Origin of the sequence: Crenalkalicoccus roseus (assembly GCF_004761865.1) — a bacterium.
Classification (GTDB): domain Bacteria; phylum Pseudomonadota; class Alphaproteobacteria; order Acetobacterales; family Acetobacteraceae; genus Crenalkalicoccus; species Crenalkalicoccus roseus.
In genome coordinates, this window is record NZ_SJDM01000010.1 from 57,196 (window position 1) to 104,330 (window position 47,135).

Annotated in this window: 47 protein-coding genes, 1 tRNA gene and 1 other RNA gene (1 of these 49 running past the window's edge); 23 read left to right on the forward strand and 26 right to left on the reverse strand. The window is 75.2% G+C overall.

Features of this window, described 5'->3' with window-relative positions:
• On the reverse strand, nt 1-96 hold the 5' end (the start) of the coding sequence (locus tag ET526_RS21255; RefSeq protein ID WP_158295552.1) for an adenylate/guanylate cyclase domain-containing protein. The gene continues 1,650 nt to the left of window position 1, outside the view; 96 of the gene's 1,746 nt are visible here — the first part of the coding sequence; the start codon lies at nt 94-96; its stop codon lies off the left edge, out of view.
• Nucleotides 97-255: 159 nt separating this feature from the next.
• On the opposite strand from ET526_RS21255, the gene ET526_RS10030 reads away from it, so the two are divergent.
• The 3 genes from ET526_RS10030 to ET526_RS10040 all read left to right on the forward strand — a co-directional run bounded on the left by ET526_RS10030 (nt 256) and on the right by ET526_RS10040 (nt 3,443).
• Nucleotides 256-1,689, forward strand: coding sequence for a S8 family serine peptidase (locus ET526_RS10030; RefSeq protein ID WP_158295553.1), 1,434 nt, complete (start codon nt 256-258; stop codon nt 1,687-1,689).
• Between the two features lie 81 nt (nt 1,690-1,770).
• Nucleotides 1,771-2,811 carry a WD40 repeat domain-containing protein gene (locus ET526_RS10035; RefSeq protein WP_135467554.1) on the forward strand — a complete coding sequence of 347 codons (1,041 nt, stop codon included), beginning with the start codon at nt 1,771-1,773 and terminating at the stop codon, nt 2,809-2,811.
• A gap of 212 nt (nt 2,812-3,023) precedes the next feature.
• Nucleotides 3,024-3,443, forward strand: coding sequence for a DUF3775 domain-containing protein (locus ET526_RS10040; RefSeq protein WP_135467555.1), 420 nt, complete (start codon nt 3,024-3,026; stop codon nt 3,441-3,443).
• A 60-nt stretch (nt 3,444-3,503) separates the two neighbouring features.
• Here the strand turns inward: ET526_RS10040 and ET526_RS10045 are convergent, their stop codons facing one another.
• The 6 genes from ET526_RS10045 to ET526_RS10070 all read right to left on the reverse strand — a co-directional run bounded on the left by ET526_RS10045 (nt 3,504) and on the right by ET526_RS10070 (nt 10,393).
• On the reverse strand, nt 3,504-4,244 hold the full coding sequence (locus ET526_RS10045; RefSeq protein WP_135467556.1) for a DUF1194 domain-containing protein: 741 nt from the start codon (nt 4,242-4,244) through the stop codon (nt 3,504-3,506).
• A gap of 82 nt (nt 4,245-4,326) precedes the next feature.
• A complete protein-coding gene (locus ET526_RS10050) occupies nt 4,327-5,487 on the reverse strand; it encodes a DegT/DnrJ/EryC1/StrS family aminotransferase (RefSeq protein ID WP_135467557.1) in 1,161 nt (386 codons plus the stop codon).
• Nucleotides 5,488-5,657: 170 nt separating this feature from the next.
• The gene (locus ET526_RS10055) at nt 5,658-7,625 is read right to left on the reverse strand and encodes a polysaccharide biosynthesis protein (protein WP_135467558.1); all 1,968 of its coding nucleotides are present in this window, start codon (nt 7,623-7,625) and stop codon (nt 5,658-5,660) included.
• Between the two features lie 9 nt (nt 7,626-7,634).
• The gene (locus ET526_RS10060; protein WP_135467559.1) at nt 7,635-8,789 is read right to left on the reverse strand and encodes a glycosyltransferase; all 1,155 of its coding nucleotides are present in this window, start codon (nt 8,787-8,789) and stop codon (nt 7,635-7,637) included.
• Nucleotides 8,786-9,871 (reverse strand): non-hydrolyzing UDP-N-acetylglucosamine 2-epimerase, encoded by a 1,086-nt coding sequence (gene wecB, locus ET526_RS10065; RefSeq protein WP_135467560.1) that lies wholly within the window; start codon nt 9,869-9,871, stop codon nt 8,786-8,788. The genes ET526_RS10060 and wecB overlap by 4 nt, the downstream gene beginning before the upstream one ends.
• A 69-nt stretch (nt 9,872-9,940) precedes the next feature.
• Nucleotides 9,941-10,393 carry an Lrp/AsnC family transcriptional regulator gene (locus ET526_RS10070; protein WP_135467561.1) on the reverse strand — a complete coding sequence of 151 codons (453 nt, stop codon included), beginning with the start codon at nt 10,391-10,393 and terminating at the stop codon, nt 9,941-9,943.
• Nucleotides 10,394-10,549: 156 nt separating this feature from the next.
• Here ET526_RS10070 and ET526_RS10075 point away from each other — a divergent pair, with 156 nt between their 5' ends.
• On the forward strand, nt 10,550-14,005 hold the full coding sequence (locus tag ET526_RS10075) for an indolepyruvate ferredoxin oxidoreductase family protein (protein WP_135467562.1): 3,456 nt from the start codon (nt 10,550-10,552) through the stop codon (nt 14,003-14,005).
• On the opposite strand, the gene ET526_RS10080 is transcribed toward ET526_RS10075, so the two are convergent.
• A complete protein-coding gene (locus tag ET526_RS10080) occupies nt 13,968-14,612 on the reverse strand; it encodes a hypothetical protein (RefSeq protein WP_135467563.1) in 645 nt (214 codons plus the stop codon). The genes ET526_RS10075 and ET526_RS10080 overlap by 38 nt on opposite strands.
• Before the next feature lie 122 nt (nt 14,613-14,734).
• Between ET526_RS10080 and ET526_RS10085 the strand changes: the two genes are divergently transcribed.
• Genes ET526_RS10085 through ET526_RS10095 form a run of 3 tightly spaced genes read left to right on the forward strand, consistent with a single transcriptional unit; the run spans nt 14,735 to nt 16,954 of the window.
• Nucleotides 14,735-15,895, forward strand: a complete 1,161-nt coding sequence (locus tag ET526_RS10085; RefSeq protein ID WP_135467564.1) for an acyl-CoA dehydrogenase family protein — start codon at nt 14,735-14,737, stop codon at nt 15,893-15,895.
• 18 nt (nt 15,896-15,913) lie between these two features.
• Nucleotides 15,914-16,552 carry a maleylacetoacetate isomerase gene (gene maiA / locus ET526_RS10090; protein ID WP_135467565.1) on the forward strand — a complete coding sequence of 213 codons (639 nt, stop codon included), beginning with the start codon at nt 15,914-15,916 and terminating at the stop codon, nt 16,550-16,552.
• 45 nt (nt 16,553-16,597) lie between these two features.
• Nucleotides 16,598-16,954, forward strand: a complete 357-nt coding sequence (locus tag ET526_RS10095) for a hypothetical protein (RefSeq protein ID WP_135467566.1) — start codon at nt 16,598-16,600, stop codon at nt 16,952-16,954.
• 253 nt (nt 16,955-17,207) lie between these two features.
• On the opposite strand, the gene ET526_RS10100 is transcribed toward ET526_RS10095, so the two are convergent.
• From ET526_RS10100 to ssrA, 9 genes are all read right to left on the reverse strand, one after another.
• The gene (locus ET526_RS10100; protein WP_135467567.1) at nt 17,208-17,438 is read right to left on the reverse strand and encodes a ribbon-helix-helix domain-containing protein; all 231 of its coding nucleotides are present in this window, start codon (nt 17,436-17,438) and stop codon (nt 17,208-17,210) included.
• Entirely contained in the window at nt 17,435-18,859 is a 1,425-nt protein-coding gene (gene fumC, locus ET526_RS10105; RefSeq protein WP_135467568.1) for a class II fumarate hydratase, read from the reverse strand. The genes ET526_RS10100 and fumC overlap by 4 nt, the downstream gene beginning before the upstream one ends.
• A 39-nt stretch (nt 18,860-18,898) precedes the next feature.
• Complete coding sequence (locus ET526_RS10110) at nt 18,899-19,297, reverse strand: VOC family protein (RefSeq protein ID WP_135467569.1); 399 nt, start codon at nt 19,295-19,297, stop codon at nt 18,899-18,901.
• A 2-nt stretch (nt 19,298-19,299) separates the two neighbouring features.
• Nucleotides 19,300-19,698: a RidA family protein gene (locus tag ET526_RS10115; RefSeq protein WP_135467570.1), complete on the reverse strand. Its 399-nt coding sequence runs from the start codon at nt 19,696-19,698 to the stop codon at nt 19,300-19,302.
• Nucleotides 19,699-19,712: 14 nt separating this feature from the next.
• Nucleotides 19,713-19,931: a hypothetical protein gene (locus ET526_RS10120; protein ID WP_135467571.1), complete on the reverse strand. Its 219-nt coding sequence runs from the start codon at nt 19,929-19,931 to the stop codon at nt 19,713-19,715.
• Nucleotides 19,932-19,947: 16 nt separating this feature from the next.
• A complete protein-coding gene (locus tag ET526_RS10125) occupies nt 19,948-21,549 on the reverse strand; it encodes a fumarate hydratase (protein WP_192898679.1) in 1,602 nt (533 codons plus the stop codon).
• Between the two features lie 245 nt (nt 21,550-21,794).
• Nucleotides 21,795-22,775 carry a Bug family tripartite tricarboxylate transporter substrate binding protein gene (locus ET526_RS10130; protein WP_135467573.1) on the reverse strand — a complete coding sequence of 327 codons (981 nt, stop codon included), beginning with the start codon at nt 22,773-22,775 and terminating at the stop codon, nt 21,795-21,797.
• Nucleotides 22,776-23,680: 905 nt separating this feature from the next.
• On the reverse strand, nt 23,681-24,187 hold the full coding sequence (locus ET526_RS10135; protein ID WP_135467574.1) for an SspB family protein: 507 nt from the start codon (nt 24,185-24,187) through the stop codon (nt 23,681-23,683).
• 67 nt (nt 24,188-24,254) lie between these two features.
• Nucleotides 24,255-24,572, reverse strand: a transfer-messenger RNA (tmRNA) gene (ssrA, locus tag ET526_RS10140).
• Between the two features lie 96 nt (nt 24,573-24,668).
• Here ssrA and thyX point away from each other — a divergent pair.
• The 5 genes from thyX to ET526_RS10165 are packed head-to-tail and all read left to right on the forward strand — an operon-like array spanning nt 24,669 to nt 28,492.
• On the forward strand, nt 24,669-25,607 hold the full coding sequence (gene thyX, locus ET526_RS10145; protein ID WP_135467575.1) for an FAD-dependent thymidylate synthase: 939 nt from the start codon (nt 24,669-24,671) through the stop codon (nt 25,605-25,607).
• Nucleotides 25,608-25,611: 4 nt separating this feature from the next.
• Nucleotides 25,612-25,824, forward strand: a complete 213-nt coding sequence (locus ET526_RS10150; RefSeq protein ID WP_135467576.1) for a hypothetical protein — start codon at nt 25,612-25,614, stop codon at nt 25,822-25,824.
• A complete protein-coding gene (locus ET526_RS10155; RefSeq protein WP_135467577.1) occupies nt 25,821-26,060 on the forward strand; it encodes a hypothetical protein in 240 nt (79 codons plus the stop codon). Before ET526_RS10150 ends, ET526_RS10155 begins: the two co-directional genes overlap by 4 nt.
• A gap of 7 nt (nt 26,061-26,067) precedes the next feature.
• Entirely contained in the window at nt 26,068-26,955 is an 888-nt protein-coding gene (locus ET526_RS10160; RefSeq protein ID WP_135467578.1) for a PfkB family carbohydrate kinase, read from the forward strand.
• A 55-nt stretch (nt 26,956-27,010) separates the two neighbouring features.
• A complete protein-coding gene (locus tag ET526_RS10165; protein WP_135467579.1) occupies nt 27,011-28,492 on the forward strand; it encodes an amidase in 1,482 nt (493 codons plus the stop codon).
• On the opposite strand, the gene ET526_RS10170 is transcribed toward ET526_RS10165, so the two are convergent.
• From ET526_RS10170 to ET526_RS10185, 4 genes are all read right to left on the reverse strand, one after another.
• Nucleotides 28,470-29,573: an NAD(P)-dependent alcohol dehydrogenase gene (locus tag ET526_RS10170; protein WP_135467580.1), complete on the reverse strand. Its 1,104-nt coding sequence runs from the start codon at nt 29,571-29,573 to the stop codon at nt 28,470-28,472. The two genes, ET526_RS10165 and ET526_RS10170, sit on opposite strands and share 23 nt — an antisense overlap.
• A gap of 78 nt (nt 29,574-29,651) precedes the next feature.
• Nucleotides 29,652-30,191, reverse strand: coding sequence for a molybdenum cofactor biosynthesis protein B (gene moaB, locus ET526_RS10175; RefSeq protein ID WP_135467581.1), 540 nt, complete (start codon nt 30,189-30,191; stop codon nt 29,652-29,654).
• Nucleotides 30,192-30,218: 27 nt separating this feature from the next.
• Nucleotides 30,219-32,051: a lytic transglycosylase domain-containing protein gene (locus ET526_RS10180; protein WP_240048345.1), complete on the reverse strand. Its 1,833-nt coding sequence runs from the start codon at nt 32,049-32,051 to the stop codon at nt 30,219-30,221.
• A 168-nt stretch (nt 32,052-32,219) separates the two neighbouring features.
• Complete coding sequence (locus ET526_RS10185) at nt 32,220-33,014, reverse strand: uracil-DNA glycosylase (RefSeq protein WP_135467583.1); 795 nt, start codon at nt 33,012-33,014, stop codon at nt 32,220-32,222.
• A gap of 78 nt (nt 33,015-33,092) precedes the next feature.
• On the opposite strand from ET526_RS10185, the gene ET526_RS10190 reads away from it, so the two are divergent.
• The 6 genes from ET526_RS10190 to ET526_RS10215 all read left to right on the forward strand — a co-directional run bounded on the left by ET526_RS10190 (nt 33,093) and on the right by ET526_RS10215 (nt 38,778).
• Complete coding sequence (locus tag ET526_RS10190) at nt 33,093-34,802, forward strand: electron transfer flavoprotein-ubiquinone oxidoreductase (protein ID WP_135467584.1); 1,710 nt, start codon at nt 33,093-33,095, stop codon at nt 34,800-34,802.
• 108 nt (nt 34,803-34,910) lie between these two features.
• Entirely contained in the window at nt 34,911-35,171 is a 261-nt protein-coding gene (locus ET526_RS10195) for a hypothetical protein (protein ID WP_135467585.1), read from the forward strand.
• Between the two features lie 95 nt (nt 35,172-35,266).
• On the forward strand, nt 35,267-35,956 hold the full coding sequence (locus ET526_RS10200; RefSeq protein WP_135467586.1) for a class II aldolase/adducin family protein: 690 nt from the start codon (nt 35,267-35,269) through the stop codon (nt 35,954-35,956).
• A gap of 60 nt (nt 35,957-36,016) precedes the next feature.
• Entirely contained in the window at nt 36,017-37,720 is a 1,704-nt protein-coding gene (locus ET526_RS10205; RefSeq protein ID WP_135467587.1) for a tetratricopeptide repeat protein, read from the forward strand.
• A 102-nt stretch (nt 37,721-37,822) separates the two neighbouring features.
• Nucleotides 37,823-38,716 (forward strand): 4-(cytidine 5'-diphospho)-2-C-methyl-D-erythritol kinase, encoded by an 894-nt coding sequence (locus ET526_RS10210; protein ID WP_135467588.1) that lies wholly within the window; start codon nt 37,823-37,825, stop codon nt 38,714-38,716.
• Nucleotides 38,707-38,778, forward strand: a tRNA-Gln gene (locus ET526_RS10215). Before ET526_RS10210 ends, ET526_RS10215 begins: the two co-directional genes overlap by 10 nt.
• Nucleotides 38,779-38,795: 17 nt before the next feature.
• Here the strand turns inward: ET526_RS10215 and ET526_RS10220 are convergent.
• The 4 genes from ET526_RS10220 to ET526_RS10235 all read right to left on the reverse strand — a co-directional run bounded on the left by ET526_RS10220 (nt 38,796) and on the right by ET526_RS10235 (nt 41,756).
• Entirely contained in the window at nt 38,796-39,662 is an 867-nt protein-coding gene (locus tag ET526_RS10220) for a sulfurtransferase (RefSeq protein ID WP_158295554.1), read from the reverse strand.
• Nucleotides 39,659-40,054, reverse strand: coding sequence for a RidA family protein (locus tag ET526_RS10225; RefSeq protein WP_135467590.1), 396 nt, complete (start codon nt 40,052-40,054; stop codon nt 39,659-39,661). The genes ET526_RS10220 and ET526_RS10225 overlap by 4 nt, the downstream gene beginning before the upstream one ends.
• Before the next feature lie 196 nt (nt 40,055-40,250).
• The gene (locus tag ET526_RS10230; RefSeq protein WP_135467591.1) at nt 40,251-40,673 is read right to left on the reverse strand and encodes a CBS domain-containing protein; all 423 of its coding nucleotides are present in this window, start codon (nt 40,671-40,673) and stop codon (nt 40,251-40,253) included.
• Between the two features lie 114 nt (nt 40,674-40,787).
• The gene (locus ET526_RS10235; protein ID WP_135467592.1) at nt 40,788-41,756 is read right to left on the reverse strand and encodes a Bug family tripartite tricarboxylate transporter substrate binding protein; all 969 of its coding nucleotides are present in this window, start codon (nt 41,754-41,756) and stop codon (nt 40,788-40,790) included.
• 310 nt (nt 41,757-42,066) lie between these two features.
• Here ET526_RS10235 and ET526_RS10240 point away from each other — a divergent pair, with 310 nt between their 5' ends.
• Together ET526_RS10240 and ET526_RS10245 are read left to right on the forward strand one after the other, a co-directional pair.
• The gene (locus tag ET526_RS10240; protein ID WP_240048346.1) at nt 42,067-42,750 is read left to right on the forward strand and encodes a DUF1194 domain-containing protein; all 684 of its coding nucleotides are present in this window, start codon (nt 42,067-42,069) and stop codon (nt 42,748-42,750) included.
• A gap of 24 nt (nt 42,751-42,774) precedes the next feature.
• Nucleotides 42,775-43,884: a 2-aminoethylphosphonate--pyruvate transaminase gene (locus ET526_RS10245; RefSeq protein ID WP_135467593.1), complete on the forward strand. Its 1,110-nt coding sequence runs from the start codon at nt 42,775-42,777 to the stop codon at nt 43,882-43,884.
• Nucleotides 43,885-43,896: 12 nt separating this feature from the next.
• Here ET526_RS10245 and ET526_RS10250 read toward each other — a convergent pair whose 3' ends face one another.
• Nucleotides 43,897-44,145, reverse strand: a complete 249-nt coding sequence (locus ET526_RS10250; protein ID WP_135467594.1) for a DUF1289 domain-containing protein — start codon at nt 44,143-44,145, stop codon at nt 43,897-43,899.
• 102 nt (nt 44,146-44,247) lie between these two features.
• Here ET526_RS10250 and ET526_RS10255 point away from each other — a divergent pair, with 102 nt between their 5' ends.
• The 3 genes from ET526_RS10255 to ET526_RS10265 all read left to right on the forward strand — a co-directional run.
• The gene (locus ET526_RS10255) at nt 44,248-45,918 is read left to right on the forward strand and encodes a formate--tetrahydrofolate ligase (RefSeq protein ID WP_135467595.1); all 1,671 of its coding nucleotides are present in this window, start codon (nt 44,248-44,250) and stop codon (nt 45,916-45,918) included.
• 142 nt (nt 45,919-46,060) lie between these two features.
• Nucleotides 46,061-46,591 (forward strand): RNA polymerase sigma factor, encoded by a 531-nt coding sequence (locus ET526_RS10260; protein ID WP_240048347.1) that lies wholly within the window; start codon nt 46,061-46,063, stop codon nt 46,589-46,591.
• Between the two features lie 73 nt (nt 46,592-46,664).
• The coding region (locus ET526_RS10265; RefSeq protein WP_135467597.1) for a tetratricopeptide repeat protein at nt 46,665-47,135 on the forward strand (471 nt) is incomplete at its 3' end.

Below are 47,135 nucleotides of genomic sequence, written 5' to 3' on the forward strand. Positions count from 1 at the left end.
GAACCAGCGCTCATGCGTGCCGATCTCGTCCGCCGCGGTCAGGATCGTGTAGCCGACGATGTCGGCGAAGGCGATCGCCGCATGCCGCCGGCGCATCGGGGCCGGGTCTTCGCCGCCTCCGGGATCGGATGGCTGTGCAAGCATGCGCGGCGATGTCGCCTCGGTCTCGACCCTTCGTGCCAGCCTCCCCCACGCATCTTCCTTTTGCAAGCGTCGCATTGCGTGGCGCATGCTGGCGGCGGAGACGAGGACACCATGGCCGATCCCGGACCGATCCGTTTCATCCTGGAACTGGACCTCGCCCGCCAGGAGGGGAAGAACAGGAAGGAGCTGCTCGCCCTCTACGACGCGCAGGACATCGCCGGCCTCAGGGCCTGGATCGACCGCCATCTCGGCACGGCGAACCTGCCCTACCGCATCGTCGAGCTGCCCTCCCTCGCGCCCCGCTTCGTGCAGGCCGAGGACCGGCCGCTGTTCCGCGAGGACGGCGCCGCGCCGGTGCCGGAGCGCCTCGTCTTCGGCCTCTGGGCGGCGGACGAGCCGACGGTGCGGCGCTTCGAGCGGCTGGCGCTCGACAAGGGGGAGGAGCTGGCGGCCGATGCGCGGATCGGCGCCTTCGACTCCTGGTGCCCGGGCGAGGGCTGGCCGCCGCTCTTCGCCACGCGCGCCCGCGCCGAGGCGCTGATCGGCGCCGCCGCCCTGTCCGGCCGCTCGCCGCCGCTGAAGGGGGCGAGGGTGAATGTGGTGGTGGTGGATGACGGGCTTTCCGTCGCCCGGCTGCGCCAGCTCTTCCCCGGCCTGCGCTATGCCGGCGGCTGGCGGCTCCGCCGGCTCGGGGAGCCGGACCGGCTGCCGGGTGCCGGCCGCCCGGACGGGCACGGCACCATGGTGGCACGCAACCTCCTTTCGCTCGCGCCGGAGGCACGCCTCTTCGACCTGCCGATGCTGCCCGACCGCATTCGCCGCGTCCCGGCCTATATCGGCTGGGCCCATGGGGTGCTCTCCTGGGTGCAGTGGCAGATCCGGCTCTGGCGCGCCGCCCATCAGTTCGCCCGCGATCCCTGGGTGTTCTGCCATGCCTGGGGCATCTACGACCGCCGCAGCGAGACCGTGCCCGGCGCCTACACCAACAATCCCCGCCACCCGTTCAACCGGCGCGTCGGGCTGATGGACCAGGACGGCCACGACCAGGTGTTCGCCGCCGGCAATTGCGGCCAGTTCTGTCCCAATGCGCGCTGCGGCCCCGGGGATCGCGGGCCCGGCGAGAGCATCCTCGGCGCCAATTCCCACCCCAGGGTGCTGACGGTGGGGGCGGTGCGCGCCGACGGGCTGTGGCTCGGCTACTCCTCGCAGGGGCCGGGACAGGAGGGGTTCCTCGAGGAGGCGCCGCGGGACGCCCGGCAGGTGGAGAAGCCGGATCTCTGCGCGCCGAGCCATTTCGTGGAGGCGGCGGACGGCCATGCGCTGAGCTCCGGCACCTCCGCCGCCTGCGGCCTCGCCGCCGGCGCGGTGGCGGCGCTGCGCAGCGCCCCGAAGCTCGCCGGCCTCGATCCGGAGAAGCTGCGCGCCCTGCTGCGCGACCGCGCCTGCCGGCCCGCGGGCGCGGGCTGGGACCCGCGTCTGGGCCATGGCATCCTCGACCTCCGGCGCATGGTGGCGCACCTCGCCGCCGAGGGGCTGCTGCCGTAGGACGCCGCGGCTCTGGACCGCACTCCCCGGCGGTGGCAGACCGGCCGCGAGGACGCCGGGACGAGGCGCGGAGGAGGGGCGATGTCGGCAGCGAGCGAGGCGGATTTCCTGCTGGACCGGCGCGGCGTCGGTCGCGACCTCGGCGCCTGGGTGGTCGGCGTGGCCTTCGCCCGTCGCAGCCCGGCCTGCGCCTTCGCGCTCGGCGACGGCACGCTGCGCCTCGCCGCGCTGCCGGCGATGGGCGAGGCATGGCGCGATGCCGCGGCGCATGAGGGCGGCGCCTGCCTCTGCCTCGCGGCCGATGCCGGAGACGGCTTCCTCTCGGGCGGCGACGACGGGCGGCTGGCGCACACCGCTGCCGACGGTACGGTGCGGGAGGTCGCGCGGCTCGGCACCATGAAGTGGGTCGAGCACGTGGCGGCGCACGAGGCCGGCATCCGCCTCGCCGCGGTCGGGAAGCTGCTGCACGTCCTCGACGCCGGGGGGGCGACGCTGAAGACCCTGGCGCACCCCTCCGCCGTCGGCGGCATCGCCTTCGACGCCAAGGGCAAGCGCATCGCGGCCAGCCACTACAACGGCGTCTCGCTCTGGTTCGTGGCGGCGCGGGAGGACAGGCCGCGCGTCCTGGAGTGGAAGGGCAGCCACGGCGCCGTCGCCATCAGCCCGGACGGCAGCCACGTGGTCACCGCCATGCAGGAGAACGCGCTGCACGGCTGGCGGCTGGAGGACGGGCAGCACATGCGCATGTCCGGCTACCCCTCCAAGACCCGCTTCCTCTCCTTCACCGCGCGCGGCCGCTGGCTGGCGACCAGCGGCGCCGACAGCGTGGTGCTCTGGCCCTTCTTCGGCGGCGGCCCGATGGGCAAGGCGCCGACCGAGCTCGCCGGCGGCGACGGCGTGCTGTGCAGCGCCGTCGCCGCCCACCCGCAGCACGAGGTGGTGGCGGCGGGCTTCGCCGACGGGCTGGTGCTGCTGGCCGAGATCGCCTCGGGCCGGGTGGTGCCGGTGGCCGCACCGGGGCGCGGGGCCGTTTCGGCACTCGCCTGGAACGCGGCGGGGACGCATCTCGCCTTCGGCACCGAGACGGGCTTCGCCGGCCTCGTGGACCTCTCCCGCCGCTGAAACCCCCTGGCGGCGCTTGCCGGCGGGCCCTGCCCATGCCCAAATCGGCCGGGTCGCGCGGGGCGGGAACCGGCCCCGCCTTCCGCGTTAGAGCGGATCGCGGGCGGCCGCAACCGGTTGGGAGGCGACTCCGCTCCGCGAACCACAGGGCGCCGTTGCCGCCGGGTAGGGCGGGAACGGCCCCGGCCGCTCAGGCCAGGGGGACGAAGGCGATGGCGGAGCCCGACGACGACGAGGTTGATCTCGGCATCAGCCTGGAGACGGTGGCGACGGTGGTGGACCTCGCCCGCGCCGTGCAGGGCACGGAGGAGGGCGATCCCGCCCAGCTCTCCGAGGACGAGGACAGCCCCGCGGCGCTGCTGCAGGAGCATCCGGAGGACGCCACCGAGGACGCGCTGCACGACTTCATCGCCGATCTGAACGAGGACGAGCAGGCGGCGCTGATCGCCCTCGCCTGGGTCGGCCGCGGCGACTACGGCCCGGAGGAGTGGGAGGAGGCGGTGCGCCTCGCCGCCGAGCGCAACGAGGGGCGCGACGCCGCCCGCTACCTGATGTCCATGGACATGCTGGGCGACTTGTTGTCGGAAGGCGTGGCCGCCTTCGGCCTCTCGATCGAGGATGTGGAGCGCTGAGGCCCTGCCAGGCGCCGCCTCCTTCGGAATGGGCCGGCCGCGCCTCCGCCCGGGCGGGGATCAGCCCCGCGCTGCCGGCTCCCGCGGCGGGCCGGCGATCTCGCGGATCAGCTTGCGCTTCACCGCCTGGCCGAAGCTCTCGAAATCCTGCGCGACGATCAGGAAGGAGCCGGGACCGCCGATCACGCTGTCGCGGAAGTAGTCGTCGAGGGCGATCGGCGGCAGGCGCCCGAAGGTCGGGCGGTCGTTCAGGATGGGCAGGCCGTTGATGATGATGCCCTCGGCCAGCGCGCGGTCGCGCGCCTGCTCCGCCGGAGGGCCGCTGTTGTTCACCCCGTCGCCCGAGACGTCGATGATCCGCCGCGTCGCCTCGAAGGGCGCCTCCGCCATGACGCGGCGCGAGAAGTCGATGGCGCCCGAGATCGAGGTCCAGGAGAGGGAGACGCGCGGTGCCTGCGCCAGCCGCTCCGCCCAGCGGTCGGCCTCCGCCTGGCTGGCGATGCGCGTCCAGGGCAGCACCAGGCGCTGATACTCGATGCCGGCCCACTCGACATAGGCGATGCCGATGGCGCCGATCATGCCGCCGCGGATCGCCTCGACGATCGCCGGGTCGGAGACGGCGGCGCGGTAGCCCTCCCGCTGCAGCCGCGCCTCGTCCTCGTCTATGGAGCGGGAGACGTCCACTGCCAGCACGATGAGGACGTCCACCGGCTCGTCCGCGCGCGCGCGCCGTGGCAGCGCGCCGAATTGGCCGGAGACGGCCACGGCGCCGGCCGTGGCGAACAGGGACCGTCGGCGCATGGCCGAGCCCTCCGCGATGAGCGCCTCATGGAAGCGCAGGCGGGGGGCGCGGTTCAACGGTTCTCGCGCCGCGCCGCTCCGATCACAACCCCGACAGCACCGCGGCGCAGACCCGCTCCGCCTGCGCCTCGTCGAGATAGGGGTGCATGGGCAGGGACAGCACGCGGTCGCACAGCGTCTCGCTCACCGGCAGGGGCGGCGGGCCGCCGGCGATCGAGGCCGCGTGGTGGCGGGCATAGGCCGGCTGATGGTGCAGCGGCTTCGGGTAGTAGATCGCGCTCGGCACGCCCTGCGCCGCCATCGCCTGCTGCACCCGCGCCCGCGCCGCGGCATCGGGCAGCAGGATGGTGTAGATGCCCCAGGCGCTCTCCGCCCCCTCCGGCAGGCGCGGCACCGCCACATGCGCGCCGAGCCGCTCGGCGTAGAACGCGGCGAGCCGGCGCCGCGCCGCGAGCTCGTCGGCGAGCAGCGGCAGCTTGGCGAGCAGGATCGCCGCCTGGATGGTGTCGAGGCGGCCGTTCATGCCGGTGCGCAGCACCTCGTAGCGGGTGCGCCCCTCGCCATGGGTGCGCAGCGAGCGGTAGAGCTCGGCGCGGCCCGCATCATTGGTCAGCAGCGCCCCCCCGTCGCCGTAGCAGCCGAGCGTCTTGGTCGGGTAGAAGCTGCAGGCCGTCGCATCCGCCCAGGCGCCGAGGCGGCGCCCGTGCAGCGCGGCGCCGAAGGCCTGCGCCGCGTCGTCGAGCGCGAACATGCCGCGCCGCGCGCACAGCGCCTCGATCGCCGGCCAGTCCGCGGGCAGGCCGTAGAGATCGACGCCGATCACCGCGCGCGGGCGCAGCCGCCCCTCGCGCTCCACCAGCGCGATGCGCCGCTCCAAATCCGCAAGGTCGAGGTTGAAGCTCGTCTCCTCCACGTCCACGAAGACCGGGGTGGCGCCGAGCACCAGCGGCACCTCGGCGGTGGCGGTGTAGGTGAAGGCGGGCAGGAACACCGCGTCGCCCGGCCCGATCCCCTCCGCCATCAGGGCGATCTGCAGCGCGTCCGTGCCGGAGGAGACGCCGACGCAGTGCGCCGCGCCGGTGAACTCGGCGAGGCGCGATTCCAGCTCCTCCACCTCCGGCCCCTGCACGAAGCGGCCGGAATCGAGCACCGCGGCGATGCGCAGGTCGATGTCGTCGCGGATCAGCGCCTGCTGCGCCTTCATGTCGAAGAAGGCGATGGGACGGGGACGGGGAGCGGTCATGCGCGAGCAACCTGATGCGGCCGGGCGGGGCGCCCGCCCCCCAATTACGGTCCGCATCGTGGCCGCGGAAGTCACCGCTCGTGTCATTCGGCAACGCGAGGAGCGGCGGCGTTGCGGGTCCGGATCGGATCGCGGGCCCTGCCGGAAGGCGGCGCCGGCCCGCCGCGGGATCAGGGCGCGCGTCCCTCGGCGCGCGCCGCGGCTGGCGCGCTGTCGGCGTTGTGGTCGAACTCCGGCACCAGCCGGCCGAGCTGCGCCAGCGCCGCGCGCGCATGGCCGGCGCGGCAGGCGGAGGCGATCTCGTCGATCGCGCGCCCGACCAGCGCGGGATCGGCGGTGCGCGGCGTCGCCACCAGCAGGCCGGGGAAGGCGGTCGGGCGCGGCGGCTCCTGGCCGTGGAACAGCTCCTCGTACAGCTTCTCGCCGGGGCGCAGCCCGGTGAAGCGGATCTCCACATCCTCCTCGGGCCTGAGGCCGGCGAGGCGGATCATGCGCCGCGCCAGATCGACGATCTTCACCGGCTTGCCCATGTCGAGCACGAAGATGCCGCCCTCGGCCAGCTCGGGCGGCTGGTCGGCGCGGTCCTCGGCGCCGATCACGCTCGCCTGCAGCACAAGGCCGACCGCCTCGCGCACCGTCATGAAATAGCGGCGCATGTCCGGGTGGGTGACGGTGAGCGGCCCGCCGCGCTCGAGCTGGCGGCGGAACAGCGGCACGACGGAGCCGGTGGAGCCGAGCACGTTGCCGAAGCGCACGGTGACGCAGCGCATGCCGCGCCCGCCGGTGCGCGCCGACATGTCGAGCGCCTGGCAGTACATCTCCGCCAGCCGCTTCGAGGCGCCCATCACCGAGGTCGGGTTCACCGCCTTGTCGGTGGAGATGAACACCATGGCGCGGCAGCCCACCGCGGCGGCGGCGTCGGCGACGATGCGCGTGCCCTGGGCGTTGGTCAGCAGCCCCTCCAGCGGATCGTTCTCCACCATCGGCACGTGCTTGAGCGCGGCGGCGTGGAAGACGAGCTCGGGGCGGATCTCCTCGAACAGGCGGCGGATGCGGCCCTCGTCGCGGATGTCGGCGAGCACGGCGCGGCGCGGCACGTCCGGATGGCGCTCGCGCAGCTCGAGGTCGATCTCGTAGAGGACGTACTCGCCGTGATCGAGCAGGGTGAGCTGCGCCGGCCCGAGGGCGGCCACCTGCCGCGCCAGCTCGCCGCCGATCGTGCCCCCGGCGCCGGTGACCAGCACGCGCCTGCCCTGCACCAGCCGCGCCATGCCCTCGCGGTCGAGCGGCACCTGCGGGCGGTCCAGCAGGTCCTCGATCGCGACCGGGCGCAGGTGCAGGCGGGTGCGGCCGGCGGGGCCGATCTGGTCGGCAAGGCGCCGCGCCGCGGGATCGAGGGCGGTGACCGAGGGGGCGCGGCGCACCGGCACGCCGTGGCGGTCCGCGGCGTCCAGCAGCCGTTCCAGCGCCAGCCCCTGCACCTGCGGCGTCGCCAGCACGATCAGCGCCGGCAGCCTGCCCTCCGCGCGCATCCGCTCGAGCACCGGGGCGATGTCGTCCACCGTGCCGAGGATGGGGTGGCCGTGGATCCGCCGCCCCGTCTGGCGCGAGCGCAGGGAGAGGATGCCGACGACGCGGAAGGTCGGCGCGCGCTCCTGCGCCAGCGCCCGGATGAACAGGTCGGCGCCGTCTCCCGCGCCGACCAGCAGCACCGGCTGCGGCTCCATGCCGCCCTCGCCGGCGTGTCGGGCGTGGTGCAGGCGCCCCGCCACGCGCGGTGCGCCGAGCATGGCCCCGAGCGCGAGGGCGTGGACCAGGGGGAAGGCCGGGTTGGGCGGCCGCCAGGCGCCCGCGAGGTGCAGCCCGCCCCAGAACAGCAGCGCGCCCCCCGCCGCCGCGGCGGCGAGGCCGAGCAGGTCGCGCAGCCCGGCATAGCGCCAGTACTGCTGGGGCACGCGCAGCGGCGCCCCGACGGCCTGCAGGGCGAGCACCGCCCCCGCCAGCGCTCCGGGCCACCAGCCGGCGCCCGGCCAGGCGCCCGGGGCGGCCAGCAGCAGCGCCGCCGGCACCGCGGCCGCGGCGATGAGGCTGTCGATCAGGAGGTTGAGCAGGATCCGATGCGGCGCGCGGCGGGCCATGGGCACCGCCTATAGGACGGCCGCGCCGCCGGGGCCAGCAGGCGGCAGCGGCGCGAGCCGCCGGTACAGGGCGACCAGCCGCGCCGCCTCCCCCGCCCAGCCGAAGCGGGTGAGCGCCGCCCGCCGCCCCGCCGCGCCGAGCGCCGCGCGCCGCGCCGGGTCGGCCAGGCGGGCGATGGCGGCGGCGATGGCGGCGGGGTCGGCGCTGTCCACCACCTCGCCGCAGCCTGCCGCGCGCACCGCCGCCGCCACCTCCTCGGCGAAGGCGGGAACGATCACCGGCAGGCCGGCCAGCATGCAGTCGAACAGCTTGTGCGGCAGGGCGAGGCGGTGGTTGGTCTCGCCCGGCTGGAACAGCACCAGGCCGATATCGGCCTCCGCGACGCGCGCCAGCGCCTCCCGCTGCGGCAGCCAGGGCAGGCGCTCGATCCGCCCCTCCAGCCCGAGGGCGGCGGCGCGGGCGAGGAAGGCGGCCTCGCTGCCGTCGGTGAAGCGCCCGACCAGGCGCAGCCGCGTGTCCGGCGGGGCGAGGGCCAGCGCCCCCAGCATCTGCGGCCAGCCGCGCGAGGCGGTGAGCGCCCCGCTGTGCACCAGGGTGAGCGGCCCCGGGCCGTGGGCCCGCGGGGCGACGGGCAGGTCGGGGGCGTAGTTGCGCACCGCCACGGTGCGGCCGGGGGCGGCGAAATCCTCCGCCAGCCCGTCCTTCGCCACCACCACCGCATCCGCCGCGCGCCCGGCGGCGCGGCAGAGCGCGCGCAGCGCGGCGCGGGCCAGGGGGCGCAGCGGGGCGGGCAGGCGGGCGTCGAGGCGGCTGGGGTAATGCTCGTGCACGTCGAGCACCACCCGCGCCCCGCTCGCCCGCGCCGCGAGCAGGGCGGCGAGCCAGGCATCCGGCTCGCTGGCGTGCAGCACCGCCGCGCCGCTTTCCGCCGCCCGGCGGGCCAGGGCGGGCAGGCCGAGCAGCCGGCCGCGCCAGCCGCCGCGGCGGCGGTAGGTCTCGATCGCCACGCCGGCGACGCCGCGCGCCGCCTCCGGCGGGCCGGGGCAGAGGTGGCGTACCCGCCAGCCGGCCTCGGCCAGCGCCGCGCCCTCCTTGCGCACCACCCGCACGTCGTCGGGCGGATGCGCCGCCGAGAGCATCACCACCAGCGGCGCGGCGCTCACGCGGCGAGGCCCAGATGGCCGGCCAGATGCGCCACCATGCGCGGCCCCGCCCCGCCATCCCAGAGCGGGATCGGCCGCGCCCTCGGCCACGCCCCGGCGAGCACCGCCGCCACCGCCCCCGGCAGCGCCGTCGGCGCGACCAGGCGGCTGGAGCCCGCCTCCAGCGTCACCGGCCGCTCGGTGGAGGGGCGGAGGGTCAGGCAGGGCAGGTCGAGCGCCGTCGCCTCCTCCTGCACCCCGCCGCTGTCGCTCGCCACCAGCCGTGCGCGGGCGAGCAGGCCGAGGAAGTCGAGATAGGGCAGGGGGGGCAGCACCCGAATCCCCGGCGGCACCGCCAGCCCGTGCTCGGCCAGCCGCCGCCGCGCCCGGGGGTGCATCGGCCAGGCGAGCGGCAGGCGCGCGGCGGCGGCGCCGAGGGCCGCCAGCAGCGCCGCGAAGGCCGCCGGGTCGTCCACATTGGCGGCGCGGTGCAGGGTGACGACGCCGTAGTCCCCCGGCGCCAGCCCCTCCGGCAGCGGGCGGGCGCGGGCGGCGGGGAGGGAGCGGCGCAGCGTGTCCACCATGGCGTTGCCGACGGCGCGCACCGCCCCGGGCGGATGCCCCTCGGCCAGCAGGCGGGCGGCGGAGGCCTCGTCCGGGGCCCAGAGCAGGTCACTGATGGCGTCCACGGCGCGGCGGTTGATCTCCTCCGGCATGGCGCGGTCGCCGTTGCGCAGCCCCGCCTCCAGATGCGCCACCGGCAGGCCGAGCTTGCGCGCCGCGAGCGCCGCGGCGAGGGTGCCGTCCACATCGCCCGCCACCACCACCAGCGCCGGGCGGCGGGCGCGCCAGGCGGCCTCGGCGGCGATCATGCTGCGGCCGGTAAGCTCCGCGTGGCTGCCCCCCGAAACGTTAAGGGCGATCTCCGGCGCCGGCAGGCCGAGGCCGTCCAGATGGGCGCCGAACATGGCATCGTCCTGGTGCTGACCGGTGTGCAGCAGCACCGGCCGCAGCGGGAAGCCGGGCGGGATGGCGTGCCAGAGCGCGGCGAGCTTGGGCAGGTTCGGCCGGGCCGCGGCGACGAGGTGGAGCTCGTCCGTCACGGCGGGGCGGGCTGGCGCGGCACGGGGCGACTCGCGGGGAGGATGGTGCGGTGCCGCAATGGTGCCGCGTCAGGGCGCCGGCGTCCAGCTCTGCTTCAGGCAGCGCAGGGTGAAGCTGGTGCGGGTGTGGCGCACGCCGGGCAGGCGGTAGATCTTCTCGCGCAGCAGCCGCTCGTAGCCCGCGGTGCCGCCGACCGCGGCCTTGACCACGTAGTCGTACTCGCCGGTGACGAGCCAGGCCTCGATCACCTCCGGCATCTCGGTGACCGCCTGCTCGAAGCGGCGCAGGCTCTCCTCGTCATGGGTCGCCATCATCACCTCGATGATGACGGTGTCGGGCAGGCCGAGCGCCGCCTGGTCGAGGATCGCGACATAGCCCCGGATCACCCCCGCCTGCTCCAGCCGCCGCACCCGCGTCCAGCAGGGGGAGGGGGAGAGGCCCACCTGCTCGGCCAGCTCGGCGTTGGTCAGGCGGGCGTTGCGATGCAGGGCGCGGAGGATCCGGCGGTCGGTAGCGTCCATGGCGGAAGCTTCTTCCGTCCCTTCGGCGCTGCACAACAGAATTCGGCATGAACTTCCGGGGTCCGCGGTCCATCCTTCCATGCGGCCCGCCGCGCCTGGGGATTGCCGGGCGGCGGCGCCGGGCCGACATTGGCGGCCAGCGCGGGAGGTGACGACATGGGCAGCATCCGACGCCCCGAGGCCACGCTCGAGGACCGCTGGGAGAAATCCGGCGACACGCTGCTGCTCACCGGCATCCAGGCGCTGGTGCGGCTGCCGATGCTGCGCCACGAGCTCGACCGCGCCATGGGCTGGAAGACCGGCGGCTACATCAGCGGCTACCGCGGCTCCCCCCTCGGCGGCTACGACCGGGAGCTGGCGCGGCAGGCGAAGCGCCTCGCCGCGCACGACATCATCTTCCAGCCCGGGCTGAACGAGGACCTCGCCGCCACCGCCATCTGGGGCACGCAGCAGATCGGCTACTATCCCGGCGCCAGGTTCGAGGGCGTGTTCGGCATCTGGTACGGCAAGGGGCCGGGGGTGGACCGCAGCGGCGACGTGCTGCGCCACGCCAACGGCGCCGGCACCTCGCCCAAGGGCGGCGTGCTGGCGCTGGCCGGGGACGATCCCTCCTCCAAATCCTCCACCGTCACCAGCGGCTGCGAGCACAGCTTCATGGACGTGGAGATCCCGGTGCTCGACCCCTCGGGGGTGGCGGAGGTGCTGGAGTTCGGCATCAAGGGCCTCGCGCTGTCGCGCTTCTCCGGCCTCTGGGTCGGGCTGAAATGCGTGGCGGAGACCATGGACGGCAGCGCCACGCTCCGCCTCGACCCCGCCGACTACGCCACCCTCGCGCCGAACGACGTGGCGATGCCGCCGGACGGGCTGCACTACCGCCCCGGCGACATGCCGATCCCGCAGGAGGAGCGGCTGCGCCGCTTCAAGCTGCCCGCCGCCCTCGCCTTCGCCCGCGTCAACGGCTTCGACCGCATCGTGCTGGACGGCCCGAAGGCGCGCTTCGGCATCGTCACGCGCGGCAAGGCCTACAACACGCTGCGTCAGGCGCTGCTCGACGCCGGCATCACCGACGAGATGGCGCGCCTCGCCGGCCTGAGGCTGTGGAAGGTCGGCCTCGCCTGGCCGCTGGACGCGGAGGGCGCGCGGGAATTCGCCCGCGGGCTGGAGGAGGTGCTGGTGGTCGAGGACCGCCGCGCCTTCCTGGAGCCGCAGCTCCGCGACGCGCTCTACCACCTGCCCGACCGCCCGCGCATCGTCGGCAAGCGCGACGAGACGGGGGCGCCGCTGCTCTCCGAGCTGACCGAGCTCGACACCGGCGCGGTGCTGCGCGCGCTGGCGGCACGGCTGCCGGAGGCGCTGCGCACCGAGCGGCTCCGCGCCCGCGTGGCGGAGATGGAGGCGCTGGCGCGCGCGCAGCTCGCCCCGGTGCATGACCGCATTCCCTATTTCTGCCCGGGCTGCCCCCACAATTCCTCGACGCGGGTGCCGGAAGGCTCGGTCGCCCATGCCGGGATCGGCTGCCACTACCTCGCCAAGTTCATGGGCCGCTCGACCGAGCTCGCCACGCACATGGGCGGGGAGGGCGCGCTCTGGCTCGGCCAGGCGCCCTTCGTGGAGGAGAAGCACGTCTTCGCCAACATGGGCGACGGCACCTACGCCCATTCGGGCAGCATGGCGATCCGCGCCGCCGTCGCCGCCAAGGCCACCATCACCTACAAGATCCTGGTCAACAGCGCCGTCGCCATGACCGGCGGGCAGACGCCCGAGGGGGAGATGACGGTGCCGCGCATCGCCGCGCAGGTGCGCGCCGAGGGGGTGGAGCGCATCGCCGTGGTCTCCGACGACCCGGAGCGCCACCGCGGCGACCCGATGATGCCGAAGGGCGTCACCTATCACCACCGCCGCGACCTCGACCTGGTGCAGCGCGCGCTGCGCGAGACGCCGGGCGTGACGGTGCTGATCTACGACCAGCAATGCGCCACCGAGCGGCGGCGCAAGCGCAAGCGCGGCCTGCAGCCGCAGGCGGCGCGGCGCGCCGTGATCAACCCCCGCGTCTGCGAGGATTGCGGCGACTGCTCCCGCGCCTCCAACTGCCTGGCGGTGGAGCCGGTCGAGACGCCCTTCGGCCGCAAGCGCGCCATCGACCAGAGCGCCTGCAACCAGGACCTCTCCTGCGTCGAGGGCTTCTGCCCCTCCTTCGTCACGCTGGAGGGGGCGGAGCCGGTGCGGCCGGAGCCGCCCCTCCCCGCGGGCCCGCTGCCCGAGCCGGCGCGCGCGGAGGTGCGGGAGGGCGAGAGCGCCTACAACATCCTGATCGCCGGGGTGGGCGGGCAGGGGGTGACGGCGCTCGCCGCGATCCTCGCGCAGGCGGCGCATCTGGAGGGGCGGCCGGTGCGCACGGTGGACCAGCTCGGCCTGGCGCAGAAGGGCGGCGGCGTCTTCGCCCAGCTCCGCATCGGGCGGGTGGGCGACGCGGCGGAGGCGATCGACGCGCCGCGCATCGGCCTCGGCCAGACCGATCTGCTGCTCTCCTCCGACCTCGTGGTGGCGCATGGGCGGACGGCGCGTCCGCTGCTCGGCGAGGGGCGCACCGTGGCGGTGCTGAACACCGGGCTGCAGCCGACCGCGCAATTCGTGCTCGACACCGCCACCCGCTACGACCGCGGCGCCATGCTGGAGAGCGTGCGGAAAGCCTGCCGCGAGGTGGTGGCGCTGCCGGCGCTCGGGGAGGTGGAGCGCGCCTTCGGCGACCTGATCTACCTGAACGTCTGGCTGCTCGGCTTCGCCTACCAGCGCGGCCTGGTGCCGGTCTCGGCCGAGGCGATCGAGCGCGGGCTGGAGCTGAACGGCGCGGCGGTGGAGCGCAACAAGGCGGCCTTCGCTCTCGGCCGCGCCGCCGCTCTCGCCCCGCCCGCACCGGCGGGCGAGGCGGAGGAGACGCTGGAGGCGCTGGTCGCCCGCCGCGTCGCCGACCTCACGGATTACCAGAACGCCCGCTACGCCCGCGACTACGCCGCCTTCGTCGAGACGGTGCGCGCCGCCGAGCAGGCGGCGGTGCCGGGGGAGGAGCGCCTCGCCCGCGCGGTCGCCATCCAGCTCCACCGCCTCATGGCCTACAAGGACGAGTACGAGGTGGCGCGGCTGCACAGCCTGCCGGAGTGGCGCGCGCAGCTTGCCCACGGCTTCACCGGCACGCGGCGCGTCGCGCTGCACCTCGCCCCGCCCGCCCTGGCAAGGCCCGACCCGGTCACCGGCCTTCCGCGCAAGCGCGCCTTCGGGCCATGGATGCTGCGGGCGATGGGGCTGCTGCGCCACGGCAAGGTGCTGCGCGGTACGCCTCTCGATCCCTTCGGCCGTACCGAGGAGCGGCGGATGGAGCGGGCACTGCCAGGCGAGTACCGCGCTGGCATCGAGCGGCTGCTGCGCCTCCTTTCGCCCGAGACCCATGGGCGGATCTGCGACTGGGCGGAGGCCGCCGCCGGCATCAAGGGCTTCGGCCACATCAAGGCGCGCAACGCGCAGGCGGCGCGGGAGCGGATGGCGGCGATCGAGGCGTCGCTCGCCGCCCCCGCCGGCCTCAGCGCTTCGGCGGCCCCTGCGATGGCTGCGGAGTAGCGGCCACCGCCGTCGCCGGGGCCTGCGCCACCAGCGCCACCTGGATCGGCTGCGCCTTGTCGGTGTTCCGCCGCAGGCTGACGACGCGCGGCCGGCCCTGCACCAGGGCGCGCGGCATCACCAGCACCGCGCGCTCGACCCGTACCTGCTGCCCGGACTGGTCCGGCGGGCGTGGCAGCTCGGTCACCGCCTGGTCCTCCCGGGCGGCGAGCGCGCGCACCATGGCATCGAAGGCCCGCTCCACCTCGCCCGTGTCGACGCCGCCGAGGCCGAGTTCGCAGACGGCGGCGTGCTCGGCCCAGACCAGCAGGGCGGGCGCGCCGCCCGCGGGGCGGGCCAGCACCGTCAGCGGCTGCCCGGCGAAGGCCCCGCCGCCCATGGCGGCGAGGCGCCGGGCATCCACCGGCAGGAAGCCATAGGGGGCGGCGCGGCGCGCCACCTCGGCGCCGTCGAGCACCGCGCAGATGTCGGCGAAGGCCTGCACCGCCGCGGCGCCGGGAGAGGGGGCGCCGGCGGCGAACCTGTCGCCGCCCGGCCCGGCGCAGGCGGCGGCGGCCAGCGCCGCGGCCAGCATGGCCCCATGCCGGGCGGGGATGCGGAAGGTCATGCTCGTCCTTTTCCTCGGCGGCCCCCATTTCCCCACCGGCGGGCGGGACGGTCAACGGGATTGACGCCGCCCCCGTCCCGCCCGATCCCGGCACGGGACGTCGCCATGCGCGGAGGAGACCCATGCAGCCCGACCACCCGCCCGCCTTCGACCTGCCCGAGGCGACACGGGAGTTGCGCGAGACCGCCCTTGCCTTCGCCCGCGAGGTGCTGGCGCCGAGGGCGCTGGAATGGGACGCGGCCCGCCATTTCCCGCTGGAGGAGATGCGCCAGGCCGCCGCCCTCGGCATGGCCGCGCTCTACGTGCGGGAGGAGAGCGGCGGGGCGGGCCTGACACGCCTCGACGCGGCGGTGGTGTTCGAGGCGCTGTCCACCGGCTGCCCGACCGTCGCCGCCTTCCTCTCCATCCACAACATGGTCGCCTGGATGATCGACCGCTTCGGCAACGAGGCGCAGCGCGCCGAGTGGCTGCCGGAGCTGGTGCCGATGCGCAAGGTGGCGAGCTACTGCCTGACCGAGCCCGGCTCGGGCAGCGACGCGGCGGCGCTGCGCACCCGGGCACGGCGCGAGGGCGGGGAGTACGTGCTGGATGGGGCCAAGCAGTTCATCTCCGGCGCCGGCGCCTCCGACCTCTACCTCACCATGGTGCGCACCGGCGGCGAGGGGCCGGGCGGCATCTCGGCGCTGCTGATCCCGAAGGACACGCCCGGCCTCTCCTTCGGCAAGAACGAGCACAAGATGGGCTGGAACGCCCAGCCGACGCGGCAGGTGATCCTCGAGGGGGCGCGCGTGCCCGCCACCGCGCTGCTCGGCGAGGAGGGGCAGGGCTTCCGCTTCGCCATGGCGGGGCTGGACGGCGGGCGGCTGAACATCGCCGCCTGCGCGCTCGGGGGGGCGCAGGACGCGCTGGACAAGGCGCTCGCCTATGTGCAGGAGCGCCAGGCCTTCGGCCGCCCCGTCGCCGAGTTCCAGAACACGCAGTTCCGCCTGGCCGACATGCGCACCGAGCTGGAGGCGGCCCGCGCCCTGCTCTGGCGCGCCTGCGCGAAGCTGGACGCCGGGGCGCCCGACGCCACCGCCTTCTGCGCCATGGCCAAGCGCTTCGTCACCGACACCGCGCACAGGGTCGCGGACGAGGCGCTGCAGCTCCTCGGCGGCTATGGCTACCTGCACGAGTACGGCATCGAGAAGATCGTGCGCGACCTGCGCGTGCACCGCATCCTGGAAGGCACCAACGAGATCATGCGGGTGATCGTGGCGCGGCACATGCTCGGCCGGCGCTGAGCACGGGAGGAGCGAGGGATGATCCTGCACGGCTACTGGCGGTCCTCGGCGGCATACCGGGTGCGGATCGCGCTGAACCTCAAGGGCATCGCGGTGGAGCACCGCGTCCGCCACCTGCGCCGGGGCGAGCAGCGGGAGGCGGCGTATCTCCGCCTCAACCCGCAGGGGCTGGTGCCGGCGCTCGAACTCGATGACGGGACGGTGCTGACCCAGTCTCTGGCCATCGTCGAATACCTGGAGGAGACGCATCCCGAGCCGCCGCTGCTGCCGCGCGAGGCGGTGGCGCGGGCGCGGGTGCGCGCCTTCGCCCAGGCGATCGCGGCCGAGATCCATGCGGTGCAGAACCTGAAGGTGCTGAACCGCCTGAAGGCGCTGGGCCACGGGCAGGAGGAGGCGAATGCCTGGGCGCGCGAGACCATCGCCGAGGGCCTCGCCGCCTGCGAGGCGCTGGTGCGGGCGGCCGGCGCGCCCGGCCCCTTCTGCTTCGGCGCCGCGCCGAGCCTGGCCGAGATCTGCCTGGTGCCGCAGCTCTACAACGCCCGGCGCTTCGGGGTGGAGCTGGCGGGGCTGCCGCGCCTCCTGGCCGCGGAGGCGGCCTGCCTCGCCCTGCCCGCCTTCGCCGAGGCGGCGCCCGAGCGGCAGCCGGATGCGGAGTGACGCGGCGCGCTTGGAATCGTTCCGGGTCTGCATTATGAAGGGCGCATGATGCCTTCGCGCCCCGCCGCCCTTCTCCTCCTGGCCGCGCTGGTTCCCTGCGGCGCGGCGCGGGCGCAGCTTGCCACCATCGTGGTGCCGGCGGAGGCCGGCGTGGTGGTCCCGCCGCGCGGTGCCCCCCCGGCGCGTGCCGCCACGGTCCCCCGGGCCGAGCTTCCGGTGCGGGTGCCGCCGCCCCGCAGCCTTCCCGCGCCGGTGGCGGCCGCGCCGCTGCCCGTGGCGGCCGCCCCCGCCACCTCCGCCGCGGCGGCCCTGCTGGCCCTGGTGCCCCTCGCGGCGGCGGCGGCGCTGGCGAGCGGCCTGCCGGGCAGCGGCGGCGCCTCGGGGCCGGCGCGGACGCGGTAGAGCGGATCGCGGAGGGCCGGAACCGGCCGGACGCGCGACTCTGCTCCACGAAGGATGGACCAGAGCCGTTTCCGCACCCGCAGCCGGGTGGAAACGGCTCCGGCGCCCGATCCGCGGAGAGGGGAGCGCCGGAGCGGCGACCCGGCCGCCCGGTCAGAAATGGAAGCGAGATCCGTCGCGGCGGAGCACGCCGCAGGCCACGGATCGCCGCGTGCCGCCGGCGGGCGCGGGCCGCGCTGATCGGGCTCCGGCGTCAGGCGACGCGGCCCCGCTCCTCCAGCGCGAAGACGCGCAGCGCGCTCGCCAGGGGCAGCCCTGCATCCGTCCGCGCCGCGTCCACCTGCGCCACCAGCGCGGCGAGGCTGAGGCCCCGCGCCCGCGCCGCCGCCTCCAGCGCCGCCCAGAAGGCGGGCTCGAGCGCGACCGAGGTGCGATGGCCCGCCAGGGCGAAGCTGCGCTTGCGCAGGTGGCGCGGCGCCCTCATCCGCCGCCTTCCAGCGTCGCCCCGGGCTCGACCATCTCCTCCGGCCGCACCCAGCGGTCGAACTCCTCGGGGGAGACGTAGCCGAGCCGCGCCGCGGCCTCCTTCAGCGTCAGGTTCTCGGCCAGCGCCTTCTTGCCGATCGCCACCGCCTTGTCGTAGCCGATGCGCGGGTTCAGCGCGGTGACCAGCATCAGCGACTTCGCCAGGTTCTCCGCGATCCGCTCCCGGTTCGGCTCCAGCTTCTCCACCATGTTGTGGGCGAAGCTCTCGGAGGCGTCGGCGAGCAGGGTGGCCGACTGCAGCACGGCGTGGATGATCACCGGCTTGAACACGTTGAGCTCGAGGTGCCCCTGCGCGCCGCCGATGGTGACGGTGACGTTGTTGCCCATCACCTGCGCGCAGACCATGGTCAGCGCCTCGGCCTGCGTCGGGTTGGTCTTGCCCGGCATGATGCTGCTGGAGAGCCCGTCCGAGGGGATCACCAGCTCGGCCAGGCCGGCGCGCGGGCCGCTGCCGAGCAGGCGGATGTCGTTCGCCACCTTGTTCAGCGACACCGCGACGACGTTCATCGCCCCCGAAAGCTCGACGAAGGCGTCGTGCGCCGCCATGCCCTCGAACTTGTTCGGGTTGGGACGGAAGGCGAGGCCGGTGCGCTCGGCGATGATCTCGCAGAACACGCGGTCGAAGTCGCGGTGGCGGTTGAGGCCGGTGCCGACCGCGGTGCCGCCCTGCGGCAGCAGCAGGAGCCGCGGCAGGCAGGCGCGCAGCCGCTCGATGCCGAGCTCCACCTGCCGCGCCCAGGCGCCGAATTCCTGCCCCAGCGTCATCGGCACCGCGTCCATCAGGTGGGTGCGGCCGAGCTTGACGATGCCCGCCCATTCCTCGGAGCGCTTCCACAGCGCCGCGTGCAGCCGGCCGAGGGCCGGGACCAGCCGGCCCTCCACCGCCTCCGCCGCGGCGATGTGCATGATGGTCGGGAAATTGTCGTTGGAGGACTGGCCGCGGTTGACGTGGTCGTTCGGGTGCACCGGCTTGCGCGACCCGAGCGGTGCCCCGAGGAGCTCGTTCGCCCGGTTGGCGATCACCTCGTTGGCGTTCATGTTGGTCTGGGTGCCCGAGCCGGTCTGCCAGACGGGCAGCGGGAAGTCCTCGTCGCGCCTGCCTTCCGCCACCTCCTGCGCCGCCTCGCGGATGGCGCGGGCGATCTCGGGCGGCAGCTCGCCCAGGCGCTCATTGGCCTCGGCGCAGGCCCATTTGTGCAGGCCGACGGCGCGGATCAGCCCGGGCGGCAGGCGTTCCGTGCCGATGCGGAACAGGCGCCGCGCCCGCTCCGTCTGCGGCCCCCAGTAGCGGTCGGCGGGGATCTCGATGCTGCCGAGGCTGTCGGTCTCCGTGCGCGTCGCGCCGAGCGTCTCTTCCATGCGCCTGGTCTCCTTCCCGGGCGCCGATATGGGCCCGGCTCAGGGGGAGTAGGAGGAGATCTCGATCAGGTTCCCTTCCGGGTCGCGGCAATAGACCGAGCCCATGGGGCCGAGCGCCCCCTGCCGCGTCACCGGCCCCTGCTCGATGCGGACGCCGCAGGCGTGCAGGTGGCCGACGATCTCGGGCACCGTCACCGCGACGACGAAGCAAAGGTCCTGGGTGCCAGCCGCGCAGACCTCGGCGGCGATCCATTCCGCCTGGCTGGCCGAGAGCGGCCGCAGGTTGATCTTCTGCCCGCCGAATTTCAGCGCGGTGCGGGGCGGCTGGCCGAAATCGTCGCGCTCCATGCCGAGGACGCGCTGGTACCAGGAGGCCATCACCTCCAGGTCGCGGCAGTTGATGACCAGATGGTCCAGGCGGTCCACGACGAAGCGCATGCTCAGCGCGTCTCCTTCTTCGGCAGGCGGGCGGTGACCTCGATCTCGATGCGCATGGCGTCGGTCTGCAGCCCGGCATGGATCAGGGTGGAGGCGGGGCGGGCGCGGCCGAGATGCCGCCTGACCACCGGCCAGCAGGGCGGCCAGTCCTCGCGCCGCGGGACGATGAACAGCGCGCGCACCACGTCGTCCAGCGTGCAGCCCGCCTCGGCCAGCGCCGCGGCGATGTTGCGGAAGGCCTGCTCGGCCTGCGCGACGACGTCCTCCTCGATCGTCATGCGCGCGTAGTCGTAGCCGGTGGTGCCGGAGACCCAGACATGGTCGCCGTCCACCACGGCGCGGGAATAGCCGATCTCCGCCTCGAAGCGGGAGCCGGAGGAGATGTGGCGGCGCTCCGCCATGGCGCGCCTTCCGCTCACCCCGGCGCGCAGACCAGCACGGCGACGGCACCGTCCGGTCCCGGCTCATGCAGCAGCACGACGCGGCGGATGGTGGCCACCTTGCCGTCGTCGTCCGCCAGCTCCATCCCCGGCTGGGGGATGACCGGCAGCTCGATCACGCCCCTGTCGCGCGCCGGCGCGCCAACGCCGAGGCCATCCGCGTCGAACCAGACGCGCACCCTGTAGCCCGCCATCCGCCCCTCCCGGCCGCTACTCCAGCCCCTCGTAGAAGTCGTTGCCCTTGTCGTCCACCACGATGAAGGCGGGGAAGTCCTCCACCTCGATGCGCCAGACCGCCTCCATGCCGAGTTCGGGGTATTCCAGCACCTCGACCTTGCGGATGCAGTCCCGCGCCAGCCGCGCGGCGGGGCCGCCGACCGAGCCGAGGTAGAAGCCGCCATACTTCCGGCAGGCCTCGCGCACCGCCTTGCTGCGGTTGCCCTTGGCGAGCATCACCAGCGACCCGCCCGCCTTCTGGAAGGCCTCCACATAGCTGTCCATCCGCCCGGCCGTGGTGGGGCCGAAGCTGCCCGTGGCGAAGCCCTCCGGCGTCTTGGCCGGGCCGGCGTAGTAGACGGGGTGGTTCCTGATGTAGTCCGGCAGGCCCTCGCCGCGGTCCAGCCGCTCCTGCAGCTTGGCGTGGGCGATGTCGCGCGCCACCACCATGGTGCCGGTGAGCGAGACGCGGGTCTTCACGGGGTATCGCGAGAGGGTGGCGCGGATCTCGTCCATCGGCCGGTTCAGATCGATGCGCACCACCTCGCCGCCGAGGATCTCCTCCGTCGCCTCCGGCAGGTACTTCGCCGGGTCGTGCTCCAGCTCCTCGAGGAACACGCCCTCGGGCGTGATCTTCGCCTTGATCTGTCGGTCGGCCGAGCAGGAGACGCCGATGCCGATGGGCAGCGAGGCGCCGTGCCGCGGCAGGCGGATGACGCGCACGTCGTGGCAGAAGTACTTGCCGCCGAACTGCGCGCCGATGCCGAGGGACTGCGTCAGCCTGTGGATCTCGGCCTCCAGCTCCGGGTCGCGGATGGCGTGCCCGGCCCTGCTTCCCTGGGTCGGCAGGGCATCGAGATAGCGGGTGGAGGCGAGCTTCACCGTCTTCAGCGTCATCTCGGCCGAGGTGCCGCCGATGACGATTGCCAGATGGTAGGGCGGGCAGGCGGAGGTGCCGAGGGTCTTGACCTTCTCCTCGATGAAGGCGAGCAGCTTCTGCCGGTTCAGCACCGCGCGGGTCTGCTGGTAGAGGAAGGTCTTGTTGGCCGACCCGCCCCCCTTCAGCACGAACATCAGGTGGAACTCCTCGGCGTGGTGCTCGCCGGGTGCTGCCATGATGGAGAACTCCACCGGCAGGTTGTTGCCGGTGTTCACCTCCTCGAAGGTGGAGAGGGGCGCCATCTGCGAGTAGCGCAGGTTGGTCTCGGTGTAGGTGCGGTGCACGCCGAAGCTGATCGCCTCCTCCTCGTCGCCCTCCACCCAGACGCGCTGGCCCTTCTTGCCGAAGACGATGGCGGTGCCGGTGTCCTGGCACATCGGCAGCACGCCGCCGGCGGCGATGTTGGCGTTCTTCAGCAGGTCGAGCGCGACGAAGCGGTCGTTGGCGCTGGCCTCGGGGTCCTTCAGGATGTTCGCGAGCTGCTGCAGGTGGCCCGGGCGCAGCAGGTGGGAGGCGTCGCGGCAGGCCTGGAAGGCCAGCGCCTCCAGCGCCGCGGGGGCGACTCTCAGCACGGTCCGGCCGTCGCACCGCGTGGTGGTGACGCCCTCGACATCGAGCCGGCGCCAGGGCGTGGTGTCCTCGCCGAGCGGGAACATCGGGCTGTAGAGGAAGCCGGCGGGGCGGGCCGGGGCGGCGGGGGCGCCGGCATCGAGCGGTGGGGTCACGGGGCGGTCTCCGCGCATCGGCACCGGCCGGGCGGCGGGCCCGGGCGGGCCCGCCGGCGGCGAGGCGCGTGTCTCAAGGGGCTTAACGCCTGTTCCGCGCAGGCGGAAGCGGGATCCATCGGGGTGGGGGGTGCTGTAGCCCAGCCGCCCGGCCACGCCAACCGGGGCGGGCGGGCTCAGGCCGGGGTGATGCGGGCGCGGCGGATCACCGCGCCCCAGCGCTCGGCGTCGGCGCGGATGGTCTCGGCGAGGCGCTCCGGCGGCTCGGTCACCGGCTCGAGGCCGATGGCGGCGAGCCGCCCCGCCACCTCCGGCAGGGCCAGCACCTCCTGCACCGCGGCGCCGAGCGTGGCGCGGATCTCCGGGTCGGTGCCGGCCGGGGCGACGATGCCATGCCAGCCCACCACCGGCTCGTCGAGCAGGCCGGTCTCCACCAGGGTCGGCACCTCGGGCAGCGCCGCCGGGCGGCGGGCGGAGGAGACGAAGAGGCCGCGCAGGGCGCCGCTGCGCACCAGGCCCGCGGCGGCGCCGGCATTGACCAGCACGGCGTCGGTGACGCCGGCCAGGAGGTCGTTCACCGCCAGCGCGCCGCCGCGATAGGGCAGGTGGATCCAGCGCGTGCCGGCGGCCTCCTGCACCAGCTCGCCGAGGAGGTGGGCGAGGCTGCCGATGCCGGTGGTGCCGACCGCCGCCATCTCCCGCCGCGCGCCGGCGGCGCGCAGGGCCTCGAGGCCCTCGCGCCCGCCTGGCCCGTCGGCGCGCACCGCCATGAGCTGGGGCACGCGCACCACCCAGGCGACGGGCGCGAACCCCTCCACCGGATCGAAGCCGAGCCTCGGGAAGAGCGACTTGTTGATGGACAGGCCGTCGGAGCCGGCGAGCAGGGTGTAGCCGTCCGGCCGTGCCCGCGCGACGGTCTGGAAGCCGAGATTGCCCGCCGCCCCCGGCAGGTTCTCCACCACCACGGGCTGGCCGAGGCGGCGGGAGAGCGGCGCCGCGACGATGCGTGCCACCGCATCCTGGCTGCCGCCCGCGGCGACCGGCACGATCAGCCGGATCCGCCGGGTCGGCCGCCACCCCGTGCCGCCCAGGGCGTGGCGGCAGGGGGCGGCCAGGGCGGCGGCGGAGAGCAGGCCAAGCAGATGACGGCGGCGCATCGGGAGCCCGAGGATGGCGCGGGCCCGGAAGCCCGCTTGGCACGCATCTTACACCTATTGATTTAATAGGAAAACAGAAATTAAACCCTGGCGTCTGATCCGCGGAGGCGGCACGCCGGAGCGGTGAATCAGCCGCCCGGCAAGGTGCCTGATCCGCGGAGGCGGCACGCCGGAGCGGTGAATCAGCCGCCCGGCAAGGTGCCTGATCCGCGGAGGCGGCACGCCGGAGCGGTGAATCAGCCGCCCGGCAAGGTGCCTGATCCGCGGAGGCGGCACGCCGGAGCGGTGAATCAGCCGCCCGGCAAGGTGCCTGATCCGCGGAGGCGGCACGCCGGAGCGGTGAATCAGCCGCCCGGCAAGGTGCCTGATCCGCGGAGGCGGCACGCCGGAGCGGTGAATCAGCCGCCCGGCAAGGTGCCTGATCCGCGGAGGCGGCACGCCGGAGCGGTGAATCAGCCGCCCGGCAAGGTGCCTGATCCGCGGAGGCGGCACGCCGGAGCGGTGAATCAGCCGCCCGGCAAGGTGCCTGATCCGCGGAGGCGGCACGCCGGAGCGGTGAATCAGCCGCCCGGCAAGGTGCCTGATCCGCGGAGGCGGCACGCCGGAGCGGTGAATCAGCCGCCCGGCAAGGTGCCTGATCCGCGGAGGCGGCACGCCGGAGCGGTGAATCAGCCGCCCGGCAAGGTGCCTGATCCGCGGAGGCGGCACGCCGGAGCGGTGAATCAGCCGCCCGGCGAAAACCGGATGCGTGGTCTGTCAAGGCAGATCACGCTGCGGGCGCAAGGTTCCAGGCCGCGGAAGAAAGGCCGGAGCAGGCCCGAACCTGCCTGGGATTTCCGGGTAGCGTCTTCCGCGCCGGCCTCGGAGGGACGCGGACGCCTTCCCGGGCGCGCCGTCCGCTCCGCCTAGTCGCGCGTCGGGCGGCGGCGGAAGGCGTCGAGGCTGACCACCTGCGGCTCCTGCCCGGCCGGCGGGGCCTCCGCTGCCGGGGCGGTCTCCCCCGCGGGCTCGGCGGCGGCCGCGGGCGCCTCCTCCGGCGGCTGGAAGCGCAGGCCGAAGCGCACATGCGGGTCGGCGAAGGCCGTGACCGCCTTGAAGGGGATGGTCAGCGTCGCCGGCACGCCGCCGAAGGAAAGCCCCACCGAGAAGCTGCCGGCGGCATGATCGAGCTTCAGGTCCCAGAAGCGGTGCTGCAGGACGATCGTCATCTCCTGCGGGTAGCGCGCCCTGAGGTGCCCGGGCAGGGAGACGCCGGGATGGTCGGTGCGGAAGGTGAGGTAGAAATGATGCTCGCCCGGCAGGCCGTGCTCGGCGGTGTAGGCCAGCGCCTCGACCACCACGCCGCGCAGCGCCTCCTCCGCCCAGCGGGCGTAGGGCAGGAGGCTCTCGGTCTCGATCAGGCTCTGTGTCATGCGTTCTGCCACCCTCGCCGCAACCTTAGGGTGAGTCGCCTGCGGGCAAAAGGGGTTCCGGCGGAGAAGTGGGGGGCTTCTGTTGCCCGGTGCCCCCCGGACCGCGCTTACCTAGTGTTAGGCAGCGAGCGCCACAGCCTCGCGGCTGTTGTCGTTGGCACTTGTGATACGGCCCGATGACGGCGGAACCATGCCGGGCGAAAACGGCCTCTTTACCACGCGCGTCGAGCCTGTTTCGCCCCCAGGAGCCCCCGAAGGGGTGAATGGTGGAGGCGCCGGGCACTGCCCCCGGGTCCGCTACGCTTATTCCAGGCCGCGTTTATCGCCATAGCCGCCCGAAGGCGGCGGATGGGATGTAGGGCAGGCCGGCCACGATTTCCAGCACCTCGCGCAGGCCCCTGTCGCGGCCCCCGCCGGCCGATGCATAAGGGGCGGCGGCGGGGCCGGCCCCGCCCGACCGACGCGAGGGAGAAGGCCGCGCATGGCGCTGACCGAGGAGCAGCAGCGGGAGATCGAGGCGGCGCGGGCCGCCGAATCGCGCACCCGCCGCCCCACCGTGCCGGCGCTGGAGGCGCTGCTGCACCAGGCGATCCCGGTGCTCGACCACGGCTTCCTGCGTGTCGTGGACTACATGGGCGATGACGGGGCGGTGGTGCAGGCGGCGCGCGTCTCCTACGGCCGCGGCACCCGCGCGGCCAACGAGGACCGCGGGCTGATCCGCTACCTGATGCGGCACCGCCACTCCACCCCCTTCGAAATGTGCGAGATCAAGTACCATGTGAAGCTGCCGATCTTCGTGGCCCGGCAGTGGATCCGCCACCGCACGGCGAACGTGAACGAGTACTCGGCCCGCTATTCCATCCTGGACCGGGAGTTCTACATCCCCGCGCCGGAGCACCTTGCGGCGCAATCGGCGGTGAACCGCCAAGGCCGGGGGGACATCCTGGAAGGGCGCGAGGCCGCGCGCGTGCTCGACCTTCTGCGCGAGGACGCGGCGCGCAACTACGACCACTACCTCGAGATGCTGAACGAGGACGAGCACGGCCGCGCGCTCGACCCGGCGCGGCAGGGCCTGGCGCGGGAGCTCGCGCGCATGAACCTCACCCTCAACACCTATACGCAGTGGTACTGGAAGACCGACCTGCACAACCTGCTGCACTTCCTCTCCCTGCGCGCCGACCCGCACGCCCAGTACGAGATCCGCGCCTATGCCGAGGCGATGCTGGAGACGGTGCGGGCCTGGGTGCCGCTCTGCTTCGAGGCGTTCCGCGACTACCGCCTCGGCGCGGTGACGCTGTCGGCGCAGATGCTCGCCGTGCTGCGCCGCCTGCTGGCGGGCGAGGCGGTGGCGCCGGAGGCGAGCGGCCTCTCGCGGCGCGAGTGGCGGGAGCTGATGGCGGCGCTCGGGCGCGAGGGCTAGGCGCATGGAATGGATCATCCTGGCGCTGCTGATCCTGCTCGGCGTGCCGGTGCTGCTGCTGGTGCTCGGCGTCGCGCTGGCGATCTGGGTGACGCTTGCGGTGGCCGGCGCGGTCTGGGGTCTGTTCACCTTCCTCTTCGACGCGCCCCTGATCGGGCTGCTGCTGGCGCTCGCCGCCGGGATCGCGATCGGCCGCGCCATGGCGCGGCGGCCATGACCGCGGCCCGCCGCGCCCCGCCCCGCGCGGCGCCGCCGCCCCGCCCGGCCGCGAGGCCGCGCGGCGGCAGGGCGCCGGGGGGGCTGGCGCGCTGGGCCAAGGTGGCGCTGCTGGTGGGGCTGGTGCTGCTCGGCCTGCCGCTGGCCCATGCGCTGCTCGGCGAGGTGGTGGCGCTGCTCGGCGGCGCGGCGCTGTTCGGCTTCCTGCTCGGCCGCTGGACCCTGCCGGGGCGGTGAGGCGGGCATGGGCGTGCTCGTCTTCGGCTCGGTCAACGCCGACCTGGTGTTCCGCCTGCCCGCCCTGCCGGGGCCGGGGGAGACGGTGCTCGGGGAGGGGTGGCGGGCGCTGCCCGGCGGCAAGGGCGCCAACCAGGCGGTCGCCGCCGCCCGCGACGGCGCCGTCACCGCCTTCGCCGGCGCGGTCGGGCGCGACGCGATGGCGGAGGTGGCGCTCGCCGCGCTGCGCGCCGCCAGGGTGGACCTGACGCGGCTCGCCGTGAGCGGGGCGCCCACGGGCTGCGCCGCCATCTGCGTGGATCCGGAGGGGCGCAACCAGATCGCTGTCGCCAGCGGTGCGAATGCCGGGGCGCGCGCGGCGCAGGTGGAGGACGCGGCGCTCGGCCCCGCCACCACCCTGCTGCTGCAGATGGAGGTGCCGGCGGCGGAGATCGCGGCGCTCGCCCTGCGGGCGCGGGCGCGCGGGGCGCGGGTGCTGCTGAACCTCGCCCCCGCCGCGCCGCTGCCGGAGACGGCGCTGCGCGCCGCGCACCTCCTCATCGCCAACGAGCGGGAGGCCGCCTGGCTCGGCGCCGCGCTCGGCTGCGCGGCGGAGGCGGCGCCGCTCGCCGCCGCGCTCGGCACCGGCGTCGCGGTGACGCGGGGCGCGGCGGGGGCGGAGGCGGCGACCGCGGAAGGCGCGCTGCACCAGCCCGCCTTTCCGGTCGCGACGCGGGACAGCACCGGCGCGGGCGATTGCTGGTGCGGCGTCCTCGCCGCCGCGCTCGATCGCGGCCTGCCGCTCGCCGCCGCCATGCGCCGCGCCGCGGCCGCCGCGGCGATCGCCTGCACGCGCGACGGCGCCGCCGCCTGTCCCGAGGCGGCGGAGACGGACGCCTTCCTGGCCGCACGGTAGGTTGCGCCCGCCCGCCACTGGCGCTGCAATCGCCGCGCCGGGAGGGAGCCCACGCATGTCCGACGACCTGATCCGCCTGACCGCGACCGAGGCGGTGGCGCGCCTCCGGCGCCGCGAGGTCTCGCCGCTCGACCTGATCGAGGCCGCCGAGCGGCGCATCGCCGCGGTGGAGCCGGCGCTGAACGCGCTGCCCACCCTCTGCCTCGACCGCGCGCGGGCGCATGCGCGGCGCCTGATGGCGGGCGAGGGGCGGGAGGCGGAGGGCGAGCCGGGCTGGCTCGGCGGCCTGCCGGTGACGATCAAGGACCTCACCGACGTCGCCGGGGTGCGCACCACCTACGGCTCGCCGATCTTCAAGGACCACGTGCCGGACAGGTCCCACCCGCTGGTCGAGCGGATCGAGCGGCTGGGCGGCATCGTCATCGCCAAGTCCAACACGCCGGAATTCGGCGCCGGCGGCTCCACCTTCAACGAGGTGTTCGGCCGCACCCGCAACCCGTGGAACACGGCGCTGACCTGCGGCGGCTCGACCGGCGGCGGCTCGGTCAGCGTGGCGGCGGGCGAGGCGTGGCTCGCCCATGGCAGCGACCATGCCGGCAGCCTGCGCCGCCCCGGCACCTATTGCGGCGTGGTCGGGCTGCGCCCCTCGCCGGGGCGGGTCACGCGCGGCGCGCCGAACAACCTGTTCTCGCCGCTCTCCGTGCAGGGGCCGATGGCGCGCACCGTGCCGGACGTGGCGCTCTTCCTCGACACCATGGCGGGCTGGGACCCGCTCGACCCGCTCACCTACGACGCCCCCGCCACCCCCTACGCCGCGGCGGTGGCCGAGGCGGAGCGGCACCGCCCGCGCCGCATCGCCTTCACCGCCGACTTCAACGGCGCCCTGCCGGTGGACCGCGAGACGCGGGCGATCTGCGCCGAGGCGGTGCGCCGCTTCGAGGCGGCGGGCTGCGCGGTGGAGGAGTTCGCCCCCGATCTCGGCGCGCTGCAGGAGGCGTTCCTGGTGCTGCGCAGCCAGCACTTCGTCGTGGACCGCGAGCTGCAGCTGAAAACCCACCGGGAGCTGATCAAGCCCGACATCATCTGGAACACCGAACGCGGCCTCGCCGCCACGCCGAGCCGTCTCGCCTGGGCCGAGCGCGAGCGCGCCGCCTGGTACCGTCGCGTGGCGGCCATGTTCGCCCGCTTCGACGTGCTGGTGACGCCGGGCGCGGCGACGCCCGCCTTCGACGTGATGCTGCGCCACCCGGAGAGCGTCGCGGGCGTCAGGCTCGAGAACTACATGGCGGCCTCGATGCTGAACGCCGCCATCACCCTGGCCGGCTGCCCCGCCATCGCCGTGCCCTGCGGCTTCGACCGGTACGGCCGGCCGATCGGCCTGCAGATCGCCGCCCCGCCGCGGCGGGAGGAGGTGGCGCTCTGCGCGGCGGCGCTGTTCGAGCGGCTCAGCGGCCTCGACCGCCTGGTGCCGGTGGACCCGCGGCCGGGAACGGTGCCGCCGCCGGAGGCGCCCCCTACATCACCAGCACGGGCTTGATCGCCTCGCCCCGCGCGCTCGCCGCCATTGCCTCGTTGATCTCGGTGAAGGGGTAGCGGCGGATCATGCGGTCGAAGGGGAAGCGGCCCTGGCCGTGCAGGGCGATCAGCCGCGGCAGGAACTCGGCCGGGCGGCTCTCGCCCTCGATCACGCCGCGGATGGTCCAGCCCTGCACCAGCAGCGGCATGGCGGGGAAGGTGTAGGCGGCATCGGCCGGCGCCGCGCCGACGATGGCGCAGACGCCGCGCGGGGCGAGGCAGGCGGCCGCCTGCGCCGCCACCTCCGGCAGCCCGGTGCACTCCACGCTGCTGCCCGCGCCGCCCTCGCCCAGCAGCTCGCGCACCGCGGCGGGGACGTCGTTGGTCGCCTTGGGGTCGAGCAGGTCGGTGGCGCCGAAGGCCCGCGCCATCTCCCGCCGCGCCGGGTTCGGGTCCACCGCCAGGATGCGCGCGCAGCCCTGCAGCACGGCGCCGAGGATGGCCGAGAGCCCGACCGTGCCGCAGCCGAACACGGCGATGCTGCTGCCCGCCTCCGGGCGCAGCGCGTTCATCACCGTCCCCGCCCCGGTCTGCACGCCGCAGCCGAGGGGGGCGTAGGTCTCGAGCGGCGCGTCCGGCGCCACCCGCACCAGGTTGCGCTCGCGCGCGATGCAGTGGGTGGCGAAGGCGCTCTGGCCGAAGAAGCGCCCGCCCACCTCCACCGCCTCCGCGCGCAGCGGCGTGGTGCCGTCCGGGCGGCGGCAGCCGAAATTGAACGGGCCGAACTGGTGGCAGTAGAAGGGTGCGGCGGCGCGGCAGGAGGGGCAGCCGCCGCAGCTGTCGTAGCTCAGCAGCACCTTGTCGCCGGGCCGCACCGTGGCCACGCGGCCGCCGACCTGCTCGACGATGCCGGCCCCCTCGTGGCCGAGCACGGCAGGCAGCGGCACCGGCAGCTCCTGGTCGCGGCAGACGAGGTCGGTGTGGCAGACGCCGCAGGCGACGACGCGCACCAGCACCTCGTCCTCGCGCGGCGGCTCGATCTCCAGCTCGGCCAGCTCCAGCGGCGCGCGGGGCGTGCGGGCGATGGCGGCGGTGATGCGCATGGCCTGATGATCCTCCCGGTGCGGCACTCTGCCACGCCGCGCCCCCGCGGCCGATCACGCCGGCGGGAGCCGCGCCGTCTACGCCGCCTTCAGGTGCTCCCGCAGCCGCGGCATCAGCTCCACCAGGTTGCAGGGGCGGTGGCGGCTGTCGAGCTGGAAGGCCAGGATGTCGTCCCAGGCGTCCTTGCAGGCGCCGGTGCTGCCCGGCAGCGCGAAGAGGTAGGTGCCCTCCGCCACGCCGCCGAGGGCGCGGCTCTGCATGGTGGAGGTGCCGATCTTGCGGTAGCTCAGCATGCGGAACAGCTCGCCGAAGCCCTCGATCTCCTTCTCCAGCACCCGCCTGAACGCCTCCGGCGTCACGTCGCGGCCGGTGATGCCGGTGCCGCCGGTGCTGATCACGCAGTCCACCTCCGCGTCGGCGATCCAGCGGCGCAGCACCGCCTCGATGGCGTCCGCCTCGTCCTTCACCACCTCCCGCGCCACGCAGCGGTGGCCGGCGGCCTCGATGCGCTCCTGCAGGGTCTGGCCGCTGCGGTCGCTCGCCAGGTCGCGCGTGTCGCTGACGGTGAGGACGGCGATGTTGACCGGCAGGAAGGGCAGGGATTCGTCGATCGGCATGGCGGGCGCTCCTTCCGGGATGGCGCCCTACTGTAGCGCCCGCGGGCGCTGGCGCAGCATCGCCGTCACCTCCTCGGCGCCGGCGAGGCGCGGGAAGCTGCCGGCGGCGAGCTGGTCGAGCGAGGGCGCGGGCAGGCCGAGGCGGGAGGCGTAGATCCAGGAATAGGCCAGCACCTGCCGCACGAAGTGCCGCGTCTCGTCCACCGGGATCGCCTCGATGAACAGGAAGGGGTCGTCGCGGTGCCCGACTGCGGGCAGCCAGCGGGAGAGGTTCCCCGGCCCGGCGTTGTAGGCGGCGAGCAGCCGGATCAGGTTGCCCTCCACCGCCTCGTGCCGCGCCAGGTAGAGCAGGTAGCGCTGCCCCAGCTCCAGCGAGAAGGCCGGGTCGTGCAGCCGGTGCATGCCCTCCCCGGCGAGGCTCGGGTCGCGCGCCACGTAGCTCGCCGTGGCGGGCATGATCTGCATCAGCCCGCGCGCCCCGGCGGGGGAGACCGCCTTCGGGTCGAAATTCGATTCCTGCCTAGCCAGCGCGAAGAGCAGTGCCGGATCCACGCGGAAGCCGCCCTGCGGGCGCAGCCGCGGCACCGGGAAGCGGGCGAAGTCGCGCGGCCGCCCGTCCCTCGCCTGGGAGGCGGTGGCGAGCTGCGCGGCGAGCCCGGCCAGCCCCGCCTGCTCCGCCACCGCCAGCATGGCGCGGGCGAGGGGGGGGTTGTTCTGCGCCCGCGCCCAGAGCAGGCGCAGCTCCGCCTCGGCGCGCGCGGCCTGGCCGATCTGCAGCAGCGCCAGCGCCCGCCAGCCGCCAGCGGTCTCGGCCAGCGCCGCGGCCTCGGCCTCGCCGGCCAGCTCCCGCTCCCAGGCGAAGTTGCCGGGCAGGCCGAGGGCGCGGCGGGCGACCAGGCCGTGGAAGGTGCGCGGCTCCTGCGCCGCCAGCGTCATCCAGGGCACGTACTCGGCCGGGCGGCGGGCACGCACGGCGGCACGCGCGGTCCAGAAGGCGGCGGCGGAGCGCAGCGCCGGGGCGGCGCCCTCGGCGCGCGCGGCACGCTCGAAATGCAGGAGCGCGGCCTCGTAGCGGCCGATGCCCCAGGCGGCGAGGCCGGCGGTGAAGGCGGCCTGGGCGTTCTCCGGCGCTTCGCGCGAGGCCTCGGCGGCGATGCGGAACGCCTCCTCGTCGCGGCCGGCGCGGAACAGCCCCATGGCGAGCTCCGCCTTCAGCGCCGCGGCGTAGGCGGGGGTCATGCCGCGGGTGCGGGCGATCAGCGCCAGGGCGTCCTGCGCCCGCCCCTCCCGCGCCCGCTCGCGCACCGTGCGGTCGAGGGCAGGGTTGCGGACGAAGCGGTGCTGGGCGGCGCCCTCGCGCTCCTCCGGCGCCGTTCCGGCCTCCTCGGCCAGCGCGTCGGGCAGGGCGGGCGGGGCGGGGAGCGGCGCGCCGCGGGGCAGGGCCCGCGCCAGGCGCGCGTGCATCGCCGGCGCGTCGGGGTGATCGGCGTATTCGGCGAGCCAGAGATGCAGCGCCTCGGGGCCCGGCTCGGCGCCCGGGCGGGACCACCGGTCGGCGAGGACGTGGCCGAGCAGGCGGCGGTCGGTGAGGCGCTCGGTCTCGCGTGCCGCGGCGGCGAGATCGCCGCGCGCCTGCAGGTCGAAGATGCGGCGCAGGCGCAGCGCCTCCGAGGGCGCCAGCACCGCCGGCAGGCCGGGAACCTCCGTGGCCCCCCGCGCGGCCGGGGCCTGGGGGCGGGGGACGCTCATGGCGGTCTGGTCGGGGGCCCGCTGCGCCATCGCCGGTGCGGCCGCACCGGCGAGCAGCGCCGCCCCCCAGGCGAGGCCGCCGAGCAGCGGCAGGAGGGGGCGGAGGGCCATGGGGCCGATCGCTCGCATGGCCCCTCGCCGTTAACCTTCCGGGCACCTGTGACGCAACCCGGAAAATGACCGGGCCGTCGGAAAGAAACATGCGAATCCCTGAACCCGGCGGCGATGCAGGCCGGAGCGGCGGGGATTGTGGCAAGTCCGTGGCGGCCGGGGCGGCGCCTAATCCGCGTCCAGGCTGCGCCGCAGCAGCAGCAGATCGGCCCAGGCATCGCGCTTGGCGGCCGGATTGCGCAGCAGATAGGCCGGATGCAGCGTCGCCAGCGCCGGAATGGCGGTGCCGTCCGGCAACGTTACTTGGTGCCAACGTCCGCGTAGTCGCGTGATCCCCTCCCGCGCCCCGAGCAGCGCCTTGGCGGCGACGCCGCCGAGCAGCACCAGCCGCCGCGGCGCCGCCAGCGCGACGTGGCGCAGCACGAAGGGCAGGAACAGCGCGATCTCCGCGTCGGTCGGCGTGCGGTTGCCGGGCGGGCGGAAGGGCAGGATGTTGGTGATGTAGAAATTCCGCCCCCGGTCGAGGCCGATGCTCGCCAGCATCCGGTCGAGGAGCTGGCCGGAGGCGCCGACGAAGGGGCGCCCCAGCCGGTCCTCGTCCGCCCCCGGCGCCTCGCCGATCAGCATCAGCCCGCTCTCCGCCACGCCGTCGGCGAAGACGAGGCTGGTCGCGGTCTCGCGCAGCGGGCTGCCGCCGAAGGCGGCCATCGCCTCGCGCAGCGCCGCGAGGGTGGCGGCGCCGGCGGCGAGGGCGCCGGCCTCGGCCGCCGCGGGCGGCAGGGCGATGCGGCCGGGCGCCGCCGGGCGCGGGGGGCGGGAGGGCTCCGGCGCGGCGGGGGGCGGGCGGGTGCGGTCCGCCGGCGCCTCGAGCAGCGCCTCGTCCGCGCCCCAGTCGAGCTGCAGCCGCAGCGCGGCCAACAGCGCCCCGCGCGTCCCGCCCTCCATCCCCTGCTCCGCGGCCATGCCAGGGATATCAGACGGGTGCGGGGTTTCGTGCAACCCGCCCCTCCGCTACACCGGCGGAAACGAGGAGGATCGGGCATGGCCGAGGAGACCGAGCAGCGCGAGGCGATGGAGTTCGACGTCCTGATCGTGGGCGGCGGGCCGGCCGGCCTCGCGGCGGCGATCCGGCTGAAGCAGCTCATGCCCGAGGTGGCGGTCTGCCTGGTGGAGAAGGGCAGCGAGATCGGCGCGCACATCCTCTCCGGCGCCGTGCTCGAGCCCCGCGCCCTCGACGAGCTGATCCCGGACTGGCGCGACGACCCGCCGGCGCTGACCACGCCGGCCAGGGACGACCGGTTCATGTACCTGACGGCGACGCGGGCGATCCGCCTGCCGACGCCGCGGACCATGCACAACGAGGGCAACTACATCGTCTCCCTCGGCAATGTCTGCCGCTGGCTCGGCGCCAAGGCGGAGGCGCTCGGCGTCGAGATCTATCCGGGCTTCGCGGCGAGCGAGACCATCATCGAGGACGGCCAGGTGCGCGGCGTGGTCGCCGGCGTGATGGGCATCCGCCGGGACGGCACCAGGGGGCCGAACTACCAGCCGGGGATGGAGCTGCGCGCGCCCTACACGCTGTTCGCCGAGGGCTGCCGCGGCAGCCTCTCGAAGAAGCTGATGGAGCGCTACAACCTGCGCGAGGGCGTGGCGCCGCAGACCTACGGCCTCGGCATCAAGGAGCTGTGGGAGATCCCGAAGGAGAGGCACCAGCCCGGCCTGGTGTGGCATTCCGTCGGCTGGCCGCTCACCTCCGACACCTATGGCGGCTCCTGGCTCTACATGCTGGGGGAGAACCTGGTCTCGATCGGCTTCGTGGTCGGGCTCGACTATCCGAACCCCTGGCTCTCGCCCTTCGAGGAGTTCCAGCGCTTCAAGACGCACCCCGAGGTGCGGAAGATGCTGGAGGGCGGCAAGCGCATCGCCTACGGCGCGCGGGCGCTGAACGAGGGCGGCATCCAGGCCACGCCGAAGCTGGTCTTCCCGGGCGGGGCGCTGATCGGCGACTGCGCGGGCTTCCTCAACGTGCCGAAGATCAAGGGCACCCACACCTCGATGAAGTCCGGCATGGTGGCGGCCGAGGCGGTGGCGGAGGCGCTGCGGGGCGGGGCGCGCCCGCCCGTGCTCGAGAGCTACGAGCGCATGATGCGCGAGAGCTGGGTGTGGAAGGAGCTGCACGACGTCCGCAACATCCGCCCCGCCTTCGCCAAATTCGGCTTCTGGGGCGCGATGGCGTGGTCGGCGGTGGACGCCTACCTGCTGCGCGGCAAGGCGCCCTGGACCTGGCGCCACCACCAGGACCACGAGACGCTGAAGCCGGCCTCCCAGGCGAGGAAGATCGAGTACCCGAAGCCCGACGGCGTGCTCACCTTCGACCGCCTCTCCTCGGTGTTCCTCTCCAACACCAACCACGAGGAGGACCAGCCGGTGCATCTGGTGCTGAAGGACCCCTCGCGCTGGAAGGGCACCAACTGGGATCTCTACCGCAGCCCGGAGAGCCGCTACTGCCCCGCCGCGGTGTACGAGGCGGTGGGGCCGGAGGCGGAGCGCGAGCTCAAGGGCACTCCGGACGCGCAGGCCGACGCCGTGCCGGGCGCGACGGCAGAGGCGGGCGACGGCGGCGTGCGCCTCGTCATCAACGCGCAGAACTGCGTGCACTGCAAGACCTGCGACATCAAGGACCCGCTGCAGAACATCGACTGGCGCACGCCGGAGGGCGGCGGCGGCCCGAACTACATCGGCGGGATGTAGCCGGGGCGGGATGTGGCCGGTCGCGGCTTTGTCGGTTCCGGCGCCGGCCGCGGATGCTTAGATGCGCGCGGCGCCGGAATCGCGCCGGGTCGATTCGTGGAGGAACAGATGTCGCCAACCCGCATTGCCGTGCTCGCCCTCGCCGGCCTCGCCACCGCCTCCCTGCCCGCCTGGAGCGCCTCCCCGCCGCGCCAGGACCGGGAATCGGCGGTCATCGAGCGGCTCAACGAGGAGAGCCTGCGCCGCGCCCGCGCCGGCCAGGACGCGCTGACGCCGGGGCCCGACACCACCCGGGAGCTGAACCGCCGCAGCGAGGACGCCGCCCGGCAGGGCCAGGAGATGCCCCGCCCGCCCATGCCCTTCCGCTGAGGCGCCAGGGCCGGCCCGTCGGAGCGGCGCCCGCGCGCCCTGACGGGCGGCCCGTGATCCGGGCGGCGGAGGTCGCCGCCCTTCCGGGGGGATCCATGCCGAGCATCCATGGCGCGGCGCGCGGCCGGACTCCCCGTCGCTCCGGCGGGGAGGCGGCGCGCGAGGCCCTCCTCGCCGCCGCGCGGGCGCTGGACGCGGCGGGGTTCATGCCGGGCAGGTCCGGCAACCTTTCCCTCCGCACCGCGCGCGGCTTTCTCATCACCCCCTCCGGCCTGCCCTACGCCGACACCGCGCCGGCCGACCTGGTGGAGCTCGCGCCGGATGGGGCCGTGCTCTCGGGCCATCGCCGTCCCTCCTCGGAATGGCGCCTGCACGCGGCGATCTATGCGGCGCGGCCAGAGGCGGGGGCGGTAGTGCACACCCACAGCCCCTTCGCCACCGCCCTCTCCTGCGCGCGGCAAGGCATTCCGCCGCTGCACTACATGATCGCGCTGGCGGGCGGGGAGGACATACGCTGCTCGGCCTACGCCACCTTCGGCACCGCGGCGCTGGCGGAGGCGGCGGTGGCGGCGCTGGCGGGGCGGCGGGCGGCGCTGCTCGCCAACCACGGCGTCGTCGCCCTCGGCGCAACGCTGGCCGGCGCCGAGGCGCTCGCCTTCGAGGTGGAGAACCTGGCGCGCCAATACCTCGCGCTGCGCGCCGCGGGGCTCGCGCCGGTGCTGCTCGGCGCGACCGAGATCGCGGAAGCGCTGGCGCGCTTCGAGGACTACGCGCGGCCCGGCTGAGCGGTGGAGGCGGCGCGCGGCGCTGGCGCCGCGGGGGGCGGGCTGCTAGCCTTCCCTTCCATGAGAATTCGGGGTTCTCCCTGGCGGCTTGCGCTTCTCGGGGCCGCTCTGCTCTCCGCCTGCGCCGCCGGCGGCGCCCCGGCGGGGCCTGCGCCGCGCGCCACCGGGGAGCCGGCGCCCGGCGCGCTCGGCGCCTATCTGGTCGGCCGCTTCGCCGCCTCGGAGGTGGACACCCGCACCGCCGCCGACAGCCTGCTCGCCGCGCTGCGCGCCGACCCGGCGCAGCCGGAGCTGCTGAACCGCGCCTTCGTCGCGGCGCTGCTCGACGGCCGTGCGGAGGCGCAGCGCCTGGCCCGCCGCCTGCCGGACAACCCGGCGGCGCGGCTGCTGCTGATCGGCGGCGACGTGCAGGCCGGCCGGTGGGAGCGCGCCGAGCAGAGGCTGCGCACGCTCGAGCGCGGCGGCCCGGCGCAGCTCCTCCAGCCGGTGCTGCTCGCCTGGGCGCAGTTCGGCCGCGGCCAGCCGGAGCAGGCGCTGGCCACGCTGCGCCCGCTGGTCGAGGCCAACCGGCTGCGCAGCCTCAACGCCCTGCACGCGGCGCTGATCGCCGAGCTCGCGGGACGGCCGCGCGAGGCCGAGCGCATGGCGCGCCTCGCCATCGCCGAGCAGCCGAGCCCGCCCTGGCGCCTCGCGCTGCTCGTCGCCGGCGTGCTGCACCGCGCCGGCCACCCCGCCGAGGCGCGGCGCCTGATCGAGCAGGTGGCGGCGGGGGGCGAGGATGCGGGACTCGCGGCGGTCGAGGTGCTGCGCCGCAACAAGCTGGCCACGCGCGACGTCACCTCGGCCGCCGAGGGCATGGCGGAGGCCTATGCCGCGCTCGCCGGCGCGCTGCGCAGCCAGGGCTCGCCCGACTTCTCGCTGGTGCTCGCCCAGCTTGCGCTGCGGCTGCGGCCAGGGCACGCACCCTCCCTCGTGCTCGTCGCCGACGTGCTGGGCGAGCGGGGCCACGAGGACCAGGCGATGGAGCGCCTGGCCCTGATCGGCCCCGCCGATGCGCTGGCGCCGGTGGCGGCGCTGCGCCGTGCCGCGCTGCTCGACCGGATCGGCCGCACCGAGGAGGCGGTGGCGGCGCTGCGCGACCTCGCCACCGCCTACCCGGCGCAGCCGCAGCCGGTCACCCGGTTGGGCGACCTGCTGCGCCGACGCAGCCGCTTCGCCGAGGCGGCCGCCGCCTATGACGAGGCGCTGGCGCGCATCGCCAGCCCGGGTGCGGCCGACTGGCTGCTGTTCTACGCCCGTGGCATCGCCCATGAACGCTCGGGCGACTGGCCGCGCGCCGAGGCCGACTTCCTGCGCGCGCTCGAACTCTCCCCCGACCAGCCCTACGTGCTGAACTATCTGGGCTACACCTGGGCCGACAAGGGCAAGAACCTGGAGCGGGCGCGGGCGATGCTGGAGCGCGCGGTGGAGCTGCGCCCGCAGGACGGCAACATCGCCGACAGCCTGGGCTGGGTGCTGTTCCGCCTGGGCGACCTGCCCGGCGCCATCCGCTGGCTGGAGAAGGCGGTGGAGCTGGAGCCGCGCAGCAGCGTCATCAACGACCATCTGGGCGACGCCTACTGGGCCGCCGGCCGCCACCGGGAGGCGCGGTTCCAGTGGCGCCGCGCCCTGGCGCTCGATCCTGAGCCCGAGGAGGTTCCGAAGATCGAGGCCAAGCTGCGCGACGGCCTGCCCGGCCACTCGGCCAGCCACGCGCAGCGCTAGAGCCGGCTCCCGCTCCCCCGGCCCACGCCACATGCGCCAGCGCCCCGAGGCACGCCGTCCAGGCGATCCCGCCCGAGCGGGAGCCGCTGCAGGCCCCCGCCCATGATCCGTGAGGCGGCGCCGGCCAAGGTCAACCTCTACCTGCGCGTCACCGGGCGGCGGGCGGACGGCTATCACCTGCTCGACAGCCTGGCGGTGTTCGGCCCGGCGGCCGACCTCGTGGAGGCCGCGCCGGCCGAGGGGCTGACGCTGACCGTGGCCGGACCCTTCGGCGCCGCGCTGGCGGCCGAGCCGGACAACCTGGTGCTGCGCGCGGCGCGGGCGCTGGCCGCGGCCGCGGGGATCGCGCCACAGGCGGCGCTGCGGCTCGAGAAGCGCCTGCCGGTCGCCTCCGGCATCGGCGGCGGCTCGGCCGATGCGGCGGCGGCGCTGCGGGCGCTCGACCGGCTGTGGGGCCTCGGCCTCGGGGCGGGGGCGCTGGCGGAGGTCGCGGCCGGGCTCGGGGCGGATGTGCCGGTCTGCCTCGCCTCCCGCCCGGCGCGCATGGGCGGGGTGGGGGAGGCGCTCCTCCCCGCCCCCGCGCTGCCGCCCTGCGGCCTGCTGCTGGTGAACCCCGGCGTGCCGCTCGCCACCCCCGCCGTGTTCCGCGCCCGCAGCGGCCCCTTCTCGGCGCCCGCCGCGCTGCCCGAGGGCTGGGCGGACGCCGCCGCCATGGCCCGCGACCTCGCTGCGCTCGGCAACGACCTCGAGGCGCCGGCGCGGGCGCTGTGCCCGGCGGTGGGAGAGGTGCTGGCGGCGCTGCGGGCGCTGCCGGGCTGCCTGCTCGCGCGCATGAGCGGCTCCGGCGCCACCTGCTTCGCCCTGTTCGCCGATGCCGCGGCGGCGGAGCGGGCGGCGGCGGAGCTGCCCGGGGCCTGGTGGCGGGCGGCAGGGGCGCCCGGGGGCTTTACGCCGGGGCGGGACGGCGCCTATTCCACGTTCGGCGCTGGGGCGTAGCCAAGCGGTAAGGCAGCGGATTTTGGTTCCGCCATGCGGAGGTTCGAATCCTCCCGCCCCAATCCCGCCCGCCCGGACATCATCCGGTCTGCATCGGCAGGGCCGGGTCGCGGCCCCATTCGTCCAGGCTGCCGTCATAGACCGCGACCTCCTGCCACCCTGCGCGCCGAAGGGCGAGGGCGAGGTTCGAGGCGGCGATGCCGGCGCCGCAATAGGCGATGACGCGCGCGCCGGGCGGGATGCCGGCCTCCCTCGCGCGGGCCGCCACCGCCTCGGGCGCGAGGAAGCGGCCGGTCGCGGGATCGGTCAGGGCCACCGCGGGCAGGTTGCGGCTGCCGGCGATGCGGCCGGGCCGGTGGTAGCGCACGCCGCCCGTGCCGGCATGCTGCTCCGCCGAGAGGGCGTTCACCACCACCGCGCCGGGGTCGGAGAGGGCGGCCAGCACCTCCTCCCGCCCGGCGATCAGGCAGGGGCGCGGGCGGGGCGTGAGCACGCGGCGCGGCGGCGGCGCGGCGGGGCCGGACTCCACCGGCAGGCCGGCGGCGACCCAGGCGTCGAAACCGCCATCCAGCACCCGCACCGCGTCGAAGCCGAGCCAGCGCAGCGTCCAGAAGGTCCGCGCCGCCCAATTGCCGCGCACCCGGTCATAGACGACGACGCGCATCCCGTCGCCGACGCCATGCGCGCCGAAGGCCGCCGCCGCCGCGTCCGGCGCCGGCAGGGCGAAGCGCAGCCCCCGCCCGCGGTCCCACAGCCATTCCAGGGCGTCGAGATGGACGCTGCCGGGGATGCGGGCGGCGAGGAAGGCCTCGCGCGCGCTTTCCGAGAGCAGGGTGGAGAGGTCGGGCGCCGGGCGCTGGAACACCGTGCCGTCCAGCACGGCGAGGCCGGGAGCGCCAAGCTCGCGCGCCAGCGCCTCCGGCGCGATCAGCAGGGGGTCGGTCACGGCAGCACGGCGATGGCGCTGATCTCGATCAGCGCGTCGGGGGTGGTGAATTTCGACACCTCCACCATGGTGGAGGCCGGCGGCGTGCCGGGGAAGTAGGCGCGCCGGACCTCGTGGATCGCGGCGAAATGCTCCATGTTGCGGACATAGACGTCCACCCGGCACACATCCTCGAGCGTGCCGCCCGCCGCCTCCAGCGCGGCCTTCAGGTTCTCGCAGACCTGGCGGGTCTGCGCCACGATGTCGCCGCGTCCGACGATGGCGCCGTCCGGGCCCTTGGCGAGCATCCCGGAGACGAAGACCAGCCGCCCCTTCGCCTCCGCCACGATGGCCGGGGCGAAATGGCCCGAGGGCGGGGGCAGGCGGTCGGAGACGATGGCGCGCTTCGGCATGGTGTCCTCCCCTGACGGCGCGCCCCCGCGGCGGAGGGCGCGCGGCGCCATGCTACAGCGCGATCCGCTCCGGTGGATCGCGCCTCCGCTCCCCGCCGGGCCGGATCGCCGCCCTGGCGCTCCCGTCTCCGCGGATCGGGCGCCAGCGGCCGGGTTTGCCGGCCCGAGGCGGCCGCGCGCAGATGCGGCCGGCCTGTCAGAGCCGCTCCCAGAGGTGGCTCTCCTCCTCGAGCCTCGCCTGCTCCGTCCCCTGGAAGTCGCCGCGCGAGACGATGCCGAGCAGCCGCTCCCCGTCCACCACCGGCACGTGGCGGAAGCCGCAGTCGCGCATCAGCCGCAGCGCCTCGATGGCGCGGGCGCGCGGGCCGAGGCATTCGGGCCGGGGCGTCATCACCTCCCCGAGCCGGGTGCGGGCGGGGTCGCGCCCCTCGGCCAGCATGCGGCAGATCGCATCCCTGCCGGTGAAGATGCCGAGCAGCCGGCCCGCCGCGTCGGTGACGAGGACGGCGCCGATGCGGCTGTCGCGCATCCGCTGGCAGGCCTGCTGCACCGTGGCGTCGGGGGGCAGGGTCACCGGCGTGCGGCGGACGATGATCTCCTGCATGGGGCGGTTGGTCATGGAGGGCTCTCCCGCCTGCGGAACCGGACGTGTGCAACGCAAACGTCATACCGGGCGGGTGCGCCCCCGGGCTTGATCCGCCGCAAGCGGGGGCGCGCCGTTCCGCTTCCGGCCCTATTCCGGCCTGAAATTGGCGAGGCGCAGCAGCTCCACGTTGCGCGCCACGTCGCGCTCGATGAAGGCGGCGAATTGCTCGGGTGTCTCGGCGACAGGCTCGATGCCCATGTCGGTCAGGCGCTGCACCACGTCGGGCTCGCGCATCCCCTCCCGCAGGATGGCGTTCACCCGCGCCACGATCTCGGGCGGGATCCCCCGCGGCGCCCACAGGCCCCACCAGGAATAGAATTCCAGCCCCGGCATGCCGGACTCCGCCGCCGTCATCACCTCCGGCACCGCCGGGCTGCGCTGCGGCGCGGTGATGGCGAGGGCGCGCACGCGGTTGGCGCGCACCTGCGGCACCAGCGCCAGCATCGGGTCCAGCAGGAGCTGGATGTTGCCCGCCACCAGGTCCTGCACCGCCGGCGCCGTGCCGCGGTAGCTGGCGATCGGGATGTCGAGGCCGGAGAGGCGGTTGAACTCCACCGTCGCCAGGTGCCCCGCGGCGCCGAGGGAGGAGGTGCCGAAGGTCCAGTCGCGCGGGTTCGCCCGCGCCGCCGCCACCAGCTCGGTGATGGTGGTGGGCGTGCGGTCGCGGTTCATCACCAGCAGCAGCGCGCCCTGGCCGGTGCGGGCGACCGGCACCAGGTCGCGCAGCGGGTCGTAGCCGGGCTCGCGCATTACCCAGCGCGCCATCACCTGGATCGAGGCCGAGGCGCAGAAGGTGTGGCCGTCCGGCGCGGATTGCGCCACCGCGATGCCGCCCACCGCGCCGTTGCCGCCGGAGCGGTTCTCCACCACCACCGGCTGGCCGAGGCGCTCCTGCAGCTTCTGCGCGGCGATGCGCGCCATGGTGTCGGTCGAGCCGCCAGGGGTGAAGGGAACGATCAGGCGGATCGGCCGGTTCGGCCAGGCGGCCTGCGCGCGTGCCGCGGGCGCGGCGAGCCCGCTGGCGGCGAGGCCGAGCAGAAGGTCGCGTCGCTGCATGGATGAAAGCCCCCCGAATGGTTGTTAAGCGCATTATGGGCGGGGCATGCGCGGCGTTGGAAGCCTTGCTTTCCCCGCGCCGCGCCCGGCGCGCGTTGCGCCCGTCCGCGATCCGATCCGCGGCGCGATCCGCCGGGCGGATCGCGCGTCCGCCCTCGATCGGGCGGTCGGGAAACGGCCGGGAGCGCGCCTCCACCCTGCAACCAATGGGGCTGGCGCCGTTTCCACGACCACAGGCGAGTGGAAACGGCGCCAAGCCCCCCGCCGCCCTGCCTCGGCGGCGGACAGCAACGGGAAACCGCTTCGCGATGTGCCATTCCCGCCCACGGGGCCGGGCCGCGGCATGAACCCCGTGGACCTCGCCCTCTGCCTCGCCGTGGATGTCTCGGCGAGCGTGGACTACGACGAGTTCGCGCTGATGGTCGGCGGCTACGCCGCGGCCTTCCGCGACCCCGGAATCGCCGCCGCCGTCGCCGCCGGGCCGCGCGGCGCGGTGGCGGTGGCCATGCTGTTCTGGTCGGATGCCGGAGCGCAGGAGGTGGCGGTGCCCTGGATGCGCCTCGACGGAGAGGAGGCGGCCGCCGCCTTCGCTGAGGCGGTGGACCTCGCGCCCCGCCTGCCGCGGCCCGGCGCCACCGCGCTGGGGGAGGGGATGGCGGCGGGCCTCGCCCTGCTCGCCCGCTGCCCGGCCGAGGCGACGCGCCTCGCCCTCGACGTCTCGGGCGACGGGCGCAACAACCAGGGCCGCCCACCCGGGCCGGTGCGCGATATCGGCGTCGCCGCCGGCGTCACCATCAGCGCGCTCGCGGTGCTGGACGAGGAGCCGGACCTCCTCGAGCACTACCGCGAGGAGGTGATCGGCGGGCCCGGCAGCTTCGTCATGCACTGCCCCGACTACGCCGCCTTCGCCGAGGCGATCCGCCTCAAGCTGCGGCGGGAGATCGGCGGGCTTCTCCTTTCCGGGCCCGGCATGCGAGAAGGCGGACGCGGCTGAACGCGCCTGAAGGTTGATAACGCCATGCTCCTGCTCATCCCCGGCCCCGTGCGGACCCGGCCCGAGGTCCGCGCCGCCATGGCCGAGGACATCGCCCCCTGGGACAACGAATTCCGCGCCGTCTATGCCGGCATCCGCGAGCGGGTGCTGGAGATCGCCGGCGGCGTGCCGGGCCTGCACGCCACCCTGCCGCTGCAGGGCTGCGGCCACTTCGCGCTGGAAGCGGCGATCCGTAGCCTCGTCCCGCCGGGCGGGCGCGTCCTGGTGCCGCTGAACGGCAGCTACGCCCGGCGCGCCGCGCGCCTCGCCCGCGAGGCGGGGCGGGAGGTGGTGGCGCTGCCCGGGCCGGACACGAGCCCGGTGACGGCCGGGGAGATCGCCGCGGCGCTCGCCGCCGACCCCGCCATCGGCCATGTGCTGATGGTGTACAGCGAGACCGGCAGCGGCATCGTCAACGACGCCGGGGCGGTGGGCGCGGCGGTGCGCGCGGCGGGGCGGCGGCTGATCCTCGATGCGGTCTCGGCCTTCGGCGCCCTGCCCTTCTCCCTCGCCGCGCATCCGGAATGCGACGCGGTGGTGTTCACCTCCGGCAAGTGCCTGGAGGGGATGCCGGGCATCGGCTTCTGCGTGGCGCGGCTCGACCGGCTGGAGGCGGGGCGGGCCGGCTCCTGGTCCCTCGACCTCGCCGATGTGCACGCCCATGCGCTGCAGTCGGGCTGGGGCAGCATCCGCTTCACCCCGCCCGCGCAGGCGCTCGCGGCCTTCGCCGTGGCGCTCGACCTGTTCGCGCGCGAGGGCGGGCAGCCGGCGCGGCTCGCCCGCTATGGGGAGAACATGCGGGTGCTGTACGAGGGCGTGCGGGCGCTCGGCCTGACGCCGTATCTGGAGCGGCGGCACCAGGGGCCGGTGATCGTCACCGTGCACCAGCCCGCCGACCCCGCCTTCGCGCTGCAGCCCTTCGTGGACGCGCTGAAGGCGCGCGGCGTGCTGATCAGCAACTTCCACAACACCGAGGCGCCGACCTTCCGGGTGGGCTGCATCGGCGCGGTGACGCCGGAGGAGATGCGCGGCGCGGTGGCCGCCATCGGCGCCGCGCTCGGCGATCTCGGCGTCAGGCGGCGCGAGGCGGCCTGACCGGGCGGCCGGTCAGGCGGGCCCCTCCCCGGCGGCGAGCGGGGAAGCCTCCTTCTTCTTGCGCTTCTTCCGCGCCGCCTTGCCCACCGGCCATCCCGCCGCCCGCAGCGCGGCGAGCCGCGCGGGCAGGGCGGCGCGGATCGCCGCGCGCCGCTCCTTCTCCTTCTTCCACGCCTTCTTGTCCTTCCGCGTCATGCCGCAGCCGAGGCACCAGCCGGTCTCCTCGTCGTAGCGGCAGACATCGATGCAGGGGCTGCCCATGCGGGGGGGACGCCGCAGGGGCGCGCCAGGTTCCCACTGCCGCTTGCCCCGGCCGGGAGGGGAGGATAAGCGCGCGCCCGCTCGCACAGGGGGATGCACCGCATGGCCACGGATCTCGAGATCGCCCGCGCCGCGAGGCTCCGGCCCATCGCCGACATCGCCGCGCGCGCCGGCATCCCGGAGGCCGCGCTGATCCCCTATGGCCGCCACAAGGCGAAGGTGGAACTCGGCTTCGCCGAGGAGGCCGCGGCGCGGCCGCCGGGGCGGCTCGTGCTGGTGACCGGCATCACCCCCACCCCGGCGGGCGAGGGCAAGACCACCACCACGATCGGGCTCGGGGATGCGCTGAACGCCCTCGGCACCCGGACCGTGATCTGCCTGCGCGAGCCCGCCCTCGGCCCCTGCTTCGGCGTCAAGGGCGGCGCGACCGGGGGCGGGCGGGCGCAGGTGGCGCCGATGGAGGAGATCAACCTCCACTTCACCGGCGACTTCCACGCCGTCACCAGCGCCAACAACCTGCTGGCCGCGATGGTGGACAACCACCTCCACTGGGACAACCCGCTCGGCCTCGATCCGCGCCGGATCACCTGGCGCCGCAGCCTGGACATGAACGACCGCGCGCTGCGCGGCATGGTGGTCGGGCTCGGCGGCCCCGCACAGGGCGTGCCGCGCGAGGACGGCTTCGACATCGCCGCCGCCTCCGAGGTGATGGCGGTGCTCTGCCTCGCCGCCGGCCCCGCCGATCTGCAGGCGCGGCTCGGGCGCATGATCGTCGGCCAGGCGCGGGACGGGCGCGCCGTCACCGCGGCCGACCTCAAGGCCGCGGGCGCGATGGCCGCGCTGCTGCGCGACGCGCTCGCCCCCAACCTGGTGCAGACGCTGGAGGGCACCCCGGCGCTGGTGCATGGCGGGCCCTTCGCCAACATCGCGCATGGCTGCAACAGCGCGATCGCCACCAGGCTCGGCCTCGGCCTCGCCGAGGTGGTGGTGACCGAGGCCGGCTTCGGCGCCGATCTCGGCGCGGAGAAGTTCCTGCACATCAAGTGCCGCAGCGCCGGCCTCGCCCCCGCGGCCTGCGTGGTCGTCGCCACGGTGCGGGCGCTGAAGATGCACGGCGGCGCGGCGAAGGCCGATCTCGGGCGGGAGGATCTGGCGGCGCTGCGCCGCGGCCTGCCGAACCTCGCGCGGCACGTGGAGAACATGGGCAAGTTCGGCCTGCCCGTGGTGGTGGCGCTGAACCGCTTCGACACGGACACCCCCGCCGAGACCGAGGCGGTGCGCGCCGCGATGGCGGCGCTCGGCGCCGAGGCGGTGCTCTGCACCCACTGGGCCGAGGGGGCGGCGGGGGCGCTCGCCCTCGCCCGCGCCGTGCAGCGGCGCCTGCGCGGCGCCGCGCCCCGCCTCGCGCCGCTCTATCCCGATTCGATGCCGCTGGCGGAGAAGCTGCGCACCATCGCGCGGGAGATCTACCGGGCGGCGGAGGTGGCGATCCCCGCCGCCGCCGCGGCCCGGCTGCGCCGGTTCGAGGAGCAGGGCTTCGGCCACCTGCCGGTCTGCGTGGCCAAGACGCCCTACAGCTTCAGCGCCGACCCGACGCTGCTCGGCGCGCCGGAGGGGCATGTGCTGCCGCTGCGCGAGGTGCGGCTCTCGGCCGGCGCCGGCTTCGTGGTGGCGATCTGCGGCGAGGTCATGACCATGCCCGGCCTGCCCCGCCGCCCGGCGGCGGAGGGGATCGGCCTCGATGCCGAGGGGCGGATCGAGGGGCTGTTCTGAGCCCCCTCCGGCGCGGGGATGGCGCCGCACGCGAACGTGCGGGGCCAGCCCTCTCGCCACACGCAAGGGTGTGCGGGGGAGGGCGGTCCGACATCCTTCATTTCGTATACTCTCCGGCCCTCTGGCGTGGGGGGAGGGGCCGGTGACGGTCGTGCAGCAGGCAGGCGCATCCGAGGCGCAGCGGTTCGGCTCCGCCCTGGCCGAGGAGATCCCGCGGCTGCGCCGCTTCGCCCGGCTCCTGGTCAAGCGCCCGGAGGCGGTGGAGGATCTGGTGCAGGAGACGCTCATGCGCGCCATGGCGGCGCAGGGGCAGTTCGCGCTCGGCACCAACCTGCGCGCCTGGCTGTTCACCATCCTGCGCCACGCGCGCGCGGCGGAGATGCGGCGCGACGCGCGCAGCCCCTTCCTCTGCGCCGACACCCTTCCCGAAGCGCCCGTCTCCGGCGGGCAGGAGGAGCGCCAGGCGGTGCGCGACCTCGTCGCCGCCTTCCGCCGCCTGCCGGCGAACCAGCGCGAGGCGCTGTGGCTCGTGGTGGTGGAGGGGCTCGACTATGCCGAGGCGGCGGCGATCCAGGGCGTGCCGCCCGGCACGCTGCGCTCCCGCCTCTCGCGGGCGCGCGACGCGCTGCGCCGCGGCATCGGCCTCGAGACGGCGCCCGACAACGGGCCGTGAGGCGCCCCGGCGCGGGGCGTTGCGTCCCCCGCCGCCCCTCCGCAGAGTGGGGCGATGTCCGCCCCGATGACGCATGACACGCCCTGACGTCCTGGCCCTGCTCCGCGAGGGTGCCGAGCGGCACCGGCGCGGCGACCTCGCCGGCGCCGAGCGCCTGTACCGCCAGGTGCTGAAGCGGCGGCCCGACACGCCGGACGCCCACAACCTCCTCGGCGTGCTCGCCCGTCAGCGCGGCGACCCCGAGGGCGCGCTGCGCCACATCGCGCGCGCCCTCGCCCTTGCCCCCGAGGCGCCGCTCTTCCTCGCCAACCGCGGCGCGGCCCTGGCCGAGGCCGGCCGCCTGGACGAGGCGGTGCTGTCGCTGCGCGCCGCGCTCGCCCGCCAGCCCGAGGACGCGGTGACCCTGCGCAACCTCGGCCAGGCGCTGTCCGCCCTCGGCGATCCGGCGGCGGCGATCGCGCCGCTCGAGGCCGCCACGGCGCTGCAGCCCGACGCGCCCGAGCCCTGGCTCGCCCTCGCCCATGCGCGGCGCGAGGCGGGGGAC

Bases quoted from the DNA above. Each gene is read 5' to 3' on its own strand.
- ET526_RS10045 (WP_135467556.1), bottom strand. From the start codon at position 4,244: ATGCGCCGACGGTCCCTGTTCGCCACGGCCGGCGCCGTGGCCGTCTCC.
- ET526_RS10255 (WP_135467595.1), top strand. From the start codon at position 44,248: ATGGCCACGGATCTCGAGATCGCCCGCGCCGCGAGGCTCCGGCCCATC.
- ET526_RS10160 (WP_135467578.1), top strand. From the start codon at position 26,068: ATGGGCGTGCTCGTCTTCGGCTCGGTCAACGCCGACCTGGTGTTCCGC.
- fumC (WP_135467568.1), bottom strand. From the start codon at position 18,859: ATGGAAGAGACGCTCGGCGCGACGCGCACGGAGACCGACAGCCTCGGC.
- ET526_RS10115 (WP_135467570.1), bottom strand. From the start codon at position 19,698: ATGGCGGAGCGCCGCCACATCTCCTCCGGCTCCCGCTTCGAGGCGGAG.
- ET526_RS10235 (WP_135467592.1), bottom strand. From the start codon at position 41,756: ATGCAGCGACGCGACCTTCTGCTCGGCCTCGCCGCCAGCGGGCTCGCC.
- ET526_RS10200 (WP_135467586.1), top strand. From the start codon at position 35,267: ATGCCGAGCATCCATGGCGCGGCGCGCGGCCGGACTCCCCGTCGCTCC.
- ET526_RS10035 (WP_135467554.1), top strand. From the start codon at position 1,771: ATGTCGGCAGCGAGCGAGGCGGATTTCCTGCTGGACCGGCGCGGCGTC.
- moaB (WP_135467581.1), bottom strand. From the start codon at position 30,191: ATGCCGATCGACGAATCCCTGCCCTTCCTGCCGGTCAACATCGCCGTC.
- ET526_RS10125 (WP_192898679.1), bottom strand. From the start codon at position 21,549: ATGTTCCCGCTCGGCGAGGACACCACGCCCTGGCGCCGGCTCGATGTC.
- ET526_RS10195 (WP_135467585.1), top strand. From the start codon at position 34,911: ATGTCGCCAACCCGCATTGCCGTGCTCGCCCTCGCCGGCCTCGCCACC.
- ET526_RS10210 (WP_135467588.1), top strand. From the start codon at position 37,823: ATGATCCGTGAGGCGGCGCCGGCCAAGGTCAACCTCTACCTGCGCGTC.
- ET526_RS10095 (WP_135467566.1), top strand. From the start codon at position 16,598: ATGATGCCTTCGCGCCCCGCCGCCCTTCTCCTCCTGGCCGCGCTGGTT.
- ET526_RS10130 (WP_135467573.1), bottom strand. From the start codon at position 22,775: ATGCGCCGCCGTCATCTGCTTGGCCTGCTCTCCGCCGCCGCCCTGGCC.
- ET526_RS10185 (WP_135467583.1), bottom strand. From the start codon at position 33,014: ATGGCCGCGGAGCAGGGGATGGAGGGCGGGACGCGCGGGGCGCTGTTG.
- ET526_RS10250 (WP_135467594.1), bottom strand. From the start codon at position 44,145: ATGGGCAGCCCCTGCATCGATGTCTGCCGCTACGACGAGGAGACCGGC.
- ET526_RS10030 (WP_158295553.1), top strand. From the start codon at position 256: ATGGCCGATCCCGGACCGATCCGTTTCATCCTGGAACTGGACCTCGCC.
- ET526_RS10245 (WP_135467593.1), top strand. From the start codon at position 42,775: ATGCTCCTGCTCATCCCCGGCCCCGTGCGGACCCGGCCCGAGGTCCGC.
- ET526_RS10080 (WP_135467563.1), bottom strand. From the start codon at position 14,612: ATGACCTTCCGCATCCCCGCCCGGCATGGGGCCATGCTGGCCGCGGCG.
- ET526_RS10190 (WP_135467584.1), top strand. From the start codon at position 33,093: ATGGCCGAGGAGACCGAGCAGCGCGAGGCGATGGAGTTCGACGTCCTG.
- ET526_RS10110 (WP_135467569.1), bottom strand. From the start codon at position 19,297: ATGCGCTTCGTCGTGGACCGCCTGGACCATCTGGTCATCAACTGCCGC.
- ET526_RS10050 (WP_135467557.1), bottom strand. From the start codon at position 5,487: ATGACCGCTCCCCGTCCCCGTCCCATCGCCTTCTTCGACATGAAGGCG.
- ET526_RS10040 (WP_135467555.1), top strand. From the start codon at position 3,024: ATGGCGGAGCCCGACGACGACGAGGTTGATCTCGGCATCAGCCTGGAG.
- ET526_RS10085 (WP_135467564.1), top strand. From the start codon at position 14,735: ATGCAGCCCGACCACCCGCCCGCCTTCGACCTGCCCGAGGCGACACGG.
- ET526_RS10075 (WP_135467562.1), top strand. From the start codon at position 10,550: ATGGGCAGCATCCGACGCCCCGAGGCCACGCTCGAGGACCGCTGGGAG.
- ET526_RS10180 (WP_240048345.1), bottom strand. From the start codon at position 32,051: ATGGCCCTCCGCCCCCTCCTGCCGCTGCTCGGCGGCCTCGCCTGGGGG.
- ET526_RS10230 (WP_135467591.1), bottom strand. From the start codon at position 40,673: ATGACCAACCGCCCCATGCAGGAGATCATCGTCCGCCGCACGCCGGTG.
- ET526_RS10170 (WP_135467580.1), bottom strand. From the start codon at position 29,573: ATGCGCATCACCGCCGCCATCGCCCGCACGCCCCGCGCGCCGCTGGAG.
- ET526_RS10225 (WP_135467590.1), bottom strand. From the start codon at position 40,054: ATGCCGAAGCGCGCCATCGTCTCCGACCGCCTGCCCCCGCCCTCGGGC.
- ET526_RS10135 (WP_135467574.1), bottom strand. From the start codon at position 24,187: ATGACACAGAGCCTGATCGAGACCGAGAGCCTCCTGCCCTACGCCCGC.
- thyX (WP_135467575.1), top strand. From the start codon at position 24,669: ATGGCGCTGACCGAGGAGCAGCAGCGGGAGATCGAGGCGGCGCGGGCC.
- ET526_RS10155 (WP_135467577.1), top strand. From the start codon at position 25,821: ATGACCGCGGCCCGCCGCGCCCCGCCCCGCGCGGCGCCGCCGCCCCGC.
- ET526_RS10120 (WP_135467571.1), bottom strand. From the start codon at position 19,931: ATGGCGGGCTACAGGGTGCGCGTCTGGTTCGACGCGGATGGCCTCGGC.
- ET526_RS10165 (WP_135467579.1), top strand. From the start codon at position 27,011: ATGTCCGACGACCTGATCCGCCTGACCGCGACCGAGGCGGTGGCGCGC.
- ET526_RS10150 (WP_135467576.1), top strand. From the start codon at position 25,612: ATGGAATGGATCATCCTGGCGCTGCTGATCCTGCTCGGCGTGCCGGTG.
- ET526_RS10100 (WP_135467567.1), bottom strand. From the start codon at position 17,438: ATGAGGGCGCCGCGCCACCTGCGCAAGCGCAGCTTCGCCCTGGCGGGC.
- ET526_RS10205 (WP_135467587.1), top strand. From the start codon at position 36,017: ATGAGAATTCGGGGTTCTCCCTGGCGGCTTGCGCTTCTCGGGGCCGCT.
- ET526_RS10055 (WP_135467558.1), bottom strand. From the start codon at position 7,625: ATGGCCCGCCGCGCGCCGCATCGGATCCTGCTCAACCTCCTGATCGAC.
- maiA (WP_135467565.1), top strand. From the start codon at position 15,914: ATGATCCTGCACGGCTACTGGCGGTCCTCGGCGGCATACCGGGTGCGG.
- ET526_RS10070 (WP_135467561.1), bottom strand. From the start codon at position 10,393: ATGGACGCTACCGACCGCCGGATCCTCCGCGCCCTGCATCGCAACGCC.